The organism is Flavobacterium piscis (assembly GCF_001686925.1).
Lineage (GTDB): Bacteria > Bacteroidota > Bacteroidia > Flavobacteriales > Flavobacteriaceae > Flavobacterium > Flavobacterium piscis.
Map to the genome: position 1 here is coordinate 288,356 of NZ_LVEN01000035.1, position 57,671 is coordinate 346,026.

Here is a 57,671-nt window from a genome sequence, read left to right on the forward strand (position 1 = left end):
CAAGAGCCGGAACGTCTGTTGCAGCATTAGCAGGTTTAAAACCCGTTTTTGCCGCCGACGGAAGTGTTACAGCAGGTAACTCATCACAAATGAGTGACGGTGCTGCTTTTGTTTTAATCATGAGTGAGGACATGGTTAAAGAATTGAATCTTGAGCCAATCGCCAGATTAGTAAATTTTGCTTCATCTGGCGTTGAGCCAAGAATCATGGGTATCGGCCCTGTAAAAGCTATTCCGAAAGCATTAAAACAAGCTGGTTTAGAATTAAAAGATATTGACTTAGTTGAATTAAACGAAGCTTTTGCTTCTCAGTCTTTGGCTGTAATTCGCGAGCTAGGTTTAAATCCGGATATTGTAAACGTAAACGGTGGAGCGATCGCTTTAGGTCACCCTCTTGGATGTACTGGTGCTAAACTTTCTGTTCAGTTATTTGATGAGATGAAACGCAGAGGTAGTAAGTATGGAATTGTGAGTATGTGTGTGGGGACTGGACAAGGAAGTGCTGGGATTTACGAGGTATTGTAAAGAGAGGAAAGAGCAAAGAAGCAAGAGGAAAGATGTTTTTTTTGAAAGAATGAGGCAAGAATAAAGATTTTTAAACAATAGTAAAAAACTTACTTTTTATATTCATTTTCTTATCTTGGCTCAAAAAACATGAGACACAATTTTAAGAATTTGAAAATTTGGATTTTAGCAATGAGTATTACAAATGATATTTATAAATTGACTTCCACTTTTCCAAAATCAGAAACTTACAGCTTATCTAGCCAAATGAATCGATGCGCCGTTTCAATGCCTTCAAATATAGCAGAAGGCTCAAATAGAGAGAATAAACATTTTCAGCATTATCTGAATATTAGTTTAGGATCTTCATTTGAATTACAGACACAATTATTGATAGCATGTCAGAACGACTATTTATCAAAAGAAAAAACTGAAGAAATAGAAAACAAAATAATTGAATTTCAAAAGATGACTACGGGTTTCATAAGTAAGTTGGGCTAAAATCTTTCTTCTTGATTCTTTCATCTTTTATCTAAACAAAAAACAAATGGCAGATACAATCGAAAAAAACGTAACCCGTGGTGGTCAGTTTTTAGTTAAAGAAACAAAGTGCGAAGATATCTTTACACCAGAAGATTTCTCTGAAGAGCAGTTAATGATGCGTGACTCTGTAAAAGAGTTCGTTGACAAAGAATTATGGGCGCATAAAGATCGTTTTGAGAAAAAAGATTACGCTTATACAGAAGCTTCTATGCGTAAAGCGGGTGAACTTGGACTTCTTGGAGTTGCGGTTCCTGAAGAATACGGCGGATTAGGAATGGGATTTGTATCGACAATGTTAGTTTGCGATTACATTTCTGGTGCAACGGGATCTTTCTCAACTGCTTTTGGTGCACATACAGGTATTGGAACTATGCCAATTACTCTTTACGGAACTGAAGAACAAAAGAAAAAATACGTTCCTAAATTGGCTTCTGGAGAATGGTTTGGAGCTTATTGCTTAACAGAACCAGGTGCAGGATCTGATGCAAACTCAGGAAAAACAAAAGCTGTTTTATCTGAAGATGGAAAATACTACTCAATCACTGGACAAAAAATGTGGATTTCGAATGCAGGTTTCTGTAGCGTTTTCATCGTTTTTGCCCGTATTGGAGATGACAAAAACATTACTGGTTTCATTGTAGAAAATACTGCTGATAACGGAATTTCTATGAATGAAGAAGAGCATAAGTTAGGAATCCGTGCTTCTTCTACTCGTCAGGTTTTCTTTAACGAGACAAAAGTTCCGGTTGAAAACATGTTGTCTGAAAGAGGAAACGGCTTTAAAATCGCTATGAATGCTTTGAACGTTGGACGTATTAAATTGGCTGCAGCATGTCTTGATGCGCAACGTAGAGTAACTTCTGGAGCTGTAAAATATGCAAACGAAAGGATTCAGTTTAACACTGCGATTTCATCTTTTGGAGCTATCCGTTCTAAATTAGCTGAAATGGCAACTAATGCTTACGCTGGAGAAAGTGCTTCTTACAGAGCGGCAAAAGATATCGAAGACAGAATTGCTGCTCGTGAGGCAGAAGGAACTTCTCATCAGGAATCGGAATTAAAAGGTGTTGAAGAATATGCAATCGAATGTTCTATTTTGAAAGTAGCGGTTTCTGAAGATGTTCAGAATTGTGCTGACGAAGGAATTCAGATTTTTGGTGGAATGGGATTCTCTGAAGACACTCCGATGGAAAGTGCGTGGAGAGATGCTCGTATTGCCAGAATCTACGAAGGTACAAACGAAATCAACAGAATGCTTTCTGTAGGTATGTTGATCAAAAAAGCAATGAAAGGTCACGTAGATTTATTAGGACCTGCAATGAAAGTTCAGGAAGAGTTAATGGGAATTCCATCTTTTGATACTCCTGATTTCTCTGAATTATTTGCTGAAGAAAAAGGAATTATCGCTAACCTTAAAAAAGTATTTTTAATGGTTGCTGGTAGTGCTGTTCAAAAATATGGTCCGGATTTAGATTCACACCAACAATTATTGATGGCTGCTTCTGATATCTTAATCGAGATCTACATGGCTGAAAGTACTATTCTTAGAACAGAGAAATTAGCCAAAAATCAGGGAGAAGCTAAAGTACAAGAGCAAATTGCGATGGCAAAATTATACTTATATAAAGCTGTAGATATCGTTAACTCAAGAGGAAAAGAAGGAATTATTTCTTTTGCTGAAGGTGACGAACAACGTATGATGTTAATGGGACTAAAACGTTTCACAAAATACACCAACAATCCAAATGTTGTAGCCTTGAGAGAGGTTATTACAACTAAATTAGTTGCAGAAAATGAATACTGCTTCTAATACAAAAATAGTTTTTAGCTTTTAATTTGTTTAAACCCGCACTTATCCGAAACAGTGCGGGTTTATTTTTTGTTTTTTATTTTTTCACCATATAAGTTATATAAGTTCATTTAGAAATAGAGGTACACAGCAGTGCATATAAAAGAGGTCTGCCCACATTTTAACAGATTAAAATAATCTCTAAAACCCGATTTATAAGTCGCAATATTTTTGCAATGATTTGCAAATTTTGATCAAGATTGACTTTATAGCATAAGTAAAATGGTTATATTTAGCATTCAAAAAACTAAAAAAAAACTAAAACATGAAACGAATTAACCTTATCATCCTTTTGTTATTGGGCATTTTTACCACAAATATCTTTGCACAAAAAAACAAAAAAATGGACATCATTGCTTACTACACGGGCGATGATAAACTGATCAACGAATACGAAGTCAATAAACTAAATCAAATTATCTTTAGCTTTTGCCATTTAAAAGATGGAAAACTAAGCGTTGATTCTGCTAAAGATTCAACCACAATTAAGCATCTGGTTTCTCTAAAAGCATCAAATCCTCAACTTAAGATTATTTTATCTCTTGGCGGCTGGGGTGGTTGTGAGCCTTGTTCTGCTGCATTTTCAACTCCCGAAGGAAGATTGACTTTTGCAAAATCAGTAAAAGAAGTGAGCAACTATTTTAAAGCAGATGGTTTAGATTTAGATTGGGAATATCCGGCAATTGAAGGACTGCCTGGTCATTTATTCCAGCCTGCTGATAAACCTAACTTTACAGAATTAATCAAAGTTTTGCGTTCTACTTTAGGCAAGAAGTACGAATTAAGCTTTGCTGCAGGAGGATTTCAGAAATTTTTAGATGAATCTATAGACTGGAAAACTGTAGGATCGTTAGTAAATCGTATCAACATTATGAGTTATGATTTAGTAAACGGTTATTCGACTGTTACAGGACATCATACTCCATTATACAGCACTAATCCTAAAGAAGAATCTACAGACAGAGCAGTTGATTTTTTATTGAAGCAAGGAATTCCAGCAGAAAAATTAGTTATTGGTGGTGCTTTTTATACCAGAACCTGGAAAAATGTGGAAAATATAAATAATGGTCTGTATCAGGCAGGAGAACATATTCAAGGTGTTCCTTTTAAAAGCTTTGCCGATACTTACACAGAAGCAAATGGGTGGAAATACTTTTGGGATGATAAAGCTAAAGCTGCTTATTGGTACAACGCAAAAGAAAAAACATTTGCAACCGGAGACAACTTAACTTCTATTAAAGCTAAGGCAGAATATGCAAAAGCGAAAAAATTAGGGGGAATCATGTTTTGGGAACTTCCATTGGATACACCACGAGACGGAATGGTAAATGCCATTTATCAGGTTAAAACAGCTCAATAAATTTATTACCAAACAATAAAAAAACGGCAGTTAACTAAGGTAACTGCCGTTTTTCTCTTTATAAAATTAAATCTATTGCAATTTTGACTTATCCAATTCACCAATAAAAGGAATTGATTCCAAAGTCTCAGCTCTTATTATAGTTTGCAAATACACTTCTAACTGAATAAATTTAGCGGCATTTATTGCTCCAACTGCTTTTTTAGCGTGATTATAAGTCTTAGAATATAATTTTTCATAAGACAGATTATTTTTTAAAGTTCCTTTTGCCAACTCATCTGCTTTCTCATCTGTGAGAGTCGCATAATTTGCGGCATAATCATTAATAAGCTGAAATTTTGTTTGCCCCAGTGCTTTACGTTCTGTTTCATAACTATCATAAATCTTTGTAAAAGCAACACTTTGTGTATCAGACAAGTTCATGTACTGCTTTACAAGATCACTTTTTGATTTTCCATAAACACTTTGCAGAACTTCTACATCTTCTTTAAAGGAAGATTGCGCATAAGATGAAAATGTGGCAATTGCCATAATAACAATAAGACTAATTTTTTTCATAGTATTCAATTTTATTTATTTCTTAAAATTAACGCACATCAAATATACTGATTTTTAACACATTAAAGATCAAACCATCAAAACATTCTTACAGTTTTAAAAAAATGAATATTGATAAGCTAATGACAAAGCTATTGTCCTTCAGCCAAATCTTTTCGAAATTCCAATTTCGAGTTTACAGATATTAATTTGTTTGTCATCATAATATTTCTATATGGAATAGGAATTCTAATGGAAATTAAAAACAATAACATTAAAAAAAATATCTCAGGGATATTTTGCAAAAGGAGTTATTAGCATAAATCTTATGCATTGGGATGCAATACAACTCAAAATTTTTATTTTTTAATTTCTTGTGTCTTGGGTGCTTTAATTTCTCCATTATACGAAATTGAAGCTCTGTTATTACTATTAACAGAAAGCGTTGCACCTCCATCCAAAAAGATAGAAAACAGCAAATCATATACATCATCTTTTCCTTTAACGGTAGCTCTTACTAAAAAACTCTTTTTCTTTTTTTCTACTTTTATGTTTTCCGGTACGCCTTCAAATACTATTCCGCCATCGCCGCCTCCGTATGGTACGTTAAAAGCACGTCCAAAAAAAGGTAAATCACAAGTTGTTTTTTCTGTATTAAATTTTAAAAAATACATATTATAATCCAGATTAATCACTCTTCCTCCTTGTGGATTGACTTTTTGAGCTTCGAAATCAAACTTTTTAGAATCAATAAGCGTTTCGATTTCTTTTTGTTTCTGCAAATCTCTTTCTGCTTTTAATTCTTTCTTTGTTTTTTCCTGCGCAAAAAGAGGAAAACTCAATAAACAGGATAACACTAATAAAATGAATAATTTAGTTTTCATAAAATAAAGTTTTAATAAAGTAAAAAAAAGATCTATTTTTTATTAAATCTCATCATGGCAATGTCACCAGAAATAAAATTCAAGGTTTTACCATCATCAGTAATATCATATGATGTGATTTTGGGTAAAGTGCTCATAAAAACCTGCTCGCCTTGTTGCCCATTCATACACATCATTTTGGTGACTGCCATACCTTGTGTAAAATCGATTTTATTATCAGTCAAAATGAGTTTACCTGTAAAAGAGTTACAACTATTATTTCCTGATACACGATTTTCCGCGAGATCGAAATTTATCGTTGGTTTTTTATTGGGATATAAACCTTCAAAAGCTATTCTGGGACCTGTAATATAATTCAGTTCCCATGTTCCTTCCAACTGATTAACAGCGCTTTCTTTTTTAGTTTTAGAAGCATTACAGGAAATTACGACAACTCCCAAAAAAACTAACGTTAGAATATTCTTTATCATAATTTTACAGATTAAATTATAAATAATAAATACAGATTTAAAAAAAAATCAAATCGGAGCCTATACGAAATTACACAATAATTTTGGGTTGATTGTATATCACAACATTAAATAACAACCAATAGTTTTAGATTTTTTTAACTAATTAGCTTCAATCAATGTCGGAATTTTATGTTAAATTTACTTAATCATTAATTTAAATGCCCTTATATATGAAAAAAATTATCGTTTCCTTCGCTATAATTACCGCCTTAATCATTGGCTGTAAGACCAATACAAAATCAAACGATGCCAAAACCCTGACTGTTGCCTTAGAGCCAAAAAGCAGTAGTGCCGTTGCAGGAACTGCTACTTTTACAGAGAAAAACGGCAAAGTAACTTTTGTTGCAAAAATGACTGGTTTAACTCCGGGAGTTCACGCGATACACATTCACGAAAAAGCAGATTGTAGTTCAGCCGACGGAAGTTCAGCCGGAGGACACTGGAATCCAACTTTTAAAAAACACGGAAAATGGGGTGTTGCTGAATACCACAAAGGAGACATCGGAAACTTTACTGCTGATGCAAAAGGTAACGGAACTATCACATTAACCACTGACGAATGGTGTATTGGTTGTGGAGACACCAACAAAGATGTTCTTGGAAAAGGTTTGATTGTACATCAGGGAACTGATGATTTTACAACTCAGCCAACCGGAAATGCAGGCGGAAGAGTTGCTTGTGCCGGAATCATCAAATAAAAAAACAATAACCACTACATTTTCACAAAATCTAGTGGTTATTTCATTTAAAATTTATCCTAAGACAAGAAAAAGATATAGCTTTGCAGCTATAAATTAAAGTTAATGATTAACCCATCAGCACCAGGTTGGATAGATAAGTTTTTTAGTGAACAAAAATTTTCAGAAGCTATACCTTTTGAGACTACAGATTCGTTTTACTATAAAGTCAGAGAAACCGGTTTTATCTATGGCCACATCATAACTATCGATTCCCGAATTCCAATTCATATAAAAGGCTGGTTTAAAACCGAAATTTCTAAAGTTGCTTTATTAAATACTTTGTACGGCGTTTTTTGTTTAGAAAAAAGAAGCTTTGAACCCAATAACTTTATCAGCGAAGTTTTAAAATTTTATAAAGAAATGAATCCTGAAGGGTTTAATTTGTTCAAAATTTTACTTCCAAAAGACACTCCTTCCCTTTCTTTAGAAAATATAATTGATCAACGAGTTCAGACAAATGACAGCATCATTAGTAAAAACTTTTCGCATTTAGTAACCAATGCGCTTTTGTTTATTGATGTTTTGGCTTTTAGACAATACCTGGAAAAAGGCGCAATTCCTGAAAAATATTTAAAACGAATCGAAGAAACTGTATTGGGCATTGTAGCTTTGGCCTTAAAAACCAAAACTGTCAAATCACAACACGACGATTTATTAATTAAACTTTTTGAAGCTTCTATTCGATATTCGAAATTCTCAAAAGTTACTGTAGATACATTAGAAACCTTACAGCTCGACTATTTCAGTAATAAACTGGAACATTATTATTTAATTGATATGGCCGGAATGGCTTTATGGAGCGATGGTGTTGTCGAAAATGAAGAAGCTTATTTTTTATACTCGTTAGGATCAATGATGGGAGTTTCTGATGATTTTGTTACCCAAAGTATCGATACAACAAATACTTTTATTACAACTCATAAAAAGAAAATTCCCTATTTTAATTATTCTAACCCAGTCAAGCATTTCTATGATCAAATGACGCACAGCGTTGTAAAACTGATTGTAAGAAACAAAAACAGACTAGTTAAGGAAATTATTCAGAGTAAGGAATTAATGGTTCTACTGGCTTATTCTACAACCAGGGATCTGGATGCCAAAGAAAAGAAAAAAGTAAAAAAACAGCTTTTAGATATTTGCAAAACCATTCCGTCATTAACTATATTTTTACTTCCTGGCGGAAGTTTGTTATTACCAATTCTAATAAAGTTTATTCCAACTTTACTGCCGTCGGCCTTTAACGAAAATCTGGATGAAAATGAATAAAAAAAATCGCCCTTTTGAGGCGATTTTTTAATTTTTATAGATTACTTAGCTGATATACCTCATCTAATTCATCATTCGAAGCAATATTTACATTCAAATCGGTTACAAAACCTGAATTCAAACCATAAACCCATCCGTGCAGCATTAAATCCTGACCGTTTTTCCATGCACTTTGTACAATCGAAGTTTTTGCCAGGTTGTATACTTGTTCTTTAGCATTGATTTCAACAAAAGCATTAAAACGTTCTGTTTCATCTTCAATTGAGTTTAAGTATTTATCATGCAAACGATACTCATCTTTAATGTGACGAATCCAGTTGTCGATAATTCCGACAGACATATTACCCATTGCTGCTTTTACACCACCACAACCGTAATGTCCGCAAACAATAACATGTTTTACTTTTAGTACATTTACAGCGTAATCCAGAACACTCAGCATATTCATATCAGAGTGAACAACCATATTGGCAATATTACGATGCACAAAAACTTCTCCTGGTTTAGCTCCAATAATTTCATTTGCAGGAACACGGCTGTCAGAACATCCAATCCATAATAATGGCGGAGTTTGTCCTTTTGCTAAATCTGCAAAATAATTAGGATCTAATGCTAATGATTTTTCAACCCACTCTTTGTTGTTTTCTAATAACTGCTTATAAAACTCTCTCATTTTTTTGTTTTTTTTTGAATGGTATTTCTACATGATTAAACATATTAAAAATAACTAATGTAAAGTTATCTAATTTTTAATATTTCTCACAATGAAGAAATACCTTAATTAATTTAATTTGTTTAAAAATCTTCTTTTATCGTTTCTTTTTTGACCAATGCTCTTTTTGCAACGTCATAATAATGTTCTATGGATACATGATTATTAAGATCAGGTGAATTTTCAAGCTCGTAAGCTTCTTTAAATCCTTTTAGTTTTACCTTGATATTTTCATCAATTGCTCTCGTTTCTTTAAACTCACGAATTAAATCCAGCACATCATGGGCAATATATTCGGTATCCTGCGCATTGATAATTACTTTAGAGTTTTCCGGAATTTCATTCAATGTTAATTTAATAGCTGCTTTATTCAAGAATGAAACTTCCTGAGCCAAATCGATATGAATAACATCGCCATCTTCGTATTCTTCTTTTTTGAAACTGTAAGCTCTTTTTAGATTTCCTCTTAGTACAAAAATCACACTAATGATAATTCCTAAAGCCACACCTTTAAGTAAATCTGTTGCTACAACAAACACTAAAGTGGCAACAAAAGGTATAAATTGATATTTCCCTTTCTCCCAAAAATGTTTGAATGTTGCAGGTTTTGCTAATTTATATCCTACCAAAATTAATACAGTTGCCAAAGTAGCCAACGGAATTTTATTTAATATTGCAGGAATAGACAAAACACTTATTAGTAAAAGCACACCATGAATTATAGCTGACATTTTAGATTTTGCACCTGCGTTATTATTAGCAGATGACCTTACCACAACTGATGTCATTGGTAAACCACCTAAAAGTGAACTTACAATATTACCTATACCTTGTGCTCTAAGCTCAACATTGGTATTGGTGTAACGTTTTTGCACATCCATTCTATCGGCTGCCTCGATACATAAAAGTGTTTCTATAGAAGCTACAATGGCAATTGTAATAGCAACTACCCAAACTTGCGGATTTGTAACCGCGGCAAAATTTGGCGTAATTAAAATAGATTTAAATTCATCAAAAGACTTTGGAACTGGCAATGAAACCAAATGTTCTTTTGCAATTGCCAATGAGCTTCCTGTAGCTATAAAAAATTCATTTAAAGCTATACCTATAACAACAGCAACAAGCGCTCCCGGAATTAATTTTAATTTCTTTAAAAAAGGTACTTTATCCCAAGAGATCAATATTACAAGCGAAACTAGTGAAACCACTACTGCTCCTAATTGTATATGATTTAGCACATCAAATAAAAATGAAAAGGAATTGCTTCCGTCGTTTTGAATAAAAGCCTGATCACCTTCAAAATCTGCATCATAACCAAAAGCATGCGGCAATTGTTTCAGGATAATAATAATACCGATACCCGCCAGCATTCCCTCAATAACATTTGTGGGAAAATAATTCGAGATACTTCCGGCTTTTAAAAACCCTAATGCTAACTGAATTAGTCCCGCAATAAAAACAGACATTAAAAACACATCGAAAGCACCAAAATCAGTAATAGCGGTTAAAACAATAGCTGTTAATCCAGCTGCTGGCCCCGAAACACTAATATGTGACTGACTTAGATAGCCAACAATAATACCACCAATAACACCTGCGATAATACCAGAAAACAACGGCGCTCCAGAGGCCATTGCAATACCTAAACACAATGGAAGAGCCACCAAAAAAACCACTAAACCTGAAGCGAAATCAGATTTAAGGTTGGCAAAAAGATTGATTTTTTTTGTCATAATAATACAATACTAAAAAAATTATTCATTAAAGATTTACCACATTTAATCAAAAATGCAGTGTAGTTCAAAATAATCGGAAGTATTATATCAAGTTGGGAGGTGGAGCAAATATGCTCGGAGAAATATTATCTAATTTTACGATGTTTTCAGAAACAATCGTTTTCTTCTGAATATAGACAGGTAATACTACCTCATGTTCTAATACCACAGGATGTACTATAGATTTAAGTTCCTTATGAACTTCTTCTTCTGCACAATTAAAAGATATAGCCGTATTAGTCCCTTTCTTTATCGCCTGAACAATTGTTGGGGTCGATAAGAAGGCAATAAATATAAATAATAATATACGGGCTAGTATTTTCATCGAAGCAAAAATAGTGTTAAACAAATAAAATCAAAGCTTGTGAGCAAAATTTTTATACAAATTTAACAATAACAAAAAAGCAGAATTATCTAATGTGACAATTCTGCTTTTAATTATTTTATAAACAAGGCTTTACAATTCTTCTTCTAACCATGCTCTCATCATCCAGATTGTTTTTTCCTGCTCTGCAATGAAGTCACTCATCATAGAATTTGTTCCCTCATCATTAATTTCATCAGATTGATTCAAAATTTCTCTTTCAATTCTCAATAAATCAGATAAAGAATTTACAATAAGATGAACTGCTTTTTCATCATTCGAGATATTTTTTCCAACTGCCAATTTGTTATTTTTAATATAATCTTCGAATGTATGTAACGGAGTCCCTCCTATTGTTAATACTCTTTCTGCGATCATATCAATTTTTAATTGGGCATCTGTGTATAATTCTTCAAACTTAACATGTAAATCAAAGAAACGTTTACCACGAATATTCCAGTGTATTCCTCTTAAGTTTTGATAATATACTTGAAAATTTGACAACAGAATATTCAATTCCTTTACTAACAATTCTGACTCTTTTACAGGCAATCCTAAAATATTTGTTTTCATAGTTTTTCGTTTTATAATAAGTTTACTACAAATTTAATATAAGTTCTTTTAAAATAGTATAAAAAAAAATTATATTTTCTTATTTTTGCATCACAAAATACTATCAAAATGACGATTACTCAATTACAATATGTGTTAGCTGTTGCCGAACACAAAAATTTTACACTTGCTGCCGAAAAATGTTTTGTTACACAACCTACATTAAGTATGCAGATTCAGAAGATTGAAGAAGAGCTTAATATTTTAATTTTTGATAGAAGTAAGAAACCCATTCAGCTTACAGACATTGGTCAAAAAATTGTAAATCAGGCCAAAAATATTGTTAATGAAGCAGATAGAATCAAAGATATTGTAGAACAGCAAAAAGGTTTTATTGGAGGGGAATTTCGTTTAGGAATTATACCTACCATAATGCCTACTCTTTTACCAATGTTTTTAAACAATTTTATCAAAAAATATCCAAAAGTAAAACTCTTAATCGAAGAGCTCAACACAGATGAGATTATTATTAAATTAAAAAACGGACATCTTGATGCTGCCATTGCCGCAACGCCGCTTGAAGACGAAAAAATAAAAGAGATTGTTTTGTATTTTGAACCTTTTGTAGCGTATATCCCGGAACATCACGCCAGTTTTCAGAAAGACGAAATTGAAGTTTCGGATTTAAACATCAATGAAATTTTGCTTTTGCAGGACGGACATTGTTTTAGAGACGGAATTTTGAATTTATGCAAAAATGGTACTGATATCGACCAGAATAATTTTCAGATACAAAGCGGCAGCTTTGAAACCCTGATAAAATTAGCCGACGAAGGTTTGGGTACAACGCTACTTCCGTACTTGCACACCTTAGACTTAAAAGATTCCGACAAACTGAAGCTACGAAATTTTAAGGAACCAAAACCCGCTCGTGAGGTAAGTTTAATTTACCCAAAAAGCGAATTAAAAATGCAAATCATCGACGCTCTGCGATCTACAATTGCCGGAGTTGTAAAAGGAGCAATTGTTTTTCAGAACGTTCAAATTGTGAGTCCGCTACAAAAGAAATAGACATAAAAAAAGGAGCCAATTTGGCTCCTTTTTTTTTATACTTTGATTAGTAGTAAACTTTGTTTTAGTTCTGGTTTTTCGATAATAAAATTCATTAACCATTCCTGTAATTGCTCCATTTCGTATGGTAACAGCGTTTTGATAGCTTTTTCTAATTCTTTACAGAAAAGTATCGGATCGAAACTTACTCTCTCAAGTATTGATTTCGTGTAATCAAACATCATTTTTGACATAATAAAATAAGATTTTCGGGGGTTATCTATATTTCTAAACTCGCACAAATTTAATCAAATATCATTCATATGCGTTTATTTTAACTTATTATTTTAAAAACTTTAGCAACGAATACGTTTTCTTAATATGCATAAATCAATATAGAATCATTCTAAACAACTCATTTAAACCTTTTTAAAGGCTCGAAACATCTCTCGTTTTCCCGGAGGACCTGCTAATTTCTCGACAGTAAATCCAACTTCAATCATACTTCTTTTAACAACTCCGCGGGCAGCATAGGTAACTAAAACTCCATTTAGCTTTAAACTGTTGTACATTTTCCTGAAAATTTCAGTACTCCACAACTCCGGTTGTACTCTATATCCAAAGGCGTCAAAGTAAATCAAATCAAAAGTTTCAAAATCGTCTATTTCATGAAAAAATTGTTTCCTTTTGGTTAACGAGAATGTGTTGCAAATTTCATTTTTTTTATCCCATTCATACTTATGCATTTCTTCAAAAATGTTCTCAAATTCCAATGCATCAAGTTCACTGACATAATTCATTTCTAAAACTTCCGATGCCTCAACAGGATACGCCTCTACTCCCACATAATCAATTTTTTGATTTTTTTGATTCGATTCTAAAAAAGTGATAAAAGCATTCAAACCTGTTCCAAAACCAATTTCCAGAATACTTACCGGTTTATCTTCAAATAATGAAAGTCCGTTTTTTATAAATACATGTTTTGCTTCCTGAATGGCGCCGTGTTTAGAATGGTAGCACTCATCCCAATCCTGCAAATGAATTGTCGTTGAGCCATCTAGCGTTTTAATTATTTCTCTCTTCACTTTTTAGAACTTTATAATGGATATCTCTGGAATTTATTTATTTTTAACAGTCAAATTTAGTCAAAACAAATGCGTAAAGCCTTAAAAAACGGCAGTTTTTTCATAAATTCTTTATAAAAACATCTTAATTTTTTCACTTTATTATAAGATAAATAAATCTCAGTTAAACGCCATAAATAATGCAGTTTTACTAAGGAATTTATATATTTTTACTTAATTTTGCATTCAGTAAATTCTATTTAACACCAAATCATTGTTTTAGAATCCTTCTTTACAATGAAAATTACATAAAAACTTTACATAATTATGAGTACAACTCAAACAAGCAAAATTGAAATCAGAAAAGCAACTTCGTCAAAAATAAGCGGAGTAGACTTTCAAAACTTAAGCTTTGGTGCTGTTTTTACAGACCATTTATTCGAATGTGATTTTAAAAATGGAGAGTGGCAAAATCCTGTCATTAAGCCTTATGCTCCAATTTTAATGGATCCTTCTTCAAAAGTCTTTCACTACGGACAAGCTATTTTTGAAGGAATGAAAGCTTACAAAGATGACAATAATGATGTTTGGTTGTTTAGACCTGATGAAAACTTCAAGCGTTTTAATAATTCAGCAGTTCGTATGGCAATGCCGGAAGTACCTGAAGCTATTTTTATGGATGGTTTAAATGAGTTATTGAAAATCGATCAGGAATGGGTTCAAAAAGGAAACGGAAGCAGCATGTATATTCGTCCTTTTATGATTGCTACAGGCGCTGGCGTTGTTGCAAATCCTTCTGATGAATATAAATTCATGATTTTACTTTCTCCTGCACAATCGTATTATGCCGGCGAAGTAAAAGTAATTATTGCTGAACATTATAGTAGAGCTGCAAATGGTGGAATTGGAGCTGCAAAAGCTGCAGGAAACTACGCTGCACAGTTTTACCCAACAAATTTAGCAAACAAAGATGGTTTTCAGCAAGTAATCTGGACAGATGATGCAACGCATACAAAACTGGAAGAAGCGGGAACAATGAACGTTTTCTTCAGAATTAATGACACCTTACTAACTGCTCCAACAAGCGAAAGAATTTTAGATGGTATTACCAGAAAAAGTTTGATTGCTATGGCAGAAAAAGAAGGTCTTAATGTAGAAGTTCGCCCGGTTATTGTTTCTGAATTGGTTGAAGCTGCCAAAAACGGATCTTTGAAAGAAATCTTCGGAGCAGGAACTGCTGCAGTTATCAGCGTTATCAAAGGTTTCTCTTATCAGGATGTTTACTATGAAATGGCTCCGGTAGAAAATTCATACGCTGCACTTTTAAAAGAAAAACTAACCAATCTTCAAAACAAACTTTCTGAAGATACTTTTGGATGGACGGTTAAAGTCCAATAACCAAAGATTGTTTTAAATATAAAAACCCGACAAATTTTAGAATTTGTCGGGTTACTTTTTTCCACAATCTTGTCATTTCGACGAAGGAGAAATCCTCGTTAGAAGCTCGACAAAGATTGGATTCTCATTGCGGAGTTACTTGCGAGGATTTCTCCTCCGTCGAAATGACAAAATTGCGAAGCTTTGCGAACTTTTTGTTCTTATTTTACAAGGACTACCCCAAAAAAAACTTTGCGTTCTTTGCGGTTAATCTTCTTATAAAAGCTTAGAAAAATCAGGTTTAAAATAATTAGGCCCTTTCATTACTTTTCCGTCTTCTCTGTAAATTGGCTGTCCGTCTTCGCCAAGTTTACTCATATTACTACGTTGGATTTCATCAAAAACAGCTTCGATTTTATCCTGTAAACCATGTTCGATAATGGTTCCGCATAAAATATACATCATATCTCCAAGAGCATCAGCAATTTCGACCAAATCATTATTCTGAACTGCTTCGAGATACTCCTCATTTTCTTCTTTCATTAAATTATAACGAAGGATTTTTTTAGTTTCGCCCAAATCAGCAATTGGTGTTTGACTGTGACCTATTTTAAAAGCAGTATGAAATTCAGTAACCGCATTAAGTTGTTTCTTCATGATTTTATTTACTTAAATGAAATGCCAAATTAGCAACTATTCATATACAATTCTCTAAATTTGTCAAAAATAATTTTCAACTATGTTTAGTCAAGGACAATTAATATTCGCACTCTGTTTTTTTATTGCATTTGTAATCGTAATGATATTTGCTTATCGAAAAGATCTCGCATTACACAGAATTTTTTATAAAGGAAATTACAAAGTATTAATAGTGTTCCTTATTTTTATTGCCCTGTTATTTGTGATCAAATTTTTCTTTAAAAGATAATTTCGAAAATTTATTGCTATATTTAGAATCAAATAATTTCAGAAGTTTTACAATTAAACTACTGAAAAAACGTTTTATTTAAAGCTTTTATTGACCACATATAATTTTATAAAGTATACTTTTATTGCTACACAATTAGCGTGACTAGTAATAAAATTTATAACTTTACGACACCAAATAAATGACTCCCAATGAAGATTCTAAAATATTTATTCCTTTTATTATTATTAAGCTTAGTTGCGCTAACTGTTTTTGTCGCTACCCAAAAGGGGTTTTTTTCTGTAGAAAGAAGCAAAGTGATTAACTCCCCAAAAGCAACTGTTTATAATTATGTAAATGATTTTAGAAATTACGAAGATTTTGAATCGTGGTCAGTAGCAGATCCTTCGATGAAAATGACATTCCCTAATAAAACAGCTGGAAATGGCGCCTCTTATTATTGGGCTGGAGCCGAAGGAAACGGAAATGCCATTACCTTAAAAACCAAAGAAGGAGAAAGCATTCAGCAAAAAATGAAATACGACGGAACAGAAGCTGATGTAAACTGGACTTTTAAAGATACTTTGGGAGGAAAAACAAAAGTAACCTGGAAAGCAACAGGAACGATGAGCTTTTTGTTTAAAGTATATACAGCCCTAAACGGAGGTTCTGATAAAGTTATTGGAACTATTTACGAAAAAAGTCTTGCCAACATTGATAAAAACCTGGATTTCGAAACTAAAACATATGCTATTAAAGTAAATGGCGTGGTAAGAAAAACCGAAACTGCTTATATCAGACAAACTTTTACAAGTGAAATTCCAAAAATAACCAAAAACGCCAGAATTGTTATTCCTAAACTTATTGAATTCAGCGAAAACAATGGCTTGTCTACCAACGGAAAACCTTTTATTATTTACCATACTTACGACACCACAACCGGATTGGCAAAAATTTCGATTTGTTTGCCTACAAACAAAGAAATCCTGACCACCGCAGGAAGTGATATTTCGGGAGGAAAACTGGATGGTTTTGAAGCAGTAAAAACAACTTTAACGGGTGATTACACGCATCTAAACGAAGCAATGGCAAAAACCACAGCTTTTATAAATAAAGAAAAAATAACGCCGAATTTAAGCTGGTCTCACCTTGAAATTTTAACTATTAGCAAACTGGATGTAAAAAGTCCGTCTAAGCTGATGACCGAAGTTTATTATCCTATTAAACCAAAAGTTGTTCCTGTTGTAAAAGCTCCTGTTTACAGAGCCAATACAGAACCAACATCTGTAGAACCTACAGAAACAGATCCTGCACAAACACCAAAAGCAGCACCAAAACCAAAAGTGGTTCCTAAAACAACAACTCCTAAAACTACTGAAGAAGAATCAGAATTCTAATTTATTTAGAGCTGATTAAACCTTTTGTTTAAAATTCATTCTAATAAGATAAATCAAGGAATTTGACAGACGAGAAGGAATTTATACAAGAATTATTAAATCCTAAAACGCAAAACACCGCGTTTCAAAAACTCGTGTCTGATTATCAGAAACCTTTATATTCTCATATTCGAAACATTGTTTTGAATCATGATGATGCAGATGATGTATTGCAGAACACTTTCGTGAAAGTTTTTCAGTATTTAAAAAATTTCAAAGGAGAGAGTAAACTCTTCTCCTGGATGTATCGAATCGCCACCAATGAAGCTCTGACTTTTTTAAACCAAAAAGCAAAACTAAGCGGAATAACATCTGAAGCTTTACAAAATAAAACCATCGACAATTTGAAAGCCGATGTTTATTTTGATGGTGATGAAATTCAGATCAAACTTCAAAAAGCTATTGTAACCTTACCGGAAAAGCAACAATTGGTTTTTAAAATGAAGTATTTTCAGGAATTAAAATACGAAGAAATTGCTGAAATCTTAGGAACTTCAGTTGGCGCTCTGAAAGCATCTTATCATCATGCTGTAAAAAAAATTGAAATATATGTTACATCAAATTAAACCTTTTGTAACAAAACCTGTCTTATAGATATTATGAAAGCATTTAAATTAGAAAACGAACCGAAAATAGCCACTGGATTTAAAACTCCGGAAAATTATTTTGATAATTTTTCGGCAAAAGTTTTACAGCAGCTGAACGAAGAGAAAGAAGTAAAAGTAATTCCGATTTACAAACGTAAAAAGGTACTTTCTATGATTGCTGCCGCTGTAGTTTTTATGGCGTTAATGATTCCAATCATAAACAACTATAATAATACCTCTAAAGAACTTGACGAAGATACTTTGGAAACCTATTTATCCTATCAGTCTAACCTAAATCAGTATGATTTAATTAAAGAACTGGATACTAAAGATATTGACAAACTTAATAAAAGTGTTGCCCTTGAACAGGAAACACTAGAAGATATTTTGGCTTCAAATCCAAACATTGAAAATTTAATTTCAGAATAAATAAAAATATCAAAAGATGAAAATTAAAAATATATTACCAATAATTCTATTCTTTGCTACTTTCTCATTTTATGCCCAAAACGATAAAACAGATGAAAAGCGAGAAAAAATTAAGGCTTATAAAGTTTCTTTTTTAACTACCGAGCTGGAACTTACCTCTACTGAGGCGGAGAAATTCTGGCCTGTTTACAATGCTTACGATGACAAACAATTTGAATTGCGTCACGAAAAAATGAAAGTGTATTTACGCAAATTAGATGATGATAATATTAGTACGATGTCAGAAAAAGAAGCCGCTACTCTTTTATCGCAAATAGAAAGCACAGATAAGGAATTGTACCTTTTACGTGATAAATACAATACCAATTTAAAAAAGATACTTTCGGCAAAGAAAATATTAAAGCTTAAAAAATCTGAAGACGATTTTAATCGAAAATTATTAAAACAATACAGAGATAAAGCCGGCAACAAATAAAAAGCCACATTTAAAGAACAACAGCGACAGGAACCCTATATAATAATACTTACTTTATTATTTAGGGTTCTTGTTATTTTAAGACTATTTAAAACGAAGTCTTACTACTTTATTATGACCTGCAGCAATCGCAGTATTTCTATTGATAAAACGAATCGTAAAAAATTTTGTATCCGTTGATAATTGCGTCCAGTTTTCGCCACCATTCTGAGAGTACTGAATCCCTTCAGAACCCACACAAATAATTTCCTTACCATTTCCGCCCGGAACGTATTGCACGCACGACGCGTATCCAAAACCCATTTCCTGCCCTATTAACTTCCAGGTATTTCCTCCATCAGTAGTAAAAGCTTTGTTGTCTGTTTTTTTGTTCGGAAGTTCATAATCTCCACCGGCAATAAATCCGTGTTTGGCATCGTAAAAATCAGCTGTAAAAATACCGGTCATTGTTTTTCCCTGAACAATAGGCGTTTCGATTACTTTCCATGTTTTAGCTTTATCGGCAGAGTAAAATACTCGTGCTTTTTTTCCTCCTGAAACCAACCATGTATCATTTCCTTTTATCACGATATTCGAATTACTTGCGGCAAAAGCAGCTTCACCCTCAGCATTCGTAGGTAGTTTATCCGATAATATTTTTGTCCAGGTTTCTCCTCCATCACGTGTTACAATAATCGAAAAAGTATCTTCGGTAGGATCACCAATTGCTATTCCTTCCTTATCGTTCCAAAATTGCATGCTGTCGTAAAACACCTTAGCGTTCACTTCTTTATAAACTAATTTTACTTTTTGTGTTTTTTTAGAAACCTGATAAAGCAGTGCAGGATTTCCTACGCTTAGTAAAAATATACTTTGAGAATTTTGAGCAATACTTCTAAATTCCAGATTCAAGGTATCACGATAAATACGATCTTCAAACTTCTCTTTTTTATCTAAATCATAATAGCCAAATCGGGAATTATCAGCTCCGTACCAAACTTTATTCTTGTCTATTGAGATCGCTCTAATACTAATTTTATCCTGAAATAAAGTATCTATTTGTATTGAAGTAAAACCACTGTAAAACGGTCTTTCATCATTATGATTCAGCGCTTTAAAAGACATTAATAAAATTAAAGCACCGAAAAAAAATATTACTTTTCTCATATAAATCAGTTTTTTTTATTGCTAAAATACAATTATTTATAACATATAAAATAAGTTCCTTGTTTTTTTCTGGCACAGTAATTGGATATCTCCCAGTATTAATCTTTAATATGATTTTATCATGAAAACTAATTTACTTTTAATAGCGTTTGCAGCTTTAGTTTTTGGTTCTTGTTCAGCACAAAGCCAAACTACTGTATATGCAAAAAATTCAGATATAAGCGATAACTTAGACTTAAGAGCAGTAGCTTCTATCTTTGGTGAATCAGCCAATCTTCAGGATTTCGAAAGACGTTTGAATGATCCAAAATATCAAATCTCGAATCTTGATTTAAATGGCGATGATCAGGTTGATTATTTACGTGTGATAGAATCTGTAGAAGACAGAACTCACGTTGTAATTATCCAGGCAGTTCTTGATCGTGATGTTTACCAGGATATTGCAACAATCGATGTAGAAAGAGATAATTACAATAAAGTAAGCGTACAGGTGGTAGGTAATACTTATTTATACGGAGACAATTATATTTATGAGCCGGTTTACAGTGTTGCGCCAGTAATATATACCTCATTTTGGGTAAATAATTACAGACCATATTACTCTACCTGGGGATGGAATTATTATCCAACCTACTATGCAGCGTGGAGCCCTTACCCAATTTACAGATATAGAAACAACATTGGGGTTTATATCAATGTAAACAATCATTACAATTACGTAACAACAAGAAGAAGTTACAGAGCTCCGGTTTTATACGCATCAAGACGTACTTACGGTTACGAAACAAGACGTCCTAACTATAGCTTTGCTCAAAGACATGCTAATGTAACAAACAGGTATGATTTAGATCAAAGACGTACTGCAAGCAGAGAATCTAACAGAAACCAAAACACTTACAATACAAACAGATCTAATACAAATAGAACATCTGCAACAGACAATAGAACTACAAACAGAAACTATGCTGAAAACAGAACTAATACTGACAGAAGTTACAACACTAATCGTTCAACTCCTGTAAACAGAGGTAATTCGGCTACGGTAAACAATAACAATCCGGCAAGAGTTGAAAACACAACTAACAGAAGAGATTACAGTCAGAATAATTCTAATGTTTCAAGAGAAAGTACACCAAGAAATACAAATAATAGAGGAACTTATACTCAAAGAACAGAAACTCCCTCTCCGCAGAGAGCAGAACCAACAAGAAACTACTCCCAAAACAGAGGAAGTTCAGAAAGCAGATCAAGCTCACCAAGAGCTCAAAACACTCAGCGTTCTGAAACTCCAAGAGCAAGCCAGGAATCAAGAAGCAGCCAGCCACAAAGAGAAAACAGCGCAGGCACAAGAAGTTCAGGCGGAAGAAGAGGTTAATATTAAATTCGCATTTCTAAATAAAAAACTAAAGCACAATTTGACGATTGTGCTTTTTTTTATCTTTTTTCTTATAATTGACTCTAATTTGTTTTAAAACAGTAAATTTGCAACCGTCTTTTATAAAAACATACATGAGCGCATCGCATAAAAACTTACATAGTAAGTTGTCTATAGGGGGTTTATTGATCACATTAGGGATTATTTATGGGGATATCGGTACTTCTCCATTATATGTAATGAAAGCCATACTTGGCGAACATATCATAAACGCGGATATTGTATTAGGAGGTATCTCATGTGTTTTTTGGACTTTGACTTTACAAACTACAATAAAATACGTACTTATTACCTTAAGTGCTGATAATCATGGCGAAGGTGGTATTTTTGCATTATATGCGTTAGTCAAAAAAACAAAAATTCAGTGGCTCATTGTGCCCGCCATAATTGGAGGAAGCGCATTGCTTGCCGATGGAATTATAACGCCGCCTATTTCGATATCATCAGCGGTAGAAGGAATTAGAGCATTTTATCCTAAAATGGAAACTGATACAATAGTATATATTGTAATTGGGATTCTATTTATTTTATTTACCATACAACAATTTGGAACCAAGCTGGTTGGAAAGTTTTTTGCACCAATGATGCTAATTTGGTTCGCTATGCTTGGCACATTAGGATTCATTCAAATTTTGCAACATCCTGAAGTTGTAAAAGCCATTAACCCATATTATGCTTATCATTTATTACAAATACATCCTGAAGGATTTTTTGTTCTTGGATTAGTATTTTTATGTACAACAGGAGCTGAAGCATTGTACTCTGATATGGGTCACTGTGGTCGAAAAAACATCAGAATCAGCTGGATTTTTGTAAAACTGACTTTGGTATTAAATTATTTTGGACAGGCTGCGTATTTAACGCACCATGAAGGAAGTACTTTACAACAATTAGGCGGAGAAAACGGAAATCCGTTTTATCTTATTATGCCGCATTGGTTTTTACCATTCGGAATTGTTGTCGCGACTTTAGCAGCGGTTATTGCTTCTCAGGCCCTTATAAGCGGTTCATTTACATTGATCAACGAAGCAATGCGTCTGAATTTCTGGCCAAAAGTAAAAATCAAATATCCTACCGAAGTAAAAGGACAATTATACATTCCGTCAATTAACTGGTTGTTGTTTTTTGGTTGTGTTGGAATCGTTTTACATTTCGAAAAATCAAGTAATATGGAGCATGCGTACGGTTTAGCTATTGTACTATGTATGATCATGACTACTATTTTACTTAATTATTACTTAATCATGAAGCGTGTAAAATTATACTTCATGGTGCCGCTTATTACCATTTATTTATTAATTGAATTCAGTTTCCTGATTGCTAATATTACCAAATTTGCAGATGGAGGTTACGTTACTTTAATCATTGCGTCTGTACTTATCTCGATAATGACAATCTGGTATCTGGCTAAGAAAATTAACAAAAGCTATACTAAAATCATCAAAATTGACGATTACAAGAAAGTATTAATGGAGTTGAGCGAAGACTTATCTATTCCTAAATACGCAACACATTTGGTTTATATGACCAATGCTAATCGCGTAGATGAACTGGAGGAAAAGGTAATTTATTCGATATTACAAAAACGACCAAAAAGAGCTGATATCTATTGGTTTGTTCACGTAAATATTTTGACTGAACCATATAAAACACAATATAAAGTTACCGAAATTGCGAAAGACGACATTTACAGAATCGATTTTAATTTAGGATTTAGAGAGCCTACCAAAATCAATTTGATGTTTAGAGAAGTAATTCGCGATATGGTAAAACGTGGCGAAGTAGATATTACCAGCCGTTACGAATCATTAAACAAAAACAATATTATTGGTGATTTCAAATTTGTATTGTCTGAGAAATTCTTATCGAACGATAATGATTTAAGATGGCACGAAAATATTATCATGAACTCTTATTTCTTTATCAAGAAACTGAGTTTGTCTGAAGAAAGAGCATTTGGTCTAGATAGTAGTTCAGTTAAAATAGAGAAATTCCCAATGGTGCTTCACGCTCCGGAAAACATCGGACTAACCCGAATTATCAAATAAATCAATTCTAAAATACATTCAAAAAACACTCTTTTAAACTTATTAGAGTGTTTTTTTTCTTTTTAAAGGAAGTTAAAACAACAATCAAAATTAAAAATTTAACTTTCAATCAATTAATAGTACCTTTGCAACTCAAATAATTAAAATGAGATTACACAGAAATTTAGTTTATACTACCATCGATTCTTTAAATGCAATTTTCAATGAAGGAGAATATGCAGACAAAGTGGTAGCAAGAGCATTAAAAAAAGACAAACGTTGGGGAAGTTCTGACAGGAAGTTTGTTGCTGAAACGATATACGAAATTGTTCGTTGGAAACGATTATACGCAGAAATTGCCGAAGTAAAAGAACCTTTCGACAGAGAAAATCTATGGAGAATGTTCGCAGTTTGGGCCGTTTTAAGAGGATACCCAATCCCGGATTGGAAACAACTGGAAGGAACTCCTGAAAGAAAAATAAAAGGACGTTTTGATGAACTATCTAAAGTTAGAGCCTTAAAAGAATCTATTCCGGACTGGATGGATGAATTGGGTGTAAAAGAACTTGGAGAAAAAGTTTGGGCTACAGAAATTGCAGCTCAAAACCAGCCTGCCAAAGTTATTTTAAGAACCAATACGCTTAAAGGAACCAAAGAAAGCCTCAGAAATACGTTGATGGATTTGAATATTGAAACAGAATATTTAAAAGATCAGCCTGAAGCTTTAGTATTAAAAGAAAGAGCCAATGTATTTTTGACAGACGCTTTTAAACAAGGACTTTTTGAAGTTCAGGATGCCAACTCACAATTAGTAGCCGGTTTTATGGATGTAAAACCAGGAATGCGCGTTGTAGATACCTGCGCCGGTGCCGGAGGAAAAACATTGCATATTGCTTCTTTGATGGAAAACAAAGGACAATTGATTGCAATGGATTTGTACGAAAGCAAACTGAAACAATTGAAATTAAGAGCCAAAAGAAATGGTGCTTTTAATATTGAATACAGAATCATCGATACTACAAAAGTGATCAAAAAATTACACGAAAAAGCAGACCGTGTTTTAATTGATGCACCTTGTAGTGGTTTAGGAGTTCTTAAAAGAAATCCGGATGCCAAATGGAAACTGAGACCTGAATTTATTGATAATATTCGTAAAGTACAGGCAGAAGTTTTAGAAAGCTATTCTAAAATTGTAAAACCAGGTGGAAAGTTAGTTTACGCAACGTGTTCTGTTTTACCATCTGAAAATCAGGAGCAGGTAGAAAAATTCCTGAAAACCGAAATCGGACAACAATTTACTTTCATAAAAGATCGTAAAATTTTAGCTTCTGAATCTGGTTTTGATGGATTTTATATGGCTTTAATGGAACGCAAAGACGCTGTTATAAAAGAATAGTTAAAATTTAAATTCCAATTTTTAAATCCCAAATTCCAATTGTAAGACTGGAATTTGGGATTTATTTATTTTATCACGAGAGAGAAGTATAGGGCCTACGGGACATTTTTACTTATTGGCTCTTTTTTTTACCTAAATTAAACTCCTAACGGAGTGAACTTACAGATTGAAACCTTTTTTCAAGATAAATATTCAAAAAGAAATATCTCGTAGAGATTAAATATTGGTAAAAAAGCATACAGAAAAAGGCTATTTGTCCCGTAGGGACTAAACAGCAACCTATTTTAAATCCCAAATAAAAAATTCCAAATTCCAAATTCCAATTGTAAAATTGAAATTTGGAATTTGGAATTTAAAATATTGGAATTTATCAAGCCAAACTTGGCTTACGCAACAACTTCCCGTTTTCGTTTTCTTTAAACTTCGGAACAAAAACAATCTCTTTTGGTTTTTCATATTTATCTAAAACATCAAAAAACTCCGGCGCAAATTCCTGTTTTTCCCCTTCAATAACCAGAATTAATTTTTCGCCCAAAGAAGTATCCGGAACTCCTGTTACAAAAAATCTGGTATTTATTTTACCTATCAGTTTTGCTTCTATCTGTTCTGGAATGAGCTTTACTCCTCCACTATTAATAACATTATCAATTCTTCCCAGGAAAATAAATTGATTCTCTCTTATCAATTCGACCAAATCATTGGTAACAATTGGCTCATCAGAAATAGCAGCAACAGTAATCACCAAACATCCGCGATCATCCTGACTAATTTTTGCATTTGGCAAAACGGTAAAAACATTCTCTCCCACTTTTCTCGCAGCGATATGAGTAATCGTTTCCGTCATACCATAAGTCTCATAGACTTCGGTTTTTATCAATGGTAAAACTTTTTCTTCAAGAGCAGTATCCATTTTAGCACCGCCAACTATAAGTTTTTTTACATTTTTTAAATCATCAATCGAATTCTGAACCTGCAAAGGTACCATAGCAACAAAATCATACTCTTTTGTATTTAGCTCTAATGGTTGTGTGCTTGGCGCAACAATATCCAATTCGAGGCCTAAAATAATAGCACGAACCAACATCATTTTACCTGCAATAAATTGCACAGGCAAACAAAGTAAAGCCTTATTTCCCGGCTCTAATTCGAAAAAATCTCCAGTGCCTAAGGCAGACTGAATCATGGCTTGTTTTTCTAATCTTACTAGTTTTGGAAGCCCCGTGGTTCCGGAAGTTTTCATCTCGATATAGTCCTTATCATCGAACCAATCGAGCAGAAACTCCCCTATTGCAGCTTCATTTCCGTCGCCTTCTTTTATATAATCATAAGCAACACGGCGCAACTCGTCAGCGTTTAAATGAAAACCATTTATCTTAAAATAGTTGTGAACATTTTTGTGTGTTAATTTTGACATTTTATAATTGATTTGAAATTTCTACAACATTTAGTTTACCCGTTAATTTTTCTTTCCAGTTACTCCAATTGTATTTTTTGCTAAAAATAAAGAGTAAAACAGGATAGATTATAACAACCGGCAGTATAACATCAAGGCCGGCAGATGGCTCTGATAAATCTTTAAAAATAGAATGAGTCTGAAAAACAGACCAATCTGAAGTAACTAATAAAGCTCCAATTAAATTATTGGCAGCATGAAAACCAAGAGCTAATTCTATTCCCTCATCCATAAGGGTAATAACGCCTAAAAACAAGCCAGTTCCTATGTAATAAACCATAATAACGTAACCCATTTTAGCAACTTCCGGATTAAAAATATGCATTAGCCCAAATATAAGAGAGGTCATCATTAACGGAAACCATCTATTAAGAGCCAAATTAGCAAAACCCTGCATTAAATATCCTCTGAAAATATATTCCTCGGTACTGGTTTGAATGGGAATCAATATCGCCCCCACAACCAATAAAATCAAAAAAGGAACCAGTTTAAAATTCCATACAAAATTTCCAGGAGCGTTTAAATACACCACCACAAAACTTAATATTGTGAAAAAAGACCATAAAAAAAAGGAGAAAAAAATACGTTTCCAATCGACCGCTTTTCTTGATGTTGTAACCGATAAAAGGGTTTGATGATGCAAATATTTGAGTACAAAATAAATACCGGCAAATGCAAAAGCAAACGAAATCATAACCAAAAACAAGGTAAGATTAGGTTCGAATATTTTCATAACGGCAGCATTATCTGTTGGAATTGCTTGTTTCCCGGTCAAAGTTTTTCCCAACACCGCAACCGAAAAAGGAATCTGACCTATAAATGACGCGATAATAATTAAAACTGATCCAACTAGATACAACCAAAACTTATTTTGAGATTTAATTCCTTGCTCTAAAAACATATTTATAATAATTTAAAAATGAGAATTCGATTTAACAACTAAATCTTACTTTTGGTCTTGCTAAAATACCGAATTTTTAATTTAATTCACTTAACACACTTTAAAATATAACAAAATGATACAAATTTACCACAATCCACGCTGCGGAAAATCAAGAAGCTGTGTGGCTTTTATTGAGCAAACCAATCAGGAATACGAAATCATTCCGTACCTGACAGAAACCCCTGATTTTAATGAGCTAAAAGCATTACTCAAAAAATTAAATCTTGAGGCCATTGAATTAGTTCGAACTAAAGAGAAAATATGGATCGAAAATTATAAAGGAAAAGAATTAACCAATGACAAGATTATTCAGGCCATGACAGATTATCCCATTTTAATAGAACGTCCAATTGTTATAAAGGACGGAAAAGCAATTATAGGACGCGATTTAGAGAAAGTTGCTTCTTTTTTAGATTGATTATAAAGAGCATTATTAACATTTTTTTGTGATTTCTCTCTTTAAACCAAAAGGTACATTTGCGGTCTAAAAGAAAAAGAAACCAGAAATTAAAATGAAAAAAATCAAATTTGCTGTATTACTTGTATTCCTATTTACAAGTTTTTACAATTACGCGCAACAACCACCAGGTAAAAACAAAGTAAAAGTTACAGGAAAAGTTTTCGAAAAAATAAGCAAACAACCTCTTGAATATGCCACCATTTCGATTACAGCACCAAATGACACTAAAGTCATCGCAGGCGGAATCACAAATCCTAAAGGGGAATTTGATGTAGCAATTGCTCCTGGAACTTACGACATAAAAGTTGAGTTTATTTCGTTTAAAGCAACCGAGATTAAAGGAAAAAATATTCAGGATGATACTAATTTAGGTGTCGTAAATCTATCTGAAGACGCAGCACAACTGAATGAAGTTGTTGTTCGCGCAGAAAAATCGTCAGTAGAAATAAAACTGGACAAAAAAGTATACAACGTAGGCCAGGATATGATGGTAAAAGGCGGAACTGTAAGTGATGTTCTTGACAATGTTCCATCGGTTTCTGTTGACACCGAAGGAAACGTAAGCTTAAGAGGAAGTGATAATATCAGAATTTTAATTGACGGAAGGCCTTCAAACGCCATCAACGTTGCCGAAGCTTTACGCCAGCTTCCGGCAGATGCTATTGATAAAGTAGAAGTAATTACAAACCCATCAGCACGTTATGATGCAGAAGGAGGGTCAGGATTGATCAACATTATTCTTAAAAAAGGAAAAAATCAGGGACTAAACGGAACTTTTATTGCCTCAACAGGTATTCCTGAAACGTATGGTGCAAGTGCCAACCTGAATTATAAAACCGAAAAATTAAACTACTTCACAACTGCAGGTTACAACTACAGAACCAATGAAGGTGGAGGATTAACCAATACGGAATATTTTAATGCCGATAAAACACCTAAAGGATATTTAGATGAAGATCGTGACACTAAAAGAACCAACGAAGGATTCAACGGAAGAGCAGGTGTAGAATGGACAGTTGCGCCAAATACATTTTGGACAAATGCTATTAATTACCAAAAAAGTAATGGAAATAGCAGAGACTTAATTAACTACAATAATTTCGACGCTAATCGAGCTTTTACAGGAACTTCTTTCCGTTTGAACAATGGAGATACAGATAGCGAAAATGTAGAGTATACTTCAAATTTAATTAAAAACTTCAACGACAAAGGACACAAACTTACTGCCGATTTATCGGTTTCAAGAAATACAGATGACAGTAACAGTCTTATTACAGCATCACCTAATTTCAATAATACTTTAAACGATCAGGTTCAAAAACAAATACAAGTTCAGGCTGATTATGTTTTGCCTTTAGGCGAAGGAAGCCAGTTCGAAGCCGGATACAAAGGTAATTTTGGTGACTTAAACAACAAATACGTAATCACCGACAATAGTGGTATTGCCAATCCCAATCTTTCAAATACTTTAGAGTACAAAGAAAACATAAATGCAATTTACACGCAATACGGTTTCAAAGTAAACAAATTCTCTTATTTATTTGGTTTACGTTGGGAAGACACCAACATTCAGGTGAACTTATTAGATAATAATGATTTCAATACTAAGAAATACAACAACTTATTTCCTAGTGCTTTTATTAGTTACGAAATTTCAGATCAGAGTAATTTTACGGCAAGCTACAGTAAACGTTTGTCAAGACCAAGAGGACGTTTCATGAATCCTGCAACAAATTACTCCAGTAATGTCAATATTTTTCAGGGAAATCCGGATCTTGATCCGTCTCTAACTGATAAATATGATATTGGATATCTTAAACGTTGGGACAAAGTAACTTTTAATACTTCGGCTTATTTCGAAAACACAAAAGACGTTTTTAGTTTCGTAAGAACTCCTACAGGCGACGTTGTAGATTCTGATGGTCAGGTCGTAACTCCTACACCAGATAATCCAGTTGAGGGAATTGCGGTTATTTTAAGCCGCCCAATTAACTTAGGAAAAGAGCAAAAATTCGGTTTCGAATTTACATTGAATTATACCCCATTCAAAAAATGGAGAGTAAACAGTAATTTCAATATTTACAACGTAAAAACAACCGGAGAAAACACGTACACTGATACTAACGGAAACGTTGTTGTACAAAATCTGGACAACCAAGCCACAACCTGGTTTGCCAGAATCAACTCAAAATTAACTTTACCATACAAAATCGACTGGCAGTTAAGCGGAGTCTACAATGGTGAACAAAAAACAGCTCAGGGTAAAAACCTTGGACAATTTGCAATGAATACTGCTTTTAGTAAAGATGTTTTGAAAGATAAAGCTACTATTGCATTCAATATTAGCGATATTTTCAACTCAAGAATCATGAAGTCATACACTTACCTTCAAAACGATACAACTCTTGAGAGCCAGACATCATATGGTGAAATGCAATTTCGTAAACGTCAATTCAACTTATCGTTTACCTATCGTTTCAATAAACCTAAAACCGAAAGAGAAAAACCGGGTACGCCAAGAAATGATGGTGACGGCGGAGGAGAATTTCCGGGATAATATTTTTTGAAATTCCAAAAATAGAAAATTCCAAATTCCAATTTAAAAATTGGAATTTGGAATTTTTTTTTGATAAACTCTAAATGTTGTTGAAAACATAATATTTACATTTTTTTACCGCAGAGAATACAAAGATTTTATCTAAGAATGTTTAAAACACAAAGTTCGCAAAGCTAAATCAACATAAAGCTTGCGAACTTTGCCTTTTTTAAAAAGCTGATAGTAAGAAAACCTTGGCGTTCTTTGCGGTAAATTTTTTCTTTCTGTATAGGTTTTGGGATTGGCTTTTTGGATTTTTTTATTTTTGGAATTTCATTTTTTGGAACAAAAAAAAGGACTCGTAAAAACGGGTCCTTTTTTTATAAAGTCAACTTAAAATTAAATTGCTTGTTCTGCTTTTTTCTTTGCTCTTTTCTCTTTGATCATTTCCCAGCTTGCTCCCGTAACCCAATAAGATACGAAACCAACTAAGAAAAACATCAACCAAAACCCTATAGTTAGTATGGTCAAGAAAAGTAAAAAGCCTAAGTACTGTGAAAATTCAAACATGTTTTCCGGAATTTTTGAATGTAAGGACAAATGTATGTTTTATATTTTTCCTTAGCAATAAAAACCAAATCAATTTTCATAAAATCACAATAATCCGTATATTTAAACTCATTTTAAATAAGGGATTTTTTCGATTATTATTCAACTATCTAAATTATAAGAACATGAGTATTTTCAGGAGCTGATTCCTGCTGTCCACTATATCTTTTGTGTCCGCCGCCGCGTACACAAAAGGATGCCGCTCCCATCAGGGTTAGGGCAATAGTTTTCAAAAGAAGTTTTTATTAACTAAAGAATAGTAAGCATACCAGTAAAAAATCCTTGTAAATCCGCGCCTTAACGAAGTAAATCTATTTCATCCGCGTTCCATTTACCATAAAAACATTAAACAACAAACAATAATCACACATATATAATATCATGAAATACAGAATAGAAAAAGATACCATGGGCGAAGTACAAGTCCCAGCAGATAAATATTGGGGAGCACAAACAGAACGTTCAAGAAATAATTTCAAAATTGGCGCTTCGGCATCAATGCCACAAGAAATCATAGAAGGTTTCGCTTATCTAAAAAAAGCAGCCGCCTATGCCAATGCCGATTTAGGCGTTTTACCAGCCGAAAAACGTGACGCTATTGCAGCCGTTTGCGACGAAATTCTTGCCGGACAATTAAAGGATGAATTTCCGTTAGTGATTTGGCAAACCGGCTCAGGAACCCAAAGCAACATGAACGTGAATGAAGTTGTCGCCAATCGCGCACAAGTTTTAAAAGGATTTAATATTGGCGAAGGAGAACCTTTTATCAAAGCCAATGACGATGTAAACAAATCACAATCATCAAACGACACCTTCCCTACCGCCATGCATATCGCAGCATATAAAATGGTAATTGAAACCACCATTCCCGGAGTCGAAAAACTGCACGCAACTCTAGCTGCAAAAGCAACAGAGTTTAAAGACGTTGTAAAAATTGGCCGTACACACCTTATGGATGCTACACCATTAACTTTAGGACAGGAAATTTCAGGTTACGCCGCTCAATTATCTTTTGGATTAAAAGCGCTTAAAAATACTTTGGCACATCTTTCAGAAATTGCTCTTGGAGGAACCGCAGTAGGAACCGGACTAAATACACCAAAAGGTTACGATGTAAAAGTTGCCGAATACATCGCAAAATTCACCAGCCTGCCTTTCGTTACAGCCGAAAATAAATTCGAAGCTCTGGCTGCACACGATGCGATTGTTGAAACACACGGAGCATTAAAACAATTGGCAGTTTCACTAAACAAAATAGCAAACGACATCAGAATGCTGGCTTCAGGACCACGTTCCGGAATTGGAGAAATTCATATTCCCGAAAACGAACCAGGATCCTCAATCATGCCCGGAAAAGTAAATCCAACGCAATGCGAAGCCTTAACAATGGTTTGCGCACAAGTAATAGGAAATGATATGGCAATTGCCGTTGGCGGAATGCAGGGACATTATGAACTAAATGTCTTTAAACCTGTTATGGCTGCAAACTTCCTGCAATCAGCAAGACTCTTAGGAGATGCCTGCGTTTCATTCGATGAACATTGCGCTCAGGGAATCGAACCCAACTATAAAAGAATCAAAGAATTGGTAGACAACTCACTGATGCTGGTTACGGCTTTAAACACCAAAATAGGTTATTATAAAGCAGCCGAAATTGCTCAAACCGCTCACAAAAACGGAACAACGCTTAAAGACGAAGCTGTTCGTTTGGGTTACGTAACTCCAGAGGATTTTGATGCGTGGGTAAAACCGGAGGAGATGGTTTAGATAATTATAAATTGTGAATTGTTAATGGTAAATTATTCCAAACAATCGATGCATATACTTTATCCATAGTTAACAAAAAAGAGCTTTCTAAATAATAGAAAGCTCTTTTGTTATATTCAATACTGTACTCTGAAGATTAAAATCAATTAACAATTCATAATTAACAATTTATAATTATGAATTATTTCCCGTCTACATAATCTTGTAAATAACTAAACCTTTCGGTTAGTTTTCCTTTCTCTGTTATTTTAGCACGTTGTAAAATTCCGTCTTTATCTCCATTGAAGAAAGCAGGAATAACATGTTCCATAAATTGCTCTCCAAAACCTTCGCTGGCATCTTTAGGGATTTCGCAAGGTAAATTATCGACTGCCATAACTACAACAGCTGCAGGATGAAACACCTCAACTTCTCTGTCTTCTAAAGGAAAATAACCATAGATAGGCTCTTCAATTGTCGACGAACGCAAAGTACAGGCAATTGGCCCCTTCACATCACAAGAAATATCAGCCACAACTTTTAGTTTGCAATCACTGGCATTCAACATTTCTCTCGTTAAAATCATTGGAGCGCCAGTAGCATAAAAATGCCCTGCAAAATAAATATCCGAAACTTTAGTAAACTTTTCAAAATCAGAAACGTACTCATCAGGATGGGCTACAAAATCTCTAAAATCAATAACCTCTCCGTCTATCCTTTTATTATATTCTAAAACATCCAATTGAATATAGACAGGTTGAGCATAGTTTTTAGTCAGATAATTTTCGATTGTAATTTCCTTAACTTTAATAGCATCCAGAATTTCTTTGGCGCCGCTGCCTACTTTTCCGGTTCCGGTCAGGACGAATTTTAATGCAGGCAAATTAAGACGCTTCAAATGCATGATCAAGGCATCTTTTCCGGCAAGAGTTTCTGCTTTGGGCAATTTAAACAATTCAAATTTTATCCCAAAAGCACGAATTCCATTATAAACACCAACCATTCCGGCGTATTTTCCAAAACCAATTAAGCGACGGTTTTGATCATCAACAATAGTTTCATGATCGTACAGATCGATGTTTTTTTCTAAAATTGCTTTCAACAATTTCTGGTTATAAGGCTGTTTCTTTATTGTATGCGAAAAAAAGAAATACGCTTTATTTGGAATCAAATTTTCTACAGGAACTTCTTTTACCCCAAATAAAACATCAGAGCCAGAAACATCGTCTGTCACAGTGATTCCCATACTTTTATATTGAACATCAGAAAAAATCCTAATATCAGAACTTTCTACCTCAACAACAGCATCATGATAGGTTTGTTTCAGTTTTGCAAGTTCATTTGGTGAAAATACAACACGTCGATCCGGTGGATTTTTTCTTTCTTTTATAATTCCAAATTTCATTTATAGCAGATTAAAATAATTATTAATATAACTTTTTTACTTAAATTTGTTTCAAATGTAACAAATTTAGTTAAATTTTTGTTGTGAAAATACAATTAAGAATGTTTTAAAACCGTTAGAAGCTGAATAACAATCAACTAATTAAACTACGTCTTAATATTTTGTTAAAATAGTCTTTTTAAACAGTAAAAAAAGACAAAACATAAATATTGAATTCTATATATTTGTTTTTAAAGAATGATGAAAATGAGCCTCCTTAAAAAAACAAATATACCACAAATACTTTTCTCAATACTAGTTTTAACCTCTTGTGGTAAAGACAAAAAAACACAAACAGATACAACAGCAGAAGTCGAAGATACTTTACCTAAAATGAAACCATTAGCAAATGAAACTAAAATTTCACAAGCTTATATCAATTCAGTTGCCGGAAGAATAAATCACTTTTACACAAAAAACTGGCCGAACAATAGTATGAACGGAAGTTTTTTAGTGGCCAAAAATGGTCAGATTATCTTTGAAAGATATAATGGTTTCGCCAATAAAAATAAAGAAACGAAAATAACAGCAGAAACTCCGGTGCAAATTGCTTCTGTAAGTAAAGTTTTGACTGCAACAGCAGTTTTAAAATTGGTCAATGCAGGTAAAATTGATTTGGATCAAAAAGTAAACACTATTTTAAAAACATTTCCTTACCCGGAATGTACCATTCGAATGTTATTATCTCACAGAAGCGGAATGCGTAATTACGCTTATTTCACAGACAGAGACAAGTCGGTTTGGGACAGACACAATCAACTGACCAATAAAGATATTCTTGATATTTTAGCTACCAAAGATATTGGATTAGAAGCTAAAACCGGAACACGTTTTAGTTATTGCAATACTAATTATGCAATGCTTGCGCTTATTATCGAAAAAATTACGGGTCTATCATACAAAGAAGCGATGTCTCAGATGATTTTTAAACCTTTAGGCATGACGCATACTTATGTTTTTGATGATGATAAGGACAGAAAAAAAATCGTTCCTTCTTATAAAGGTAATGGTGTCGAAATTGGTTTTGATTACCTGGATAATGTTTACGGAGATAAAAACGTATTTTCGACTGCAAGAGACCTTTTAAAATTTGACCGCGCCAGAAATGCTCCCGGATTTTTAAAACCTGAACTTTTAAAACAAGTTTATACCGGTTATAGTAATGAAAGAAAAGGTACCAAAAACTACGGTTTAGGTATTAGAATGATCAATTGGGACACGGGCCAAAATTATTACTTTCACAACGGTTGGTGGCATGGTAATACCTCATCTTATATTCCGTTAATGAAAGAGCATGTTACCATTATTGCTTTATCGAATAAAATGACAACGAAAACCTATGCAGTTCGTAAATTGGCTCCTATTTTTGGAGATTATCCGTTTAATTTCAAGGATGAAGAATAATATTATTTTTCTGAAAAATTTATTACAAAACTAACTTCAAATAGTATAAATTTGCAAACTCATTTTTGGGGTCGACTGGTTTTGACAGCAAGTCGAATTGAAAAGTAAGCACGTCGAGCATTGAGACCTTGCTCGTAAATATAAGATCTTACAATTTTACACGGCGAAAATAACTACGCTTTAGCTGCATAATCCGAATTATAGTAAGATTAAGCCACGTCCCTATCAGATAGGGAAGCTGGATTCTCCTTGAAAGCCTTGGTTTGTGGCGGTCAGTCCAGGGGAACCGTAAAAATAGACCTAGATTTCCATGAGCTTCGGGTGGAGATCGAAATTAAGAAGATAAGTGTTGAGTGGTTGTTCCTGACCTAGCTCAACAACGAAAATCCAATCAGGAAATAAACGTGTAGAAAGCTCTTTAGTTGCTTGTTTGGACCCGGGTTCGATTCCCGGCGACTCCACAAAAAGGAAGATATTTAGATATATCTTCCTTTTTTTATTTCAGATCAAACCATAAATAATAGCTGCATTAAATTACCAATCCCAAGAACTTTGTTATAGATAAATTAAATTCAAAACTTTTATCTAATATTATTTATACTTTTGCACTTTACTTTCCCATAGAATGAACAATTCCCAACCTACACCCCACAACGAACTTGAACGTCTGGCAGCATTAAAACGCTATAACATTCTTGATACGTTACCTGAACATACTTTTGATGATGCAACCAAACTGGTTTCTTATATCTGCAGTGTGCCTATCGCTCATATTTCATTTATAGACCGGGATCGACAATGGTTTAAATCTGAAATAGGAATTGGCGTATCTGAAGTGCCTCGTGAAATTAGCTTTTGCCGCTATACTATTATGGAATCTGAAATGGTTGAAATAAGCGACACTCATTTAAACGAAAGATTTAAAGACGATCCTAATGTTGTCGACGGTTTCAAAGTTAGGTTTTATGCCGGAGTTCCGCTTACAACTCCTGATGGATATAATATAGGAACCATTTGCGCCATAGATCATGTCGCTAAAGAACTTAATGAAAGCCAACGAAATGCACTTTCTATTATTGCAAGGCACGTTATCAACCAATTAGAATTAGGAACAAAGAATAATGAACTGGCAAAGCAGAAAAAAATTGCCGAACGTGCAGTATTGGCAAAAGATAGTTTTTTGGCCAATATGAGCCATGAAATCAGGACGCCTTTAAACGCGATAATTGGTTTTACAGATCTTTTGGCTCAAACAAAACTAAACGATGTTCAGCGTGATTATATTAATAGTGTTCAGGTTGCAGAAGAAAACTTGCTCTTGATCATTAATGATATTCTAGATCTTTCTAAAATTGAATCGGGTAATTTGATGATTGATGCACAGCCATTCAATTTAAAAAAAACACTTAAACATGTTTATGATTTATTAAAAGTAAAAGTTCCTGAAACTGTAGAATTTAATCTTTTTCTGGATGCTGATATGCCTGAAATTGCAATTGGCGATCAGGGAAGACTCAACCAAATACTGGTAAACCTTGCCGGTAATGCGCTAAAATTTACTGAAGAAGGTGAAGTAACTATCTCTGTAAAAAAAGTGAATGAAACTGCCGATGATTATTCGCTTAGATTTTCTGTTAAAGATACCGGAATAGGTATACCGGAGAAAAAACTTAAAACGATTTTCGAACGATTTACACAAGCAGAAGAAAGTACGACAAGAAAATTTGGCGGTACAGGGCTTGGCCTTAACATTGTAAAACAGCTCATTGAATTACAAAATGCCGAAATTCATGTAAAAAGTAGACAAGGCGTTGGTTCTGAATTTTTCTTTGTAATTACTTACAAAAAAGCAAATTACATTGAGACAGCAGACGAACCATCAGCAGAATATAATCCCGGTAAACTAAAAATACTTCTTTGTGAAGACAATGCTTTAAATCAGAAACTGGCAAAAATCGTTATTCATAATTTTGGTTTTGAACTGGATACTGCCGAAAATGGTGAAATTGGCATCGATCTTTTATCAAAAAATAAATATGATTTGGTTTTAATGGATCTTCAAATGCCTGTTAAAGACGGTTATCAAACTACGCATCATATCAGAAATAAAATGAATTTAAGCATTCCTATTATTGCCATGACCGCACACTCTCTTGTAGGTGAGCAAGAACGTTGTTATAAAGAAGGAATGAATGCTTATGTGCCAAAACCTTTTAAACAGGAAGCACTTTTAGAAGCTATAAAAACAGCACTAAACAAAGATATTTCTCCTGTTTTGAAGAGAAAAATAGATTTGTCATTTCTGGATGAAGTATCGGGCGGTGACCCAAAATTTAAGCAGGATATGATTGGTCTTTTTCTGGAAAAAATTCCCAATGAAGTAATTCAACTAAGCGAGGCATTTCATAACAAAAATAATGCTGAAGTACTCAGACTTTCTCATATTATGAAATCCAGTTTAGACATCTTTATGCTAAATGACCTTAGTAATTATTTATCGATTATTGAGAAAGAAGCCCAAGTTGGGCAATTTAGCGCAGAAACTGTCACTATGATTTCTGTCTTAGATCAGGAAATCAGTGAAGCAATTAAATCTTTAAAGGAAATATAAATCCTACTTTAGTACCAACTTAAATAAAGCGTAAAGCAAAAAAGTGGAAAATCAACAAAACAGCTGGACTACTTGTCCGGAATGTCAGGGACGCGGCAAAAAAAGCCGAAGAATCAGCAAGAAAGCGCGACTGCTCTACCAGATTGCTCTCGATCAATTTGAAAAAACAAACGAAGGAACGGCTCCGGTTTATCCTAAAGGTAATTTATATGTATGCCTGAACTGTAATGGCTCAGGTTTGATTGCATCAGCCAATGCTCCTGTTGCAGATACAGAAAATTATCCGCATGTTGCTATTATTGGCGGTGGTATTGGCGGTGTGGCTTTGGCCGTTGCCTGCTTACATCGCGGAATTCCTTTTACTCTTTATGAACGTGATCATAACTTCGAAGCCCGATCTCAGGGTTACGGACTTACTTTGCAGCAAGCCAGTAAAGCCATAGAAGGATTGGGTATTTTCTCTCTGAAAGATGGTGTGGTTTCAACAAGGCATTTGGTACATACCACAGAAGGAAAAGTCATTGGTGAATGGGGAATTAGAAAATGGTTACAATCCGATACTAAAACGGCGAATAAACGAACCAATGTACATATCGCAAGACAATCATTACGATTGGCATTACTGGAACAACTTGGAGGTCATGATTTTGTACAATGGGGACATCAATTGATTGATTTTAAAACAAACAAAAACGAAGGTATTGATTTAAAATTTCAGGTAAACGGTGAAATAAAAAACGTAAAAGCCGATCTTTTGGTTGGAGCCGATGGTATTCGAAGTTCGGTACGAAGATTACTGATTGGTGAAAACATTACACCTTTGCGTTATCTGGAGTGTATCGTGATATTGGGCATTTGTCCATTAAAAGCTCTTGACGGAATTGATAGTGATTTACTGGATTCTGCAACCGTATTTCAAACCGCTAACGGCAATGAGCGTATTTACATAATGCCTTATACCGCAGATTCTGTAATGTGGCAGCTTAGTTTTCCAATGCCGGAAGAAGAAGCCAAAACGCTTAGTGCTCAGGGAACTCAGGCGCTTAAGGAAGAAGCAAGCCGAAGAACGCAATGGCACGATCCTATCCCTCAGATTATAGCAGGGACTCAGGAAGCGCAGATTTCCGGTTATCCTGTTTACGATCGGGAATTACTCGATTCTACATTATTACCGAAAGCCAAACAAGTAACTTTGATTGGAGATGCAGCGCACCCAATGAGTCCGTTTAAAGGGCAAGGTGCCAATCAGGCGCTGCTGGATGCCCTTGCTCTCGCTCGTGGCATTTCGAAAGGATGCAGACCATTGTCGCAATGGAGAAAAGCAGGCATACGAGAAAGTGTCTTAAATGATTTTGAATCTGAAATGTTAGAAAGAAGTGCCATCAAAGTAAAAGATTCTGCAGAAGCTGCACAGTTCCTGCATTCAGAAATTGTACTTCATGAAGGTGACGAGCCAAGAGGAAGGTGTATAAAGAAAAAAGAAGATGATTTAAAACAATAAAATCTTAATATAATTCGCAAAAAAAAGTGCAGTCGTCTTTTCAGGCAACCGCACTTTTTTAATTATTTAAACTTTCTGTTATTTATACTCTTCCTCTTTTTGAGCGTACCAGTTTTTCATAACATAAAAAGCTTTCTTTTTGATTCCCTGATCAGAAATTAATCCTTTTCGGTTAAAGAAATCCTGAATATTAGGCAATTGTCTGCGTGGTGATCTAAAATCGACTAAAATCCAAGGAGAAACTCCCGCCAAACCTTCTATACGATTGAACATTTGAGTGTTTTGAACATACAATTCTTCCTGATATTCTTCGTTCCAGCGCTCTTTTTTATCACCATGCAAACCTTGTAAAGCTTCTCCACCAAACTCACTGATAATAACGGGTTTGTTATACGGAATTATCCATTGCATGTCTTTACACGATTCGTTGGTTCCTCTGTACCAACCCAAATATTGGTTGAAACTCACAATATCTACATATTCGTTCATATTATCGTGAAGTGTATTTACGTTGTTCGGACTTTTGGTTACTTCCATCGCCATGCTTATTAAACGCGAATTATCCTGAGTACGTGCATATTTAGCCAGTTTACTCAAAAAGATATCTCTATCGTCACCATGCGGTGTTTCATTTGCAATGGACCAAATTACAATTCCACAACGGTTTTTATCCCTGTAAATCATATCGTGAAGCTGACGTTCGGCATTGGCGTAAGTATCTAGATTTGTCCATGAAATAGTCCAATACACCGGAACTTCAGACCAAATCATTAAGCCCATTTTTTCGGCTTGTTTTACCATATTTTCGTTATGCGGATAATGCGCCAGACGTACATAATTACAACCTAATTCTTTTGCCCAGGTCAATAACGTAACCGCATCTTCTGTAGACCATGCTCTTCCCGATCGAAATGGAGCTTCTTCATGAATACTGATACCGCGTAAAAAGACTTTCTTTCCGTTTAACAAAATTTCTTTTCCTTTTGTTTCAATAGTTCTAAAACCTATTTGATCCGCAATACTTTCATCTGCTTTGTCAATGGTTACATCGTATACTTTTGGTTTTTCCGGAGTCCATAAAATGGGATTGGTTTTAATCTCAAAGTACGCCATTCCTTTGGCATCTGTTGTGATGTTTTTCTTGATTTTAAGTTCCGGAATTTTTATCGAAACCGACTGATTTGCCGTTTCACTGTTCAATTTTACCCAGCCAGAAATTTTTGTTTTGTCCTTTTTATCCATCTGCACCAGATAATCTTCGATATAAGTATTGGGAACCTGGGCCAAAGTAACATCTCTGGTAATTCCGCCATAATTCCACCAATCCATGTTTACAGTTGGCACATTATCTTTATGGCGTTTGTTATCTACTTTTACAACCACAAAATTATTTCCGTCGACTAATAAATCGGTTACATCAAAATTGAATGGTGTATAACCGCCAACATGACTTCCTGCCAATTTTCCGTTTACATATACTTTCGCATCATAATTAACTGCTCCAAAATGAAGAATACCTTTGCTTTGAGAATTCTTTTTATAACTAAAATCTTTCTCAAACCAAACCGTTCCTTCGTAAAAAAACAATCTTTCGTCTTTAGAATTCCAATCAGAAGGAATATCCATAGTAGCAGAAGTTGCAAAATTATATTCGGTCAACTCAGTGGTGTTGAATTTTTTATTTTGGAAAAATCCATTGTCTTTAAAAGGCATAAGACGATAATCATAATATCCGTTTTCGAGCGGATCTACAATATAACTCCATTTTCCGTTTAGGTTGATGTTGTTTCGTGACGCAATATTCGCAAGTAACGGAATTTCCTGCGCCATCATTTTCCCAAAAATCAGAAAAGTAAAACACAGCATTATTATTTTTCTCATAGCTTAAATTATTTTTTATTTTTAATTATCTGGCGTAATATTTTAACACATAGAAACATAGATTTCTTTATCTTTAAAAAAGGCGTTTCACTTATTTAAATGCACATAGCTGGATTTCTATTCTAAATTTTATCTGCTAATCTGCTAAATCTGCGGGAAAAATTTTTAGCTCGCAGATTGAGCCGATTGAGCCGATTTTACTTGTTTAGATTCACAAAGCTTAGTCTATATATTAGAAACTAGTTTCTTTTATTATACTTTTTTCAAGTCTAAAAAAACCTATGTTTCTATGTGTTTAAAAATTTATTTCTTATCAAAATACTGCGTCAATTCATACGCATTATCATTGATGATTTTCATCTCTTTTAGTAAAGGCGTATACGGTTCAAATGCGCTGTTTACAATACCTTTATTTGAATCTCTGTTCGAATAATCAGTCGTTAAATCTTCGGGATCATTATCCATATATTTGAACCAATGCCATCCCACCGAATATTTATTTTTCAGTAATTCCAACGTGAAATTCTGATAGAAAAGTCCTCTCTCTTTCTGCGTTCGAACGAGCCATCCGGCGCCGGTATTGTTAGGCAATCCAGAATCTTCTCCTTTGGTATACCATTCTGTAATCAAAAACGGTTTTCCTGACCATTCGCCCCAATTGTTCATTAAATCCTGACTCGGTTCCCATTTCCTGTAATGGTTGATCGAAACAATATCCATGTATTTTCCGGCCACTTTAAAAATCTCCGGATTTGTTAATTCCTGTTCTTTATCCTGATTAAAACGACATCCTAAATAAAGATGATTGGGATCTGCTTTTTTAAGCGCCGCTGTTACCTTTTTCATATAAGTTTCAAAATAAAAAGCAGTAAATGCCATTCTATCTTCGTGATTTACATCTGATATCGAAGCATTAAAGCCTTTTCTTTGAGCCAGCCATTCTTTTGCGGCGAGATAACCTTGTTCATCTTTGGCCAATAAAGTTAAATGTTTATCTAATGCGTCGTTATACCACGGCAGTTCATTATCAGTAAAATAACCCATCAAATACTTATCATTTTTGTACTGAGAAAGGTCTTTGAATGCTTTTTCGATATACGCATCAAATTCTTTGTCAAAAACCATAACCAAATCAAAACGGTAATTTTGCCAGTTGGCTTCTTTGTATTTTCCACCGTATTTTTTAATATGATCAGAATGATACATTCCCATTGGAGAAACAATAACCGTGTAAACCAGCGGATTTTCTCCTTTTCGAACTAAGTCTACATTCGACCACGCGCCTACTCCGTTAAATCCGTTATCGCGAAGTAATTTTGATTCTTGTTTGAGCCAATTTTCAGGACTTCCAAACTTTTTATCAAATGCTTTTTGTTGATTTACAGAACGGCCCGCATTAAAAACAGCAACTCCTTTATAAATAAACGGATAACCTTCGGGGTCGATAATCCACCATCTGTTGTCTATTTTTTGAGTTCTAAAAAATCCTGTAGCTTCTTTTTGCCATACTTTTGATCCTCCATAAATAGAAATTGGTTCTTGTTTTTTAGTTTTAAATCCGGGTAGTTTGTCAACCGTTATGGCTTCATACGATATCCATTTGGGATCTAAAGCGTTTTGTCGGGCTTCGACTTTTTGATATTTAATACTATTCTGCGCCTGCAAAGAAATCAGGTTTATTAAACAGAATATGAGATAAAGGAAATGCTTCATTACATTAGTTTTTATTTTTTTAAGAGGTGTTTTTTAGTATTCAGTCACAGTATTCAGTTCTCAGTCGCAGTCGCAGTTTTCAGTTTAATACTACTGAGAACTGAGACTGAAAACTGAGACTGAAAACTGAGACTGAGACTAATTTTATTCTATGTTTTTAAAAAATTATTTCGATAAATAGATATGATCAACATCAAAAATGTAATTGTTCATCGCTCTTACATCTTCCGGATCAACGCTTCGCAAAACCAAAATATCTTTAATTTTGGTTAAATCTAATGCTGCGTTTTGTTTTTTGTATTCTGCAATTGGGATCTTAACCATATTCCAGCTTCCGTCTCTTTTTAGTCCGTATAAATTGCTTGTGGCATCAAATTCTACATAACCTGTATTCGAGGCATCTTTCATTCTAAATCTGATTTTTCCAGTACTAGTCGTTCTTACCGCCATATTGATATAAGTGTAAGAAGTGATATCCGTGAAATTTACAAACGACAGAATTGCCATTGCCCATTTTGCTTCGGCTGCAGGTGGTGTTGCCGGAAGAGAAAAATTTCTGTAAGCACCTTCATAACCATCAGTAGCCACTTCTTTAAGTACAAACTGATTACTTGAAACCCAATTTAAAACAGGTGCCGTTTTGGTAAAATCAGTATTATCAGAGTAAATTTTAAGCGCATCAGCCGGGATAACAATTGGCGGAGTTGCAGGAGCTTCGACTTCTACAGTAAAGGTTTTCTTTTGTATCGTATTATCCACAAAAGTAATTTCGAGAGTTGTTGTAAAAGTTCCGCCTTTAGTATATTTTACCTCAACATTTGGTTCGATTGAAGATCCCGGAGCCCCGCCCTGAAAAGTCCATTTTACAGCACGAACTTTTGTTGACGCATCGGTATAAGTAACTGTTTCTCCTGCTTTAACAGAAGTGTTAGTTGAAGTTGCTTCTAATTTCCCCTGATTATAAAGATAGACTTCACGTACATCATCATCGCAGGAAAGCAAACCTATCGAAAGCACTAGAAACAAGTATTTTAATTTGGCTATATTATTTAGTTTTATGTTCATGATTTCTTTTTTTGATTATTTTTTTTTAAAAGAAAATAGACGAAAGAGTAAAGAATAAAGAGTTCGCATTTTATCTTTTTCTTGTTCGTTTCTAAATAGAATAAAGAATAAAGAATAAAGAGAATAGATCTCTCAGCAAATTTTGATTCTTGTTTTTTAAGAGAATAGAATAAATAATATAGAGAAAGTATTCCTCATCTAATCTTGCTTCTTGTCTCTTGCTTCTATTTTCTATTTTCTATTCTCTATATTCTTTATTCTAAAACTCTATTTTAACCCGTCTAAAAATCCCTGATAGGCCTGTTTTTTATTATAATCGGCATCCAAAAGCAAAGGATATTCTTTAGGATGCCAAAAACTTGTCAGCCAGGTATATTTATCGGTTACACCCCAGGTTGAGATCGCAAATTTTTGATTTTGAGGCAGTTCTTCATACATAGTGGTAATGTATTTATAGGTTTCAGATTGTTTTTGCTGTTCAACATCATTAAACACATATGAATCTGATTTTCCGGTATTTACTTTAATATCCAATTCTGAAATATGAATTAGTAATCCTGTTGAAGCCAGATCTGTAAAACCGGTTTTCATGGTTTGTCGGTTGGTATCGGTCGCATAATGAAACTGATCTCCCAGCCCGTCAATTGGCACTCCGTTGGCTTTAAATCTTGCTACCATTTTTTTGATAGCCGCTCTTTTTCCACCGTCAATAACAACGCTGTAATCATTGTAAAATAATTTAGCATCCGGATCTGCTGCTTTTGCGTATCTGAAACATCTTCCGTAAAATCCAATTGGGTCTTTAAAAAGCGAATTGATAACCGTTTCATTTCTTAAAGCTCCTCCATCTGCAAAAACCTCATTTACAACATCCCAACTTTTTACTTTTCCTTTATAATGTCCTACAACATCTGTAATATAAATTTTGACTTTGGCTTCGAATGCAATTGAATCGTATTTGGCATTTTTAAACCATTCCGGAAACGAATCGTACCAAACCAATGTATGTCCGTGAACTTCCAGACTATTGTCTTTGGCAAAATTTACCAGATAATCTCCCGCTGTATAATTGTATGCTGCCGAAGAAGTCCAGATACTTGCCATTTTCATTTCGTATTCGGCTGTAATTTGGCTGTAATGTTTTAAGACTGCATTTTTAAAATTGGCTTCGTTTTGCAAATCTTTCATTTTTACTGCAGCGCCAATTTTAAACTTTGCTTTTTCTTTTAAAGTCAATGTTGGAGTTGGATTTACCGGAGCTCCATTATCATCAACATTAATGAAAACTGTTTTTTCGTCATTGCTGCAAGAAGCAAACAACAAAGCGGTTAACAGACCTAAAATATATTGTTTCTTTATCATCGTGTTATTTTTTATTTGATTTGGAAATCAAAACCAAATTCAATTTCCAGCTCGATTGTTACTAACAAAAACTTGATTCTAATTAATTATATCCCACATTAAATCCTGCCGGTTTTCCCATTAAATCAATCTGAGTTTGCGGTATAGGCATATTGACCATTACTGGTGTCATCTTCAAAGGCACTTCTCCCGCACTCGTTCCGGATGGACTTGAACGGAAATATAGATTTTGTCTTTCTACTAAAAGTCCTAATCGTTTTAGCAAGAACCATCTGTTGTTTTCGAAAGCCAATTCTCTGGCTGATTCATCCAAATAATTATTTAATGTCCAGGTTGTCAAATCAAAAGTGGTTACCGTACTTTCCGGATTTCCGGTATAACCTCTTCTTCTCACTTTATTCAAATAAGCCAGTGCTTTTGTGTCATTACCCAGATTATGATATGCTTCAGATGCCAGTAAATAAGTTTCGGCTAATCTGTAATACATATAATCTTTGTAACTGTTGGATGTCATAGGCAGTTTTTCTGTATCGTGGTATTTTTTCAAACTCCAGTGCCAGGCTCTGTAATTTCCGTTTGGAGCCGCAATTGCCGGATTGGTAATCGGCTGGCCAAATTTCGGGTTACCCGGAACATTGATTTTATAATCCTGATAATTATCTGAGTAATAATAGGTTTTAAACCTCAAATCGTTGGCCTGATCGTAAAGTGATTTCAAATAATTGTTAGGATAAAACCATCCTAAAGACTGACCTCCATAAGCCACATCCTGAATCATTTCGCTTGCATTTAATTCATAAGGCCTATGTGTAAAAACGCTTCCCAGCCAAAAACCTCCTCCGCCTGCCAAATCATCACTCGGACCTAATAGAAAATCTCTTTGATAAGTAAAAAGTGATTCTTTATGGTTGGCATTTTGTCCCCAAACCTCAGCCAATGGCACTAAACCGTGCGTTCCGTCATTGATAATTGCATCAAATTGTGCTGCTGCTTCTGTCCAGTCTTGCTGCCATAAAGCGCTTTTACCGCGTATGTGTCTTGCAACACCTTGTCCGTAACGCCCTGCATCTACCTTAAAAGGAAGATTTGCAATGGCATAATCAAGATCGCTGTCTATTAATTTGTAAACATCGGCATCGCTGGCTACTTTATATTCTGCTACATCATTAATATTTTCCGGTGTTGTTGGAATGGTATCAATTAAGATTCCGCCATACATTTGTTTTAAATCCAAATACAATTCGCCTCTTATAACACGTGCTTGTGCCACAAGTCTTTTCTTCGCATTTTGATCCATATTAATAGATCTTGCCGAAGTTATAATGGCAGAACATCTGTCGATAATTTTATATCCCTGAATCCATTTTGATCCTGTAAAAGATTGCGGATTATGTCCTGTTCCATAAGGCGTATTCCAGGTTCTGTGCAATCCTAAATCTGTTGCGACCATAAAAAACACATTGGCCCACAAATCACTATTATCTCCCGATGGAGAATTATAATACCTCATTTGGTTGTAAAGTGCATTTACTCCAACTTCTAAACCGGCTGGAGAAGTGTAGATATAATCTACAGAAATCTGATCTTTTACGTTTTCTTCCAGAAATTCTTCGCACGAAGTCAATCCTAAAGAAAGTCCGAATATCAAAACAAATAGAAAATTTATATTTTTCATGATCTTGTTATTTTTATTTTATTGATGTCTTAATGTGCTGTTAGAAACCTACTTGTAAGCCTATAACACAAGTAACAGGTTCCGGATAATCGTTTATATCTTTTTCAGGACTGTACGACTGATAATCTGTAATGGTAATTAAATTACTTCCTGTTACATACAATCTCATATTAGTTAGGCCTAATGATTTAAGTGTATTTTCAGGAAACTTAAATCCAAGTGATACATTTTGTAAACGCACATATGAAGCATCCTGCAATCCTAAAGTGTTGATATACGGCGGATCATTTCCGTCTCTTGGTCTTGGCCAGTTTCCTCCGGGATTTTCCGGTGTCCAGTAATCTTGTTTTACTCCGTTTTTAACGCCTCTTAAAGAACCTCCTTTTACATAATCGTATAAAAATAAATTATCTCTGGTAACGCCCTGAACGGTATAAATATCTGCCGAGAAATCGAAACGTTTGTATTCTAAACTTACTGAAAAAGTTCCGAACCAATCCGGCATTTTTGAAGTGATTACCCTGTCCTGATCCGGATTTGGATTTGCACCGTTTGAAGGATCTGCATCATATAATTTTATATCTCCCGGATATAAAGTTGTTCCTGTAACAAGCGGAATATTTTCTCCCTGCTGATAAATTCCAACGGCTTTATAACGGTAATACACATCAATTGGTTTCCCAATGAACCATAAATTTCCAACAGAATCATCTTCTTTTCCGTCTCCGTTGGCATCTTTACCATAAATGCTTACAATGCTGTTTTTGTTTTTGGTGAAAGTTGCGCCAAGATTCAGTCTGAAATCTTGTTTTTTGATTACATCTCCATTCAAAGTAATCTCTAAACCTTTGTTATTTACTTTACCAAGATTGGATAATTTGGTAGTATATCCTGTATTTGCATTTAGCGTTTCATAGATTAATAAGTCTGATGTATCTGTATTATACACCTCAACTGTTCCCGTTAACCTGTTTTTGAATAACCCAAAATCAGCGGCAAGGTTTAACTGTGTTGACGTTTCCCAACGCAAATCCGGATTAGACAATTGTGAACCCGGAACATAACCGGATACTTTTATTCCGTTGATGATATAATCTCTCTGATCTGCCACTGCCATACTTTGGTACGGATCTTTGGGCTGATTTCCTACTTTACCATAACTGGCTCTTAATTTTAAATTGCTCAAAACAGGAACGTGCTCTTTTATGAAACTTTCGTTCGAAACATTCCAGGCAGCATTTACAGCAGGAAAAAATCCCCATTTATTGTTTTTACCAAATACTGATGATCCATCGGCTCTGCCCGAAACTGTAAAATAATATCTGTTATCGAAATCATATTCTAATTTTCCTGCAAATGAAATTAGCGATCTTTCATTTCCGCCAATTTCAGGTGTATTCAAAAAAGCACTTTCTAAACCGTAAATTCCCAAAATATCACTCGGAATTCTGCTTGCGGAATTTTTAAAATCATTGTATTCTGATGATGTTATTTCGTAAACTCCTGTTGCATTAAAATGGTTTTTCTCGGCCAGTTTAAAGTTGTAATTCAAAATATTACTAAACTGATATTCTACATTGTCTTTGAAAAGAATACTGCCGCTACCTTGTCCTGAATTTGCGATTCCTGAAAGTGATCTCGAAGAATTAAAATTCATTGCTTTGTAATTCCACGATCTTCGGCTGGCATTCAATTTGTAGGTAAAACCTTTTAAAATATTGATATCCAAAAACACATTCATAATGTCGTTTCTGTTTAGCTCATTTGTATTGGTTTCATAAATATCAATAAGCGGATTTGGTGTTTCCTGAATTCCACCCGGAAGATGACGGAACGAACCATCATCATTGTAAATTTTACCCAGCGGTGATGTATTAATGGCATTATTTAGAATGTTCCCCACATTTGGACGATTTGACTCCGAAAACTGAAGCGAAAGATTCATTCCCACTTTAAGCCAGTCGCTAATTCTTTGGTCAACATTAATTCTCATGGCTACTTTTTCGAAGTCGGTATTGGGTACAACTCCAGAAGTATTGATGTAATTCAAACTTGTAAAAATGCTTGTTTTATCTGTTCCCGATGAAACACTCAAACTATGGTTGTTGGTAACGCCGGTTCTTAAAGCGTATTTCTCCCAATCGATATATTTTCCTGATTGAACTGATTCTAGCTCAAGCGGAGAAAAAACCTGATTATCCGGTCTGTAAACACCATTATTGCTTGTTCGATAGGCTTCTCTTTTTAATTGGGCAAACTCTTCGCCGCTGTAGATATCAAAATTTCGGTTGATGGTCTGTACTCCCGAGAAACCATTATAGGCAATTTTTGCCTTTCCGGTTTTTCCTCTTTTCGTTGTAATCAAAATCACACCATTTGATGCTCTTGCTCCGTAAATAGACTGTGCGGCGGCATCTTTTAAAATTTCTAAAGAAGCAATATCATTGGCATTAATATCATTGATACTCCCTATAACTATACCATCTGCAATTACAATTGGTTCGTTACTTCCGTTGATTGATTTTTTTCCTCTAATTTGAATTGAAGACGAACTTCCCGGTCCGCCATCGGCCAATGAAACCTGAACTCCCGCTGCTTTACCTCTCAGCATTTCTGCCACATCAGAAGTCGCTACTTTTGTCATGTCACCGGGTTTTACCGATGCAACAGAACTAATTACGTCACTTTTCTTTTTTGTTCCGTATCCTACAACTATAATTTCATCCAGCGCTTGGGAGCTTGCTTTCATGACTACTTTTAGATTCTTTTTATTTTCGGTTGGAACCGAAACTTCATCCATTCCTATAAATGAAAACACCAATATGCTGTTGGCCGGAACATTGATACTGAAGTTACCATCAAAATCGGTCTGAACTCCTTTTGATGTTCCTTTAGAAAGTACATTTACTCCCGGTAAAGGCAGGCCTTGATTATCGACTACTTTTCCGGTGATTGAAGTTTCCTGTGCATTCGTTGTGGTAGCGAGCATACACACAAAAAGCAGTAAAATTAGTTTTAGATAATTTCCTTCAAGAAAAAACATCTTTTCATGTTTGTTTTTTTTCATAAGTTATTTTTTGGTTAGTTAGTGTAAAATCAGTCATGATTTCATTACAAATGTGACCAATAAATGATGGTTTTAGGGGAGGAAGATATTCGTTTTTAGGGGGATTAATGTGTTTATTTACAATTTTAAGCTATAAAAAAACAGTATTCGTAATAAAAAACTTAAAAAATTGAAGTTCGATTAATTTGATAAAAAAGTTAACCGCAAAGCGCGCAATGAAGTGAAACGCAAAGTCCGCAAAGCTTAAATTAAACTTTGCGGACTTTGTATATGATTTATTTTGAGGGTATATTCAAATAAAGCAAACTCAAATTAGACGCGGAATTTACTGATTTGCTTCGCAAAGACGCGGATTAAACGGATTTAAATTTGTAATAAAAGATCTGTGTCGATCAGCGTTTTCGCGATAGCGAATCTGTATCATCAGCGTTCAATAAACGTTACATCTAATTATTCAAATGAGAGATTTTATATTCAGTAGGCGATAAATTATAAAACTTTTTAAATTCTTTGCTAAAATGTTTTCTATCATTAAAACCCACCATATATGTCACTTCAGACACTGAATAACTGGTATTTGTCAATAAACTGGCTGCTTTCTTTAATCGCATATTTTTTATCAAACCAGCAACAGATTGGTTGGTAAGCGTTTGTACTTTTTTATAAAGAACGGTTCTGCTCATTCCTATTTCCTTAACCAAATCATTGACATCAAAATTAGTATTATCGATATTTAATTCAATGATATGCATTAGTCTTTTTACAAATAAACCTTCGGGCGTGTTGACATTTTCCTGTTCAGCATCTGTAATAAATCCTTCCCCGTATTTCTGACGCATTATCTCTTTGGCTGATAATAAATTTGCAATCGTAAGCTTCAATTCCTCAATACTAAAAGGTTTCGAAATATACGCATCTGCTCCTGTCGAAAGTCCTTCGATCCTGTTTAAAGTAGACGATTTTGCGGTTAAGAGAATAACGGGAATATGATTGGTATTGAGATTGGTTTTTAAAATTTTACACAATTCAAAACCGTCCATTTCAGGCATCATAACATCACTTACAATAAGATCCGGAATTTCTTTTTCCATGTATTCTAGTGCTTTTATTCCGTCTGTAAATTTCAGGACTTTGTACTCGTAATATAAAATATCATATACAAAGGACAATACTTCTTCGTTGTCTTCTATAACGAGAATTGTTTTTTTCGCACTGTTTTCCGGTTCCTCATGATCTTCTGCTTCATAGGTTTCGATTTCGGTTTTCACATCCGAAATTGGACTTGCGTTCTCTTCTATTTTTATGGCATTTTCAACGATCTGTGATTTTTTAAAATGATCTTTTCCTTTCTTTAAAGTAATGGTAAATATGGTATTAAAATTGGCATCGGCTTCTGTTTGTACTTTAATTTCTCCGTGATGCAGTTCTACAATACTTTTGCTTAAAGCAAGACCAATTCCGCTTCCCAAATTCGCGCTTCCACGATCGTCTAATTGAAAAAAGTTTTTAAAAATTTTCTTTTTCCTGTTTTCCGGAATACCAATTCCGTTGTCTTTTACTTTTATTTCTATACAATCTGAATCTTCTCTTTGTTCTACAGCTAAAGTGATTCGGCCGTTTTTACTGGTAAATTTAAAGGCATTCGAAAGCAGATTATAAATGACTTTCTCCATCTGATTTTTATCAAAATAAATCAAAGCGGTATTGATATTGAGCACAAATTTGTAATCGATTTTTTTCTCGACGGCAAATCCACGAAACGATTCGTAAATATCAAAACAGAAGGAAACGATGTCTTGTTGTTCGCAATAAATTTTCATACTGCCTTTTTCGGCTTTCCTGAAATCCATTAATTCATTGACTAATTTTAATAATCGGTCAGAATTATTTTTGATGACTTTGAGTTTGTGTTCGAGATTCGAATTCTTTTCGGCACTATTTAAAAGTTCCTCAACCGGTCCGCTTATCAGTGTTAACGGCGTTCTGATTTCATGCGAAACATTGGTAAAGAAATCCAGTTTCATTTTATACAACTCTTCTTGTCTTTCTTTTTCAACCTGTTCGAGATAAAATGCCTGTTTTAATAATTCCCTATTTCTAAAAAATCGGAATAATAAAACAGAACCGGCAAACAATAATCCGAAATAGAAAATATATGCCCACCAGGTTTTCCACCACGGCGGCAGCATAATAATTTTTAAGGTTTTTACGGCTGGATTCCATTTTCCGCCGCCATCTGAAGTTTTAATTTTTAAAAGGTACGTTCCTGAATTTAGATTGGTTAGATTGATATAATGCTGTGAACCAATAGTATGCCAGTCATCTTTATTAAAAGAACTTTCTAATTTATAGGCATATTCATTTTTCTCTGGCGTTACAAAGTTCATCGCACTAAATTCAAGACCTACATAACCCTGATCATGACTCAAAGTAATTTCCTGAGTTTCACTGATATCTTCTTTTAAATCTACCTCTTTATTTCCTGGTCTGATTTCTTCATTGTTGACAATCAGTTTTGTTAGAACAATCTCGGCATTATCCGGAGTCTTGATGAGTTTTAACGGATTAAAAACGATCAATCCGTTTGAAGATCCGAAGATCAACTCATTATCATTTAATCTCAAACTGCTGTTGTTTGAAAACTGTTTTACCTTTAAACCATCTTTTGAGGAATAAGATGTAATTTCAAAATCTGAAATATTGGGAATCGTTTTAAACTTCTTTGTTCTTATTTTATACAATAAATTATTATCGCTGACCCAGATATTTCCTTCTCCATCTTCTGAAATGCTTTTTATGGTTTCGTCTGTAAAACCCATTGCGCGGTTGATTTCGAAAAAATGTCCGGAATTTTCATTCAACAAATTGATCCCCCCGCTTTCAGCGCCTACCCAAAATCTTTTCTTCGAATCGGTAAACATTACGGTAAGACTGTTATTGGGCAATCCGCTCGCTTTACCTGATTTATAGATTTTGGTAACTCTTTTCAGTTTTTTGTCGAAAAAATTCAGACCGTATTGTGTGGCGATCCATAAACCATTTTCGCGATTTGCGATATCTGTAATAAAATTATCGCTGAGTGCATTTGAAGTCCCGTCGGCCATGTAACTTTCGATAGTACCGTCCGGAAGTATTTTTTTTAATCCGTTTCCGTTAGTTCCCACCCACAAATCTCCGTTATCACCCAATAATGAAGTTATCGGTCGGTTACGTTCTTTTGGATTTGGAGAAAGTACTATTTTACTGAATGTTTTGTTGCTTTTATTGAATTTAAAAAGTCCGTTAAAAGTTCCGCAGAATAAATTCTCATTTTGATTTACCAAAGCAGTAATCATGTTTACGCTTTTATCAAAATCATTAGTATCAATTAAATAAGCAGTATTGCTTTTGCTCCTGAAATCCAGAAAGTTCAAACCTCCGCCATTTGTTCCTACCCAGACAGCATTATTATTTTCTTTGGAAACGGCATTTACGAGTGCACTGTTTAACCCGAAATTGGGTTTTATAACCTCTCGTATGTTTGTAAAATTAGTATTGGTTTTCTGGAAAAAGTTGACGCCTCCGCCATTTGTCCCAATCCAGATATCGTCGTGGCGGTCTTTTAGGAAACATTTTACATCATCATCAGATAAACTGTAACTTGCAAGCGGATTGTGCTGGTATTTTGTGAATTCATTTTTATCCTTTTTAAAAACACACAAACCGTTTTTTGTGGCAAACCAAATGGTATTGGCATCTACAGCCACAATATCGTTGACCCAATTTGAAGATAAACTTTTCCCGTTACCAGAATTCTGAAGATAATTTTTTACGGAATTTCCGGCCGCATTAAAATGAAAAACTCCGTTTGCTTCTGTCGCAAACCATAAGTCGTTGTTTTTTTCCTTTATTATCTTCCAAATCTTTGATTTTAGTAATGCTTCATTTTCTTTTAAGGCTTTAGGAAGTTCTTTTTTTGAACCATTTTTGGGATCAAAGCATTCCAGTCCTTTTGCCGTGCCCACTAAAACACCGTAATTACGATCGTAAAAGAGTGATAAAACCCTGCTTTTTCTAAAAGGAGAATTATGATCGTTGGAGATTTCTTCTAATAAATATTGTTTTTTATTAAGGCGTTTGACACCACCAAAAGTTCCAATCCAGATGCGGTTTTGATCGTCCTGAATGATCGATGAAATGTAGTTTCGCCCGCCTTTTACCTTTTGAACATCGACTCTTAAAAAATCACGTTCTTTTTTCTTAAAAAGGTTTAAGCCGTTATTAGTCCCTATCCAGAGTTGTCTTTCGTTATCTTCTAAAACAACATTGATGTGATTGTTACTGATGGTATTTAAAATGTCTTTGTTGTAGGCATATCGTAAAAAACTGTAACCGTCGTAGCTAATTAATCCGTTTGCAGTTCCTATCCAGATAAACCCTTTTTTGGTTTGATGAATGCTTGATATCATACTCTGCGAAAAACTGACATCATAATCGATATGATCAAAATATAAATCTGAACTCTGTGCAAGAGAACTCAACGAAATCGAGTACAATAAAATACAACTTAAAAGATACTTCTTAATGCTTTTCATATATAGAATAAAATAAGAGCTCAACAATAAATTTTGAATGGATCTGATACAAAAGAGGTGTCAAACGTCCTGCAAGGTAAATCTAATACAAAAATCAGCAGTCTCTATATTTTCTTTTTAAGGGGTGTATTTGTACTTATTGTAATGTGATTAAGGGTGAAATGGGTATGTTTTCCTATTCTGTATATTTTAATTTTCTTTTTATTTAGGCAGTTTAAAAGTAAAATAAATTCTTTGTACAATCGTAGATAATCTTCGCTCTTGACTTCTGTCGTCTTTTCGTTCTATATTCCCAACACTTAAATGGAGCATTAAGGATTCTCTTGTTGTTTCATTATAAATATACCCCTCTAATTTCCCTTTTCTTATGCGTACTAAGGCAAAAGCTCCACCTATAAGTATCTGTGCAAGATTAGAATCGAAGTGTTTGTCAAGACTTTCAATAGCATAAGTTAACGTTGGACTAAACTCCAGATTAATTTTTAGATCCTTACTATCCGGTTTATTTACAAAATCATAATTAGTTTGTATTAATAATTTTAAGGTTTCTTCCATGATTTCGTTAATCATTCGGTCTTTAAGAATATCCTGCGCAAATTTATGTTTATAAAAATCAAAATCACGACTCTGTTTTCCAGTGCCAGTTGCAAATTCATAGAGTAACATTGCCACTGTAGCATCAGAGCTTTTTCTAAATAATGATTCTTTTCCATTTTCATCCGTAAAGTGCCTGATTCCTGGATAAATTTGGTTTGCTACTTTTTCAATTAGATTTCCAGTTATTTCATTAGGCAACTGAACAATTTCTTCTTTTACTTTATTTTGTATTTTATTTCCTTTTTCCTCTATCTTTTCTACAATTTTTTCCTTCAGCATTTTTCTTATATCATTAATTTCCTTTATATTTTCATATAAATTTTTAATATAATCAATGTATGTTTCACTATAATGATTACTTAATTTTGTTCTTTCAAATTCTTCTTTGATTTCATCATAAAGTTCTCCCAAGTCAGATGTAATTTCTTCTTCAATATCTATTAATGAATATATAACCTCTTCGATTATTGAAATTCCCGTATTTAAAAAAGCTATGACAACCTCATCCAAATTCACCAATATATAGATTGACTTTTCTTTAAGTTTCTTTTTTATTCTAGATAATCGGTCAAATAATTTGAATTCCTTTAAGTATTTTGGCTCCTCTTTTACTGCATCTTTTTGGTCAATTCTAAAGTATCTGGTTTTTCTACTGTTTTCTCTAGGATTCTCAATTATTTTATCGAAATTATCAACTTTAAAACTATCGCTAAGTTTTAAATAGTACAATTTTTTTACCAGTATTTGTCCAAGTTTTACTCTGTCCTCGTATTTCGCAAAATTGAAAATTACTTTTCCATTTTTAGTAAAATGTTTTTCCATGATATCTTCTATAATATCCGGAGCCATCCAAACTGCAAAATTTTCATTAATCTGTCTAACAATATCATCAAATTCTTTGTTTCCGGTAGTTTCCGGAACTTCATCAAATGATTTTTTTAGAAAACTATTGTTTAGATCCTTAAAAGAAGAGTTTATATAATCCTGAACCAAAGTTTGTTCAAACTCTACCAATTTGAAATCTAATTCTTGTTTTGATAAATTTTTAAAACTTTGTTTATTTCCTTTTGCATCAATAAATTCACCACTCAACTTTCCTTTTCCTTTTAAAAGTAGTTTTACGTTATTCATATTATCCGCAAATAAATACTTATTTCCTCCCTTTAAAAATTCATCAGTTTCGTCAGATAAAAACCAAAGATTTAAAGGCATTTCTGGCCCTCCTAATGCCATTTCGCCTTTTAATGCAGTTTCAACAGATCCCATTGTTACTCTTGCTGCAGCATCAAACCATTCAGATATTATTCCTTTAGTTTTCAAGTATGCATCGACGAATTTGTAATAAGCATGTCGCTGTGCAATTGTATTATAAAGATAATGTCGATCATTTATAGTATTATACAATGAGGCTTTCCAAAAAGTAGACCTTTGATCATCTGGCATAGAAATTCTATCTTTGTCATACCATTGTCCCAATTTTAGTTTAGGATATTTACCTGTGTTGTAGTCTCTTGTCACTTCGCCTGTGCCATATTTAATCTCTAATTCAGCTAATAAAGTTCTGGCCCAAATAAAGTACATACTTTCTACTCCAAGATCCGGGTACATTTTTTGAGGCGTTAAATCCGGATATATTATTTTCTGAGTTTGAATTGTTATTTTATCAGGTAAATTAGGAAATACTGATTTTAACAAAACAAACAATTCATCGTGTTCTGAAAATAGTTGTTGAATATTTACATCAGGATTTTTAATTTCTCTAATCAATCTTTTATAATAGGCAAATAATTTTTTATCATCGCTTTCTTTTAGTAATTGATACAGCTTTGCGAGCATTGACTCACTAACTTCTACCCAATTTAGATTGTAAATGGTAACTTCATCAATTGCAGGAAGACGCCATTTTTTTAATCCGAAATACATTTTTGTAAAAAGTTCGTGATCTGGTTTGCCATCAAAATCCTGCGCAGTAGCTCCTTGCTCAAAAGCTTTCGAAATACCAGTCCAATATGCTTTTTCGACAGTATTTTTCGCTCGAATTGCAATTTCTAATTTCTTTTTGATCTCTGCTTTAATAGTTTTTGGAGAAGGCTCACTATTTCCA

The 57,671-nt window shown here is 34.0% G+C and carries 46 protein-coding genes and 1 other RNA gene (2 of these 47 running past the window's edge); 23 read left to right on the forward strand and 24 right to left on the reverse strand.

Features of this window, described 5'->3' with window-relative positions:
• The 4 genes from FLP_RS16100 to FLP_RS16115 form a co-directional block, all read left to right on the forward strand.
• A protein-coding gene (locus FLP_RS16100) for a thiolase family protein (RefSeq protein WP_065450543.1) crosses the window boundary here: on the forward strand, window positions 1–524 show its final stretch. The gene continues 658 nt to the left of window position 1, outside the view; 524 of the gene's 1,182 nt are visible here — the last part of the coding sequence; the start codon falls outside the window, past its left edge; it ends in the stop codon at window positions 522–524.
• A gap of 129 nt (window positions 525–653) precedes the next feature.
• A complete protein-coding gene (locus tag FLP_RS16105) occupies window positions 654–1,004 on the forward strand; it encodes a four helix bundle protein (protein ID WP_065450544.1) in 351 nt (116 codons plus the stop codon).
• 46 nt (window positions 1,005–1,050) lie between these two features.
• Entirely contained in the window at window positions 1,051–2,856 is a 1,806-nt protein-coding gene (locus FLP_RS16110) for an acyl-CoA dehydrogenase family protein (protein ID WP_065450545.1), read from the forward strand.
• A gap of 304 nt (window positions 2,857–3,160) precedes the next feature.
• Entirely contained in the window at window positions 3,161–4,255 is a 1,095-nt protein-coding gene (locus FLP_RS16115) for a glycoside hydrolase family 18 protein (RefSeq protein ID WP_065450546.1), read from the forward strand.
• Between the two features lie 72 nt (window positions 4,256–4,327).
• On the opposite strand, the gene FLP_RS16120 is transcribed toward FLP_RS16115, so the two are convergent.
• The 3 genes from FLP_RS16120 to FLP_RS16130 all read right to left on the reverse strand — a co-directional run bounded on the left by FLP_RS16120 (window position 4,328) and on the right by FLP_RS16130 (window position 6,146).
• Window positions 4,328–4,813 carry a hypothetical protein gene (locus tag FLP_RS16120; protein WP_065450547.1) on the reverse strand — a complete coding sequence of 162 codons (486 nt, stop codon included), beginning with the start codon at window positions 4,811–4,813 and terminating at the stop codon, window positions 4,328–4,330.
• Between the two features lie 338 nt (window positions 4,814–5,151).
• Window positions 5,152–5,676: a DUF4251 domain-containing protein gene (locus tag FLP_RS16125; protein ID WP_065450548.1), complete on the reverse strand. Its 525-nt coding sequence runs from the start codon at window positions 5,674–5,676 to the stop codon at window positions 5,152–5,154.
• 32 nt (window positions 5,677–5,708) lie between these two features.
• On the reverse strand, window positions 5,709–6,146 hold the full coding sequence (locus FLP_RS16130; RefSeq protein ID WP_083195893.1) for an META domain-containing protein: 438 nt from the start codon (window positions 6,144–6,146) through the stop codon (window positions 5,709–5,711).
• Window positions 6,147–6,358: 212 nt separating this feature from the next.
• Between FLP_RS16130 and FLP_RS16135 the strand changes: the two genes are divergently transcribed.
• Both FLP_RS16135 and FLP_RS16140 read left to right on the forward strand, forming a co-directional pair.
• Window positions 6,359–6,886, forward strand: coding sequence for a superoxide dismutase family protein (locus tag FLP_RS16135; RefSeq protein WP_065450550.1), 528 nt, complete (start codon window positions 6,359–6,361; stop codon window positions 6,884–6,886).
• A gap of 105 nt (window positions 6,887–6,991) precedes the next feature.
• Window positions 6,992–8,194 (forward strand): LETM1-related biofilm-associated protein, encoded by a 1,203-nt coding sequence (locus tag FLP_RS16140; RefSeq protein WP_065450551.1) that lies wholly within the window; start codon window positions 6,992–6,994, stop codon window positions 8,192–8,194.
• A gap of 34 nt (window positions 8,195–8,228) precedes the next feature.
• Here the strand turns inward: FLP_RS16140 and can are convergent, their stop codons facing one another.
• The 4 genes from can to FLP_RS16160 all read right to left on the reverse strand — a co-directional run bounded on the left by can (window position 8,229) and on the right by FLP_RS16160 (window position 11,618).
• Window positions 8,229–8,867, reverse strand: a complete 639-nt coding sequence (can, locus tag FLP_RS16145) for a carbonate dehydratase (RefSeq protein WP_065450552.1) — start codon at window positions 8,865–8,867, stop codon at window positions 8,229–8,231.
• Between the two features lie 122 nt (window positions 8,868–8,989).
• Window positions 8,990–10,639 carry a SulP family inorganic anion transporter gene (locus FLP_RS16150; RefSeq protein WP_065450553.1) on the reverse strand — a complete coding sequence of 550 codons (1,650 nt, stop codon included), beginning with the start codon at window positions 10,637–10,639 and terminating at the stop codon, window positions 8,990–8,992.
• A gap of 85 nt (window positions 10,640–10,724) precedes the next feature.
• Entirely contained in the window at window positions 10,725–11,006 is a 282-nt protein-coding gene (locus tag FLP_RS16155) for a hypothetical protein (RefSeq protein WP_065450554.1), read from the reverse strand.
• A 132-nt stretch (window positions 11,007–11,138) separates the two neighbouring features.
• Complete coding sequence (locus FLP_RS16160) at window positions 11,139–11,618, reverse strand: Dps family protein (protein WP_065450555.1); 480 nt, start codon at window positions 11,616–11,618, stop codon at window positions 11,139–11,141.
• A 108-nt stretch (window positions 11,619–11,726) separates the two neighbouring features.
• Between FLP_RS16160 and FLP_RS16165 the strand changes: the two genes are divergently transcribed.
• Window positions 11,727–12,668, forward strand: coding sequence for a LysR substrate-binding domain-containing protein (locus FLP_RS16165; RefSeq protein ID WP_065450556.1), 942 nt, complete (start codon window positions 11,727–11,729; stop codon window positions 12,666–12,668).
• Between the two features lie 35 nt (window positions 12,669–12,703).
• On the opposite strand, the gene FLP_RS16170 is transcribed toward FLP_RS16165, so the two are convergent.
• Window positions 12,704–12,901 carry a hypothetical protein gene (locus tag FLP_RS16170; RefSeq protein ID WP_065450557.1) on the reverse strand — a complete coding sequence of 66 codons (198 nt, stop codon included), beginning with the start codon at window positions 12,899–12,901 and terminating at the stop codon, window positions 12,704–12,706.
• Between the two features lie 165 nt (window positions 12,902–13,066).
• Window positions 13,067–13,732, reverse strand: a complete 666-nt coding sequence (gene mnmC2 / locus FLP_RS16175) for a tRNA (5-methylaminomethyl-2-thiouridine)(34)-methyltransferase MnmC2 (protein WP_065450558.1) — start codon at window positions 13,730–13,732, stop codon at window positions 13,067–13,069.
• Window positions 13,733–14,038: 306 nt separating this feature from the next.
• Between mnmC2 and FLP_RS16180 the strand changes: the two genes are divergently transcribed.
• Entirely contained in the window at window positions 14,039–15,109 is a 1,071-nt protein-coding gene (locus FLP_RS16180) for a branched-chain amino acid aminotransferase (RefSeq protein WP_065450559.1), read from the forward strand.
• A gap of 255 nt (window positions 15,110–15,364) precedes the next feature.
• Here the strand turns inward: FLP_RS16180 and FLP_RS16185 are convergent, their stop codons facing one another.
• Window positions 15,365–15,745, reverse strand: a complete 381-nt coding sequence (locus FLP_RS16185; protein ID WP_065450560.1) for a pyrophosphohydrolase domain-containing protein — start codon at window positions 15,743–15,745, stop codon at window positions 15,365–15,367.
• A gap of 82 nt (window positions 15,746–15,827) precedes the next feature.
• On the opposite strand from FLP_RS16185, the gene FLP_RS25780 reads away from it, so the two are divergent.
• The 5 genes from FLP_RS25780 (at window position 15,828) to FLP_RS16210 (ending at window position 18,922) form a co-directional block, all read left to right on the forward strand.
• A complete protein-coding gene (locus FLP_RS25780) occupies window positions 15,828–16,016 on the forward strand; it encodes a hypothetical protein (RefSeq protein WP_065450561.1) in 189 nt (62 codons plus the stop codon).
• 191 nt (window positions 16,017–16,207) lie between these two features.
• Window positions 16,208–17,392, forward strand: coding sequence for an SRPBCC family protein (locus tag FLP_RS16195; RefSeq protein WP_065450562.1), 1,185 nt, complete (start codon window positions 16,208–16,210; stop codon window positions 17,390–17,392).
• Between the two features lie 62 nt (window positions 17,393–17,454).
• A complete protein-coding gene (locus FLP_RS16200) occupies window positions 17,455–17,997 on the forward strand; it encodes an RNA polymerase sigma factor (RefSeq protein WP_065450563.1) in 543 nt (180 codons plus the stop codon).
• Window positions 17,998–18,030: 33 nt separating this feature from the next.
• Complete coding sequence (locus FLP_RS16205; RefSeq protein ID WP_065450564.1) at window positions 18,031–18,447, forward strand: hypothetical protein; 417 nt, start codon at window positions 18,031–18,033, stop codon at window positions 18,445–18,447.
• A gap of 16 nt (window positions 18,448–18,463) precedes the next feature.
• Window positions 18,464–18,922: a sensor of ECF-type sigma factor gene (locus tag FLP_RS16210; protein WP_065450565.1), complete on the forward strand. Its 459-nt coding sequence runs from the start codon at window positions 18,464–18,466 to the stop codon at window positions 18,920–18,922.
• Between the two features lie 84 nt (window positions 18,923–19,006).
• On the opposite strand, the gene FLP_RS16215 is transcribed toward FLP_RS16210, so the two are convergent.
• Window positions 19,007–20,068, reverse strand: a complete 1,062-nt coding sequence (locus tag FLP_RS16215) for a beta propeller repeat protein (protein ID WP_065450566.1) — start codon at window positions 20,066–20,068, stop codon at window positions 19,007–19,009.
• Between the two features lie 121 nt (window positions 20,069–20,189).
• Between FLP_RS16215 and FLP_RS16220 the strand changes: the two genes are divergently transcribed.
• The 3 genes from FLP_RS16220 to FLP_RS16230 all read left to right on the forward strand — a co-directional run bounded on the left by FLP_RS16220 (window position 20,190) and on the right by FLP_RS16230 (window position 24,926).
• Window positions 20,190–21,443 (forward strand): hypothetical protein, encoded by a 1,254-nt coding sequence (locus FLP_RS16220; protein ID WP_065450567.1) that lies wholly within the window; start codon window positions 20,190–20,192, stop codon window positions 21,441–21,443.
• Window positions 21,444–21,577: 134 nt separating this feature from the next.
• Window positions 21,578–23,551, forward strand: a complete 1,974-nt coding sequence (locus tag FLP_RS16225; RefSeq protein ID WP_065450568.1) for a KUP/HAK/KT family potassium transporter — start codon at window positions 21,578–21,580, stop codon at window positions 23,549–23,551.
• A 145-nt stretch (window positions 23,552–23,696) separates the two neighbouring features.
• Window positions 23,697–24,926 carry an RsmB/NOP family class I SAM-dependent RNA methyltransferase gene (locus FLP_RS16230; RefSeq protein ID WP_065450569.1) on the forward strand — a complete coding sequence of 410 codons (1,230 nt, stop codon included), beginning with the start codon at window positions 23,697–23,699 and terminating at the stop codon, window positions 24,924–24,926.
• A 370-nt stretch (window positions 24,927–25,296) separates the two neighbouring features.
• On the opposite strand, the gene FLP_RS16235 is transcribed toward FLP_RS16230, so the two are convergent.
• Complete coding sequence (locus tag FLP_RS16235; RefSeq protein WP_065450570.1) at window positions 25,297–26,340, reverse strand: AMP-binding protein; 1,044 nt, start codon at window positions 26,338–26,340, stop codon at window positions 25,297–25,299.
• 1 nt (window position 26,341) lies between these two features.
• Window positions 26,342–27,280 carry a CPBP family intramembrane glutamic endopeptidase gene (locus FLP_RS16240; protein WP_065450571.1) on the reverse strand — a complete coding sequence of 313 codons (939 nt, stop codon included), beginning with the start codon at window positions 27,278–27,280 and terminating at the stop codon, window positions 26,342–26,344.
• A gap of 115 nt (window positions 27,281–27,395) precedes the next feature.
• Between FLP_RS16240 and FLP_RS16245 the strand changes: the two genes are divergently transcribed.
• Window positions 27,396–27,740: an ArsC/Spx/MgsR family protein gene (locus FLP_RS16245; RefSeq protein WP_065450572.1), complete on the forward strand. Its 345-nt coding sequence runs from the start codon at window positions 27,396–27,398 to the stop codon at window positions 27,738–27,740.
• A gap of 94 nt (window positions 27,741–27,834) precedes the next feature.
• Window positions 27,835–30,339: a TonB-dependent receptor gene (locus tag FLP_RS16250; RefSeq protein ID WP_065450573.1), complete on the forward strand. Its 2,505-nt coding sequence runs from the start codon at window positions 27,835–27,837 to the stop codon at window positions 30,337–30,339.
• A 378-nt stretch (window positions 30,340–30,717) separates the two neighbouring features.
• On the opposite strand, the gene FLP_RS25285 is transcribed toward FLP_RS16250, so the two are convergent.
• Both FLP_RS25285 and FLP_RS25850 read right to left on the reverse strand, forming a co-directional pair.
• Entirely contained in the window at window positions 30,718–30,888 is a 171-nt protein-coding gene (locus FLP_RS25285; RefSeq protein ID WP_089477451.1) for a hypothetical protein, read from the reverse strand.
• 149 nt (window positions 30,889–31,037) lie between these two features.
• Window positions 31,038–31,160: a hypothetical protein gene (locus tag FLP_RS25850; protein WP_262496245.1), complete on the reverse strand. Its 123-nt coding sequence runs from the start codon at window positions 31,158–31,160 to the stop codon at window positions 31,038–31,040.
• Window positions 31,161–31,308: 148 nt separating this feature from the next.
• Between FLP_RS25850 and fumC the strand changes: the two genes are divergently transcribed.
• A complete protein-coding gene (fumC, locus tag FLP_RS16255) occupies window positions 31,309–32,694 on the forward strand; it encodes a class II fumarate hydratase (RefSeq protein WP_065450574.1) in 1,386 nt (461 codons plus the stop codon).
• A 181-nt stretch (window positions 32,695–32,875) separates the two neighbouring features.
• Here the strand turns inward: fumC and FLP_RS16260 are convergent, their stop codons facing one another.
• Window positions 32,876–34,078 (reverse strand): NAD(P)-dependent oxidoreductase, encoded by a 1,203-nt coding sequence (locus FLP_RS16260; RefSeq protein ID WP_065450575.1) that lies wholly within the window; start codon window positions 34,076–34,078, stop codon window positions 32,876–32,878.
• A gap of 240 nt (window positions 34,079–34,318) precedes the next feature.
• Between FLP_RS16260 and FLP_RS16265 the strand changes: the two genes are divergently transcribed.
• From FLP_RS16265 to FLP_RS16280, 4 genes are all read left to right on the forward strand, one after another.
• The gene (locus FLP_RS16265; protein ID WP_065450576.1) at window positions 34,319–35,521 is read left to right on the forward strand and encodes a serine hydrolase domain-containing protein; all 1,203 of its coding nucleotides are present in this window, start codon (window positions 34,319–34,321) and stop codon (window positions 35,519–35,521) included.
• A gap of 67 nt (window positions 35,522–35,588) precedes the next feature.
• Window positions 35,589–35,985, forward strand: a transfer-messenger RNA (tmRNA) gene (ssrA, locus tag FLP_RS16270).
• Window positions 35,986–36,146: 161 nt separating this feature from the next.
• Window positions 36,147–38,132, forward strand: a complete 1,986-nt coding sequence (locus tag FLP_RS16275) for a GAF domain-containing hybrid sensor histidine kinase/response regulator (RefSeq protein WP_065450577.1) — start codon at window positions 36,147–36,149, stop codon at window positions 38,130–38,132.
• Between the two features lie 43 nt (window positions 38,133–38,175).
• Window positions 38,176–39,633 carry an FAD-dependent monooxygenase gene (locus FLP_RS16280; RefSeq protein ID WP_065450578.1) on the forward strand — a complete coding sequence of 486 codons (1,458 nt, stop codon included), beginning with the start codon at window positions 38,176–38,178 and terminating at the stop codon, window positions 39,631–39,633.
• A gap of 78 nt (window positions 39,634–39,711) precedes the next feature.
• On the opposite strand, the gene FLP_RS16285 is transcribed toward FLP_RS16280, so the two are convergent.
• The 8 genes from FLP_RS16285 to FLP_RS16320 all read right to left on the reverse strand — a co-directional run.
• Window positions 39,712–41,514, reverse strand: coding sequence for a glycoside hydrolase family 2 protein (locus tag FLP_RS16285; RefSeq protein ID WP_065450579.1), 1,803 nt, complete (start codon window positions 41,512–41,514; stop codon window positions 39,712–39,714).
• A 303-nt stretch (window positions 41,515–41,817) separates the two neighbouring features.
• Window positions 41,818–43,227: a hypothetical protein gene (locus FLP_RS16290; RefSeq protein ID WP_065450580.1), complete on the reverse strand. Its 1,410-nt coding sequence runs from the start codon at window positions 43,225–43,227 to the stop codon at window positions 41,818–41,820.
• Between the two features lie 165 nt (window positions 43,228–43,392).
• Window positions 43,393–44,292 carry a PKD domain-containing protein gene (locus FLP_RS16295; protein ID WP_065450581.1) on the reverse strand — a complete coding sequence of 300 codons (900 nt, stop codon included), beginning with the start codon at window positions 44,290–44,292 and terminating at the stop codon, window positions 43,393–43,395.
• Window positions 44,293–44,559: 267 nt separating this feature from the next.
• Entirely contained in the window at window positions 44,560–45,654 is a 1,095-nt protein-coding gene (locus FLP_RS16300; protein WP_065450582.1) for an endo-1,4-beta-xylanase, read from the reverse strand.
• Between the two features lie 82 nt (window positions 45,655–45,736).
• On the reverse strand, window positions 45,737–47,329 hold the full coding sequence (locus FLP_RS16305) for a RagB/SusD family nutrient uptake outer membrane protein (protein ID WP_065450583.1): 1,593 nt from the start codon (window positions 47,327–47,329) through the stop codon (window positions 45,737–45,739).
• A 40-nt stretch (window positions 47,330–47,369) separates the two neighbouring features.
• Window positions 47,370–50,396, reverse strand: a complete 3,027-nt coding sequence (locus FLP_RS16310) for a SusC/RagA family TonB-linked outer membrane protein (RefSeq protein WP_065450584.1) — start codon at window positions 50,394–50,396, stop codon at window positions 47,370–47,372.
• A 446-nt stretch (window positions 50,397–50,842) separates the two neighbouring features.
• The gene (locus FLP_RS16315) at window positions 50,843–54,970 is read right to left on the reverse strand and encodes a hybrid sensor histidine kinase/response regulator transcription factor (protein ID WP_065450585.1); all 4,128 of its coding nucleotides are present in this window, start codon (window positions 54,968–54,970) and stop codon (window positions 50,843–50,845) included.
• A gap of 201 nt (window positions 54,971–55,171) precedes the next feature.
• A protein-coding gene (locus FLP_RS16320) for a hypothetical protein (RefSeq protein WP_065450586.1) crosses the window boundary here: on the reverse strand, window positions 55,172–57,671 show its 3' portion. It continues 518 nt past the right edge of the window; only the last 2,500 of its 3,018 coding nucleotides appear in the window; its start codon lies off the right edge, out of view; it ends in the stop codon at window positions 55,172–55,174.

Coding starts and splice junctions, on each gene's coding strand:
- FLP_RS16125 (WP_065450548.1), bottom strand. CDS start 5,676: ATGAAAACTAAATTATTCATTTTATTAGTGTTATCCTGTTTATTGAGT.
- FLP_RS16310 (WP_065450584.1), bottom strand. CDS start 50,396: ATGAAAAAAAACAAACATGAAAAGATGTTTTTTCTTGAAGGAAATTAT.
- FLP_RS16220 (WP_065450567.1), top strand. CDS start 20,190: ATGAAAACTAATTTACTTTTAATAGCGTTTGCAGCTTTAGTTTTTGGT.
- FLP_RS16205 (WP_065450564.1), top strand. CDS start 18,031: ATGAAAGCATTTAAATTAGAAAACGAACCGAAAATAGCCACTGGATTT.
- FLP_RS16275 (WP_065450577.1), top strand. CDS start 36,147: ATGAACAATTCCCAACCTACACCCCACAACGAACTTGAACGTCTGGCA.
- FLP_RS16165 (WP_065450556.1), top strand. CDS start 11,727: ATGACGATTACTCAATTACAATATGTGTTAGCTGTTGCCGAACACAAA.
- FLP_RS16240 (WP_065450571.1), bottom strand. CDS start 27,280: ATGTTTTTAGAGCAAGGAATTAAATCTCAAAATAAGTTTTGGTTGTAT.
- FLP_RS16130 (WP_083195893.1), bottom strand. CDS start 6,146: ATGATAAAGAATATTCTAACGTTAGTTTTTTTGGGAGTTGTCGTAATT.
- can (WP_065450552.1), bottom strand. CDS start 8,867: ATGAGAGAGTTTTATAAGCAGTTATTAGAAAACAACAAAGAGTGGGTT.
- FLP_RS16180 (WP_065450559.1), top strand. CDS start 14,039: ATGAGTACAACTCAAACAAGCAAAATTGAAATCAGAAAAGCAACTTCG.
- FLP_RS16155 (WP_065450554.1), bottom strand. CDS start 11,006: ATGAAAATACTAGCCCGTATATTATTATTTATATTTATTGCCTTCTTA.
- FLP_RS16120 (WP_065450547.1), bottom strand. CDS start 4,813: ATGAAAAAAATTAGTCTTATTGTTATTATGGCAATTGCCACATTTTCA.
- fumC (WP_065450574.1), top strand. CDS start 31,309: ATGAAATACAGAATAGAAAAAGATACCATGGGCGAAGTACAAGTCCCA.
- FLP_RS16140 (WP_065450551.1), top strand. CDS start 6,992: ATGATTAACCCATCAGCACCAGGTTGGATAGATAAGTTTTTTAGTGAA.
- FLP_RS16230 (WP_065450569.1), top strand. CDS start 23,697: ATGAGATTACACAGAAATTTAGTTTATACTACCATCGATTCTTTAAAT.
- FLP_RS16195 (WP_065450562.1), top strand. CDS start 16,208: ATGAAGATTCTAAAATATTTATTCCTTTTATTATTATTAAGCTTAGTT.
- FLP_RS16135 (WP_065450550.1), top strand. CDS start 6,359: ATGAAAAAAATTATCGTTTCCTTCGCTATAATTACCGCCTTAATCATT.
- FLP_RS16185 (WP_065450560.1), bottom strand. CDS start 15,745: ATGAAGAAACAACTTAATGCGGTTACTGAATTTCATACTGCTTTTAAA.
- FLP_RS16245 (WP_065450572.1), top strand. CDS start 27,396: ATGATACAAATTTACCACAATCCACGCTGCGGAAAATCAAGAAGCTGT.
- FLP_RS25285 (WP_089477451.1), bottom strand. CDS start 30,888: ATGTTTGAATTTTCACAGTACTTAGGCTTTTTACTTTTCTTGACCATA.
- FLP_RS25780 (WP_065450561.1), top strand. CDS start 15,828: ATGTTTAGTCAAGGACAATTAATATTCGCACTCTGTTTTTTTATTGCA.
- FLP_RS16110 (WP_065450545.1), top strand. CDS start 1,051: ATGGCAGATACAATCGAAAAAAACGTAACCCGTGGTGGTCAGTTTTTA.
- FLP_RS16115 (WP_065450546.1), top strand. CDS start 3,161: ATGAAACGAATTAACCTTATCATCCTTTTGTTATTGGGCATTTTTACC.
- FLP_RS16215 (WP_065450566.1), bottom strand. CDS start 20,068: ATGAGAAAAGTAATATTTTTTTTCGGTGCTTTAATTTTATTAATGTCT.
- FLP_RS16300 (WP_065450582.1), bottom strand. CDS start 45,654: ATGATAAAGAAACAATATATTTTAGGTCTGTTAACCGCTTTGTTGTTT.
- FLP_RS16305 (WP_065450583.1), bottom strand. CDS start 47,329: ATGAAAAATATAAATTTTCTATTTGTTTTGATATTCGGACTTTCTTTA.
- FLP_RS16210 (WP_065450565.1), top strand. CDS start 18,464: ATGAAAATTAAAAATATATTACCAATAATTCTATTCTTTGCTACTTTC.
- FLP_RS16260 (WP_065450575.1), bottom strand. CDS start 34,078: ATGAAATTTGGAATTATAAAAGAAAGAAAAAATCCACCGGATCGACGT.
- FLP_RS16250 (WP_065450573.1), top strand. CDS start 27,835: ATGAAAAAAATCAAATTTGCTGTATTACTTGTATTCCTATTTACAAGT.
- FLP_RS16160 (WP_065450555.1), bottom strand. CDS start 11,618: ATGAAAACAAATATTTTAGGATTGCCTGTAAAAGAGTCAGAATTGTTA.
- FLP_RS16225 (WP_065450568.1), top strand. CDS start 21,578: ATGAGCGCATCGCATAAAAACTTACATAGTAAGTTGTCTATAGGGGGT.
- FLP_RS16285 (WP_065450579.1), bottom strand. CDS start 41,514: ATGAGAAAAATAATAATGCTGTGTTTTACTTTTCTGATTTTTGGGAAA.
- FLP_RS16295 (WP_065450581.1), bottom strand. CDS start 44,292: ATGAACATAAAACTAAATAATATAGCCAAATTAAAATACTTGTTTCTA.
- FLP_RS16105 (WP_065450544.1), top strand. CDS start 654: ATGAGACACAATTTTAAGAATTTGAAAATTTGGATTTTAGCAATGAGT.
- FLP_RS16265 (WP_065450576.1), top strand. CDS start 34,319: ATGAAAATGAGCCTCCTTAAAAAAACAAATATACCACAAATACTTTTC.
- FLP_RS16235 (WP_065450570.1), bottom strand. CDS start 26,340: ATGTCAAAATTAACACACAAAAATGTTCACAACTATTTTAAGATAAAT.
- FLP_RS16170 (WP_065450557.1), bottom strand. CDS start 12,901: ATGTCAAAAATGATGTTTGATTACACGAAATCAATACTTGAGAGAGTA.
- FLP_RS16290 (WP_065450580.1), bottom strand. CDS start 43,227: ATGAAGCATTTCCTTTATCTCATATTCTGTTTAATAAACCTGATTTCT.
- FLP_RS16315 (WP_065450585.1), bottom strand. CDS start 54,970: ATGAAAAGCATTAAGAAGTATCTTTTAAGTTGTATTTTATTGTACTCG.
- FLP_RS16150 (WP_065450553.1), bottom strand. CDS start 10,639: ATGACAAAAAAAATCAATCTTTTTGCCAACCTTAAATCTGATTTCGCT.